This window comes from Marinomonas posidonica IVIA-Po-181, assembly GCF_000214215.1.
Taxonomy (GTDB): Bacteria; Pseudomonadota; Gammaproteobacteria; order Pseudomonadales; family Marinomonadaceae; genus Marinomonas; species Marinomonas posidonica.
The window spans coordinates 3,629,322-3,686,252 of the sequence record NC_015559.1; the positions used below are offsets into that span (position 1 = coordinate 3,629,322).

General features: G+C 46.1%; 66 protein-coding genes and 1 riboswitch (2 of these 67 running past the window's edge). Of the genes, 15 read left to right on the top strand and 51 right to left on the bottom strand.

The window, feature by feature from the left end; all coding sequences use genetic code 11:
- The 6 genes from ispH to murJ form a co-directional block, all read right to left on the bottom strand.
- On the bottom strand, positions 1-380 hold the start of the coding sequence (ispH, locus tag MAR181_RS16730; RefSeq protein WP_013797783.1) for a 4-hydroxy-3-methylbut-2-enyl diphosphate reductase. Its footprint begins 571 nt before the window's first position; 380 of the gene's 951 nt are visible here — the first part of the coding sequence; it begins with the start codon at positions 378-380; the stop codon falls past the left edge of the window.
- Positions 377-808 carry an FKBP-type peptidyl-prolyl cis-trans isomerase gene (gene fkpB / locus MAR181_RS16735; protein WP_013797784.1) on the bottom strand — a complete coding sequence of 144 codons (432 nt, stop codon included), beginning with the start codon at positions 806-808 and terminating at the stop codon, positions 377-379. Before fkpB ends, ispH begins: the two co-directional genes overlap by 4 nt.
- Complete coding sequence (gene lspA, locus MAR181_RS16740; protein WP_013797785.1) at positions 805-1,311, bottom strand: signal peptidase II; 507 nt, start codon at positions 1,309-1,311, stop codon at positions 805-807. The genes fkpB and lspA overlap by 4 nt, the downstream gene beginning before the upstream one ends.
- A gap of 4 nt (positions 1,312-1,315) precedes the next feature.
- Positions 1,316-4,138, bottom strand: a complete 2,823-nt coding sequence (ileS, locus tag MAR181_RS16745; protein WP_013797786.1) for an isoleucine--tRNA ligase — start codon at positions 4,136-4,138, stop codon at positions 1,316-1,318.
- 32 nt (positions 4,139-4,170) lie between these two features.
- Positions 4,171-5,100: a bifunctional riboflavin kinase/FAD synthetase gene (ribF, locus tag MAR181_RS16750; protein ID WP_013797787.1), complete on the bottom strand. Its 930-nt coding sequence runs from the start codon at positions 5,098-5,100 to the stop codon at positions 4,171-4,173.
- A 123-nt stretch (positions 5,101-5,223) separates the two neighbouring features.
- Positions 5,224-6,792 (bottom strand): murein biosynthesis integral membrane protein MurJ, encoded by a 1,569-nt coding sequence (murJ, locus tag MAR181_RS16755; RefSeq protein WP_013797788.1) that lies wholly within the window; start codon positions 6,790-6,792, stop codon positions 5,224-5,226.
- A 237-nt stretch (positions 6,793-7,029) separates the two neighbouring features.
- Here murJ and rpsT point away from each other — a divergent pair, with 237 nt between their 5' ends.
- Complete coding sequence (gene rpsT, locus MAR181_RS16760) at positions 7,030-7,293, top strand: 30S ribosomal protein S20 (protein WP_013797789.1); 264 nt, start codon at positions 7,030-7,032, stop codon at positions 7,291-7,293.
- A gap of 64 nt (positions 7,294-7,357) precedes the next feature.
- Here the strand turns inward: rpsT and MAR181_RS16765 are convergent, their stop codons facing one another.
- The 5 genes from MAR181_RS16765 to rplU form a co-directional block, all read right to left on the bottom strand.
- Positions 7,358-7,720, bottom strand: a complete 363-nt coding sequence (locus MAR181_RS16765) for a diacylglycerol kinase (protein WP_013797790.1) — start codon at positions 7,718-7,720, stop codon at positions 7,358-7,360.
- Between the two features lie 12 nt (positions 7,721-7,732).
- Positions 7,733-8,854 (bottom strand): glutamate 5-kinase, encoded by a 1,122-nt coding sequence (proB, locus tag MAR181_RS16770; protein WP_013797791.1) that lies wholly within the window; start codon positions 8,852-8,854, stop codon positions 7,733-7,735.
- A 26-nt stretch (positions 8,855-8,880) separates the two neighbouring features.
- On the bottom strand, positions 8,881-10,071 hold the full coding sequence (cgtA, locus tag MAR181_RS16775) for an Obg family GTPase CgtA (RefSeq protein WP_013797792.1): 1,191 nt from the start codon (positions 10,069-10,071) through the stop codon (positions 8,881-8,883).
- 106 nt (positions 10,072-10,177) lie between these two features.
- A complete protein-coding gene (gene rpmA, locus MAR181_RS16780) occupies positions 10,178-10,435 on the bottom strand; it encodes a 50S ribosomal protein L27 (RefSeq protein WP_013797793.1) in 258 nt (85 codons plus the stop codon).
- Positions 10,436-10,471: 36 nt separating this feature from the next.
- Entirely contained in the window at positions 10,472-10,780 is a 309-nt protein-coding gene (gene rplU / locus MAR181_RS16785) for a 50S ribosomal protein L21 (RefSeq protein ID WP_013797794.1), read from the bottom strand.
- Positions 10,781-11,062: 282 nt separating this feature from the next.
- On the opposite strand from rplU, the gene MAR181_RS16790 reads away from it, so the two are divergent.
- Positions 11,063-12,043: a polyprenyl synthetase family protein gene (locus tag MAR181_RS16790; protein WP_013797795.1), complete on the top strand. Its 981-nt coding sequence runs from the start codon at positions 11,063-11,065 to the stop codon at positions 12,041-12,043.
- Positions 12,044-12,073: 30 nt separating this feature from the next.
- On the opposite strand, the gene MAR181_RS16795 is transcribed toward MAR181_RS16790, so the two are convergent.
- Complete coding sequence (locus tag MAR181_RS16795; protein WP_013797796.1) at positions 12,074-12,994, bottom strand: alpha/beta fold hydrolase; 921 nt, start codon at positions 12,992-12,994, stop codon at positions 12,074-12,076.
- Positions 12,995-13,251: 257 nt separating this feature from the next.
- Here MAR181_RS16795 and fabA point away from each other — a divergent pair, with 257 nt between their 5' ends.
- Positions 13,252-13,767: a bifunctional 3-hydroxydecanoyl-ACP dehydratase/trans-2-decenoyl-ACP isomerase gene (gene fabA, locus MAR181_RS16800; protein ID WP_013797797.1), complete on the top strand. Its 516-nt coding sequence runs from the start codon at positions 13,252-13,254 to the stop codon at positions 13,765-13,767.
- A gap of 27 nt (positions 13,768-13,794) precedes the next feature.
- The gene (fabB, locus tag MAR181_RS16805; protein WP_013797798.1) at positions 13,795-15,009 is read left to right on the top strand and encodes a beta-ketoacyl-ACP synthase I; all 1,215 of its coding nucleotides are present in this window, start codon (positions 13,795-13,797) and stop codon (positions 15,007-15,009) included.
- A 72-nt stretch (positions 15,010-15,081) separates the two neighbouring features.
- Here the strand turns inward: fabB and MAR181_RS16810 are convergent, their stop codons facing one another.
- From MAR181_RS16810 to smrA, 4 genes are all read right to left on the bottom strand, one after another.
- Positions 15,082-15,840, bottom strand: a complete 759-nt coding sequence (locus tag MAR181_RS16810; protein WP_013797799.1) for a lysophospholipid acyltransferase family protein — start codon at positions 15,838-15,840, stop codon at positions 15,082-15,084.
- A 19-nt stretch (positions 15,841-15,859) separates the two neighbouring features.
- Positions 15,860-16,966 (bottom strand): 1-acyl-sn-glycerol-3-phosphate acyltransferase, encoded by a 1,107-nt coding sequence (locus tag MAR181_RS16815; protein WP_013797800.1) that lies wholly within the window; start codon positions 16,964-16,966, stop codon positions 15,860-15,862.
- A gap of 44 nt (positions 16,967-17,010) precedes the next feature.
- A complete protein-coding gene (locus MAR181_RS16820; protein WP_013797801.1) occupies positions 17,011-19,932 on the bottom strand; it encodes an insulinase family protein in 2,922 nt (973 codons plus the stop codon).
- Between the two features lie 154 nt (positions 19,933-20,086).
- Positions 20,087-20,662, bottom strand: coding sequence for a DNA endonuclease SmrA (gene smrA / locus MAR181_RS16825; protein WP_013797802.1), 576 nt, complete (start codon positions 20,660-20,662; stop codon positions 20,087-20,089).
- Positions 20,663-21,041: 379 nt separating this feature from the next.
- A riboswitch (guanidine-I (ykkC/yxkD leader) is annotated at positions 21,042-21,151 on the top strand.
- A 62-nt stretch (positions 21,152-21,213) separates the two neighbouring features.
- Between smrA and MAR181_RS16830 the strand changes: the two genes are divergently transcribed.
- From MAR181_RS16830 to atzF, 7 genes are all read left to right on the top strand, one after another.
- Entirely contained in the window at positions 21,214-22,266 is a 1,053-nt protein-coding gene (locus tag MAR181_RS16830) for a putative urea ABC transporter substrate-binding protein (RefSeq protein WP_013797803.1), read from the top strand.
- Between the two features lie 67 nt (positions 22,267-22,333).
- Positions 22,334-23,152: an ABC transporter permease gene (locus tag MAR181_RS16835; RefSeq protein ID WP_013797804.1), complete on the top strand. Its 819-nt coding sequence runs from the start codon at positions 22,334-22,336 to the stop codon at positions 23,150-23,152.
- The gene (locus MAR181_RS16840) at positions 23,149-23,943 is read left to right on the top strand and encodes an ABC transporter ATP-binding protein (protein ID WP_013797805.1); all 795 of its coding nucleotides are present in this window, start codon (positions 23,149-23,151) and stop codon (positions 23,941-23,943) included. The genes MAR181_RS16835 and MAR181_RS16840 overlap by 4 nt, the downstream gene beginning before the upstream one ends.
- A 42-nt stretch (positions 23,944-23,985) precedes the next feature.
- A complete protein-coding gene (locus MAR181_RS16845) occupies positions 23,986-24,702 on the top strand; it encodes an urea amidolyase associated protein UAAP1 (RefSeq protein ID WP_013797806.1) in 717 nt (238 codons plus the stop codon).
- 3 nt (positions 24,703-24,705) lie between these two features.
- Positions 24,706-25,353 carry an urea amidolyase associated protein UAAP2 gene (locus tag MAR181_RS16850; RefSeq protein WP_013797807.1) on the top strand — a complete coding sequence of 216 codons (648 nt, stop codon included), beginning with the start codon at positions 24,706-24,708 and terminating at the stop codon, positions 25,351-25,353.
- A 76-nt stretch (positions 25,354-25,429) separates the two neighbouring features.
- On the top strand, positions 25,430-29,056 hold the full coding sequence (gene uca, locus MAR181_RS16855) for an urea carboxylase (RefSeq protein WP_013797808.1): 3,627 nt from the start codon (positions 25,430-25,432) through the stop codon (positions 29,054-29,056).
- Positions 29,056-30,885, top strand: coding sequence for an allophanate hydrolase (gene atzF / locus MAR181_RS16860; RefSeq protein WP_013797809.1), 1,830 nt, complete (start codon positions 29,056-29,058; stop codon positions 30,883-30,885). The genes uca and atzF overlap by 1 nt, the downstream gene beginning before the upstream one ends.
- Before the next feature lie 102 nt (positions 30,886-30,987).
- On the opposite strand, the gene MAR181_RS16865 is transcribed toward atzF, so the two are convergent.
- Positions 30,988-32,106: an FAD-dependent oxidoreductase gene (locus MAR181_RS16865; protein WP_013797810.1), complete on the bottom strand. Its 1,119-nt coding sequence runs from the start codon at positions 32,104-32,106 to the stop codon at positions 30,988-30,990.
- Between the two features lie 111 nt (positions 32,107-32,217).
- Here MAR181_RS16865 and MAR181_RS16870 point away from each other — a divergent pair, with 111 nt between their 5' ends.
- Both MAR181_RS16870 and MAR181_RS18765 read left to right on the top strand, forming a co-directional pair.
- On the top strand, positions 32,218-33,105 hold the full coding sequence (locus tag MAR181_RS16870; RefSeq protein WP_013797811.1) for a LysR family transcriptional regulator: 888 nt from the start codon (positions 32,218-32,220) through the stop codon (positions 33,103-33,105).
- Between the two features lie 29 nt (positions 33,106-33,134).
- Positions 33,135-33,230 (top strand): allophanate hydrolase-related protein, encoded by a 96-nt coding sequence (locus tag MAR181_RS18765; protein ID WP_425357348.1) that lies wholly within the window; start codon positions 33,135-33,137, stop codon positions 33,228-33,230.
- A gap of 102 nt (positions 33,231-33,332) precedes the next feature.
- Here the strand turns inward: MAR181_RS18765 and MAR181_RS16875 are convergent, their stop codons facing one another.
- Entirely contained in the window at positions 33,333-33,638 is a 306-nt protein-coding gene (locus tag MAR181_RS16875; RefSeq protein WP_013797812.1) for a helix-turn-helix domain-containing protein, read from the bottom strand.
- Positions 33,631-34,005, bottom strand: a complete 375-nt coding sequence (locus MAR181_RS16880) for a type II toxin-antitoxin system RelE/ParE family toxin (protein ID WP_013797813.1) — start codon at positions 34,003-34,005, stop codon at positions 33,631-33,633. Before MAR181_RS16880 ends, MAR181_RS16875 begins: the two co-directional genes overlap by 8 nt.
- Before the next feature lie 171 nt (positions 34,006-34,176).
- Here MAR181_RS16880 and MAR181_RS16885 point away from each other — a divergent pair, with 171 nt between their 5' ends.
- The gene (locus tag MAR181_RS16885) at positions 34,177-35,115 is read left to right on the top strand and encodes a hypothetical protein (protein WP_013797814.1); all 939 of its coding nucleotides are present in this window, start codon (positions 34,177-34,179) and stop codon (positions 35,113-35,115) included.
- 201 nt (positions 35,116-35,316) lie between these two features.
- On the opposite strand, the gene ssb is transcribed toward MAR181_RS16885, so the two are convergent.
- Both ssb and MAR181_RS16895 read right to left on the bottom strand, forming a co-directional pair.
- Entirely contained in the window at positions 35,317-36,036 is a 720-nt protein-coding gene (ssb, locus tag MAR181_RS16890) for a single-stranded DNA-binding protein (RefSeq protein ID WP_013797815.1), read from the bottom strand.
- Positions 36,037-36,066: 30 nt separating this feature from the next.
- Positions 36,067-37,425, bottom strand: coding sequence for an MFS transporter (locus tag MAR181_RS16895; RefSeq protein ID WP_013797816.1), 1,359 nt, complete (start codon positions 37,423-37,425; stop codon positions 36,067-36,069).
- A 155-nt stretch (positions 37,426-37,580) separates the two neighbouring features.
- Here MAR181_RS16895 and uvrA point away from each other — a divergent pair, with 155 nt between their 5' ends.
- Entirely contained in the window at positions 37,581-40,400 is a 2,820-nt protein-coding gene (gene uvrA, locus MAR181_RS16900) for an excinuclease ABC subunit UvrA (RefSeq protein ID WP_013797817.1), read from the top strand.
- 206 nt (positions 40,401-40,606) lie between these two features.
- Here uvrA and rplQ read toward each other — a convergent pair whose 3' ends face one another.
- The 30 genes from rplQ to fusA form a co-directional block, all read right to left on the bottom strand.
- Positions 40,607-40,984 (bottom strand): 50S ribosomal protein L17, encoded by a 378-nt coding sequence (gene rplQ, locus MAR181_RS16905; RefSeq protein ID WP_013797818.1) that lies wholly within the window; start codon positions 40,982-40,984, stop codon positions 40,607-40,609.
- A gap of 42 nt (positions 40,985-41,026) precedes the next feature.
- Positions 41,027-42,031: a DNA-directed RNA polymerase subunit alpha gene (locus tag MAR181_RS16910; RefSeq protein ID WP_013797819.1), complete on the bottom strand. Its 1,005-nt coding sequence runs from the start codon at positions 42,029-42,031 to the stop codon at positions 41,027-41,029.
- A gap of 33 nt (positions 42,032-42,064) precedes the next feature.
- Complete coding sequence (gene rpsD, locus MAR181_RS16915; protein WP_013797820.1) at positions 42,065-42,685, bottom strand: 30S ribosomal protein S4; 621 nt, start codon at positions 42,683-42,685, stop codon at positions 42,065-42,067.
- Positions 42,686-42,701: 16 nt separating this feature from the next.
- Complete coding sequence (rpsK, locus tag MAR181_RS16920) at positions 42,702-43,094, bottom strand: 30S ribosomal protein S11 (RefSeq protein ID WP_009836290.1); 393 nt, start codon at positions 43,092-43,094, stop codon at positions 42,702-42,704.
- A 65-nt stretch (positions 43,095-43,159) separates the two neighbouring features.
- Positions 43,160-43,516: a 30S ribosomal protein S13 gene (rpsM, locus tag MAR181_RS16925; protein ID WP_013797821.1), complete on the bottom strand. Its 357-nt coding sequence runs from the start codon at positions 43,514-43,516 to the stop codon at positions 43,160-43,162.
- Between the two features lie 121 nt (positions 43,517-43,637).
- Entirely contained in the window at positions 43,638-43,751 is a 114-nt protein-coding gene (rpmJ, locus tag MAR181_RS16930; RefSeq protein WP_012071915.1) for a 50S ribosomal protein L36, read from the bottom strand.
- Positions 43,752-43,770: 19 nt separating this feature from the next.
- Complete coding sequence (secY, locus tag MAR181_RS16935) at positions 43,771-45,102, bottom strand: preprotein translocase subunit SecY (protein ID WP_013797822.1); 1,332 nt, start codon at positions 45,100-45,102, stop codon at positions 43,771-43,773.
- A complete protein-coding gene (gene rplO / locus MAR181_RS16940; RefSeq protein ID WP_013797823.1) occupies positions 45,103-45,537 on the bottom strand; it encodes a 50S ribosomal protein L15 in 435 nt (144 codons plus the stop codon).
- Position 45,538: 1 nt separating this feature from the next.
- Positions 45,539-45,724 (bottom strand): 50S ribosomal protein L30, encoded by a 186-nt coding sequence (gene rpmD, locus MAR181_RS16945; RefSeq protein ID WP_013797824.1) that lies wholly within the window; start codon positions 45,722-45,724, stop codon positions 45,539-45,541.
- Positions 45,725-45,730: 6 nt separating this feature from the next.
- Positions 45,731-46,231 carry a 30S ribosomal protein S5 gene (gene rpsE, locus MAR181_RS16950; RefSeq protein WP_013797825.1) on the bottom strand — a complete coding sequence of 167 codons (501 nt, stop codon included), beginning with the start codon at positions 46,229-46,231 and terminating at the stop codon, positions 45,731-45,733.
- A 10-nt stretch (positions 46,232-46,241) separates the two neighbouring features.
- Positions 46,242-46,592 (bottom strand): 50S ribosomal protein L18, encoded by a 351-nt coding sequence (gene rplR / locus MAR181_RS16955; RefSeq protein WP_013797826.1) that lies wholly within the window; start codon positions 46,590-46,592, stop codon positions 46,242-46,244.
- Positions 46,593-46,602: 10 nt separating this feature from the next.
- Positions 46,603-47,136 carry a 50S ribosomal protein L6 gene (gene rplF / locus MAR181_RS16960; protein WP_013797827.1) on the bottom strand — a complete coding sequence of 178 codons (534 nt, stop codon included), beginning with the start codon at positions 47,134-47,136 and terminating at the stop codon, positions 46,603-46,605.
- A gap of 8 nt (positions 47,137-47,144) precedes the next feature.
- A complete protein-coding gene (gene rpsH / locus MAR181_RS16965) occupies positions 47,145-47,537 on the bottom strand; it encodes a 30S ribosomal protein S8 (RefSeq protein ID WP_013797828.1) in 393 nt (130 codons plus the stop codon).
- Positions 47,538-47,667: 130 nt separating this feature from the next.
- Positions 47,668-47,973, bottom strand: a complete 306-nt coding sequence (gene rpsN, locus MAR181_RS16970; protein ID WP_013797829.1) for a 30S ribosomal protein S14 — start codon at positions 47,971-47,973, stop codon at positions 47,668-47,670.
- Positions 47,974-47,985: 12 nt separating this feature from the next.
- Complete coding sequence (gene rplE, locus MAR181_RS16975; protein ID WP_013797830.1) at positions 47,986-48,525, bottom strand: 50S ribosomal protein L5; 540 nt, start codon at positions 48,523-48,525, stop codon at positions 47,986-47,988.
- Between the two features lie 17 nt (positions 48,526-48,542).
- Positions 48,543-48,860, bottom strand: coding sequence for a 50S ribosomal protein L24 (gene rplX, locus MAR181_RS16980; RefSeq protein ID WP_013797831.1), 318 nt, complete (start codon positions 48,858-48,860; stop codon positions 48,543-48,545).
- 16 nt (positions 48,861-48,876) lie between these two features.
- Positions 48,877-49,245 (bottom strand): 50S ribosomal protein L14, encoded by a 369-nt coding sequence (gene rplN / locus MAR181_RS16985; RefSeq protein ID WP_013797832.1) that lies wholly within the window; start codon positions 49,243-49,245, stop codon positions 48,877-48,879.
- A 51-nt stretch (positions 49,246-49,296) separates the two neighbouring features.
- Positions 49,297-49,557, bottom strand: a complete 261-nt coding sequence (rpsQ, locus tag MAR181_RS16990) for a 30S ribosomal protein S17 (protein WP_013797833.1) — start codon at positions 49,555-49,557, stop codon at positions 49,297-49,299.
- Between the two features lies 1 nt (position 49,558).
- Entirely contained in the window at positions 49,559-49,750 is a 192-nt protein-coding gene (rpmC, locus tag MAR181_RS16995) for a 50S ribosomal protein L29 (RefSeq protein WP_013797834.1), read from the bottom strand.
- A complete protein-coding gene (gene rplP, locus MAR181_RS17000) occupies positions 49,751-50,164 on the bottom strand; it encodes a 50S ribosomal protein L16 (RefSeq protein ID WP_013797835.1) in 414 nt (137 codons plus the stop codon).
- Between the two features lie 10 nt (positions 50,165-50,174).
- Positions 50,175-50,855 (bottom strand): 30S ribosomal protein S3, encoded by a 681-nt coding sequence (gene rpsC, locus MAR181_RS17005; RefSeq protein WP_013797836.1) that lies wholly within the window; start codon positions 50,853-50,855, stop codon positions 50,175-50,177.
- Positions 50,856-50,869: 14 nt separating this feature from the next.
- Positions 50,870-51,202: a 50S ribosomal protein L22 gene (rplV, locus tag MAR181_RS17010; protein ID WP_013797837.1), complete on the bottom strand. Its 333-nt coding sequence runs from the start codon at positions 51,200-51,202 to the stop codon at positions 50,870-50,872.
- Between the two features lie 14 nt (positions 51,203-51,216).
- Positions 51,217-51,492: a 30S ribosomal protein S19 gene (rpsS, locus tag MAR181_RS17015; protein WP_013797838.1), complete on the bottom strand. Its 276-nt coding sequence runs from the start codon at positions 51,490-51,492 to the stop codon at positions 51,217-51,219.
- Positions 51,493-51,507: 15 nt separating this feature from the next.
- Positions 51,508-52,332: a 50S ribosomal protein L2 gene (gene rplB, locus MAR181_RS17020; protein ID WP_013797839.1), complete on the bottom strand. Its 825-nt coding sequence runs from the start codon at positions 52,330-52,332 to the stop codon at positions 51,508-51,510.
- 14 nt (positions 52,333-52,346) lie between these two features.
- The gene (gene rplW / locus MAR181_RS17025) at positions 52,347-52,643 is read right to left on the bottom strand and encodes a 50S ribosomal protein L23 (protein ID WP_013797840.1); all 297 of its coding nucleotides are present in this window, start codon (positions 52,641-52,643) and stop codon (positions 52,347-52,349) included.
- The gene (rplD, locus tag MAR181_RS17030; protein ID WP_013797841.1) at positions 52,640-53,245 is read right to left on the bottom strand and encodes a 50S ribosomal protein L4; all 606 of its coding nucleotides are present in this window, start codon (positions 53,243-53,245) and stop codon (positions 52,640-52,642) included. The genes rplW and rplD overlap by 4 nt, the downstream gene beginning before the upstream one ends.
- A gap of 12 nt (positions 53,246-53,257) precedes the next feature.
- Entirely contained in the window at positions 53,258-53,896 is a 639-nt protein-coding gene (rplC, locus tag MAR181_RS17035; RefSeq protein ID WP_013797842.1) for a 50S ribosomal protein L3, read from the bottom strand.
- Positions 53,897-54,023: 127 nt separating this feature from the next.
- Positions 54,024-54,335, bottom strand: coding sequence for a 30S ribosomal protein S10 (gene rpsJ / locus MAR181_RS17040; RefSeq protein WP_012071937.1), 312 nt, complete (start codon positions 54,333-54,335; stop codon positions 54,024-54,026).
- A gap of 197 nt (positions 54,336-54,532) precedes the next feature.
- Complete coding sequence (gene tuf, locus MAR181_RS17045; RefSeq protein WP_013797843.1) at positions 54,533-55,756, bottom strand: elongation factor Tu; 1,224 nt, start codon at positions 55,754-55,756, stop codon at positions 54,533-54,535.
- Positions 55,757-55,791: 35 nt separating this feature from the next.
- Positions 55,792-56,931: the 3' portion of an elongation factor G gene (gene fusA, locus MAR181_RS17050; RefSeq protein ID WP_013797844.1), read on the bottom strand. 954 nt of this gene lie beyond the right edge of the window; only the last 1,140 of its 2,094 coding nucleotides appear in the window; the start codon falls outside the window, past its right edge — the gene reads right to left on this strand; its stop codon occupies positions 55,792-55,794.

Below are 56,931 nucleotides of genomic sequence, written 5' to 3' on the forward strand. Positions count from 1 at the left end.
GGATGCCCATCATGACCGATTAAGATGCACTCCATTCCATCACGAGAATAACGCAAGACCTCTAGATGAACTTTGGTTACCAAAGGACACGTCGCATCGAAAACTTTTAAACCTCGATTGGCCGCCTCATCTCTTACAGCTTTAGATACACCATGAGCACTGAAGATCACAATATTATCGTCGGGCACCTGATCGAGCTCATCAACAAACACCGCCCCTCGCGCCTTTAATGATTCAACTACAAATTTATTATGAACCACTTCATGACGCACATAGATAGGCGCCTCGAACAGATCTAAGCAACGATTAACGATATCAATAGCACGATCCACACCAGCACAAAAGCCACGTGGATTCGCTAGCTGGATAGCAAAGCTCATGCAGACTCCTCGACCTCGATGATCTGAACCTTAAAGGTCAATGTTCGACCGGCCAATGGATGATTAAAATCTACCAACACATCCTTTTCACCAATTTCTGCGATAACACCCGGCAATTCGTTTTTGCTCATATCGGCAAACGATACTACCATCCCTTCTTCGAGATCCATTTCAAACTGAGAACGTGGAATACGCTGCAAATTGCTTTCATTATGAGCACCAAAGGCCTTTTCAGGTGCCATAGTAAAACTCGATTCATCACCCGCTTTCAAACCAAGCAAAGACGCTTCAAATGCTGGCAGCAAACTACCATCACCAAAGCGAAAGCTGGCAGGTGCTTGTTCAAAGTTGGAGTCCACAACCTGCCCATCTTCTAAGGCCAATTCAAAGTGAAGGGTAATTTGGCTCTGCGCCGTAATTGAAGTCATTTTTCACCACCTTTTTTTTCAGGGCTAATAACGCTTTCCAGCAACATCAAAATCACCCCGATCGTAATCGCACTGTCTGCCACATTAAAGGCCGGAAAATACCAAGATTGCTGCCAATGAAACTGGATAAAGTCGACAACATGCCCGTACGCTAAACGATCGTATAAGTTACCAATAGCACCACCCAAAATCAGGCTTAAAGATAAGGCTTCCAAACGATGAGTTTTCGCAATCTTAACCAAACGCCAACTTATACCTATTACCACGGCAATAGCGATGATTGAAAACAACCAGCGCTGCCAGCCACCCGCTTGCGCCAAGAAACTAAAGGCCGCCCCCGTGTTGTAACGCAAAGTGAGATCGAACACCGGCAACAGTGCGATTTCTTGCCCATAATGCAAGTTCGCTTCAATGGCCTGCTTCGTAATCCAATCCAATGCAAAAACAACCAACGCCAGCGCCCACCAGCGCTGAAGTTGTTGCCAGATATAAGTCAGTTTCATCTAATTAAGCATAAAGGCGTTCTTCGCCTTCTCCGTCAGGCAGGTTACTAATGCAACGATCGCACAACTCTGGATGTGTCTCACGCTTGCCAACTTCTTCTCTGTGGTGCCAACAACGAACACATTTCTCATTCGAACTCGTGACAACTGACACTTTTAAACCAGGCAATTCAGAGTCAACAGCATCAGCGGGCGCTTGCGCCAATGGCAAGACCTTGACATCAGATGCAATCAACACAAAACGCAACTCTTCACCCAATCGATCTAACACACCTTGCAATGCATCGTCACAGTACAAGGTAATATCGGCACTTAAGCTGGCTTTAATTTTGCCATCATTACGAGCCGCTTCCAGCACCTTGTTAGCCGCAACCTTCGCTTCCAACACTTGCTTCCAGAAATCACGGCCAAGCTCTTCGTCACCAGACAGTTCAGTTAATCCTTCATACCAAGTTTCAAGGAATACCGTTTCACCGTGCTCTCCCGGCAAAGACTGCCAAATTTCATCAGCAGTGAAGCTTAATACTGGCGCGATCCAACGGGTAAACGCTTCAACAATGTGATACAAAGCCGTTTGTGCAGAACGACGCGCCAAGCTGTCTGGCTGAGTCGTATACTGGCGATCTTTGATCACGTCTAAATAGAAGCCACCTAAATCCACTGAACAGAAATTTTGAATTTTTTGATTCACCGCGTGGAACTGGTATTCGTTGTAAGCTTCGTCGATCTCTTTTTGCAACTGTGCTGCACGATCTACGATCCAGCGGTCAAGTGCGATCATGTTTTCGCTCTCAACCATGTCTTTTGCCGGATCAAAACCATTCAAGTTCGCCAACATGAAACGAGCCGTATTACGAATACGACGGTATGAATCCGCGACACGCTTCAGGATTTCGTCAGATACGGTCATTTCACCCGTATAATCAGTCGCCGCAACCCACAAACGGATAATGTCAGCACCCAAAGTGCTCATGACTTTCTGCGGTGAAACAACGTTACCCAAAGACTTAGACATCTTGCGACCATCACCATCTACTGTGAAACCGTGAGTCAATACACCTTTATAAGGCGGCACACCACGAATGGCGATCGACGTTTTCAAAGAAGACTGGAACCAACCACGATGCTGATCAGACCCCTCAAGGTACAAGTCTGCAGGGAAACTAAGCTCTTCACGCTGGTCAATGACAGAGTAATGCGTTACACCAGAATCAAACCATACATCCAAAGTGTCTGTCACTTTACTGTATTTCTCGGCATCAGCACCAAGCAATTCAGCGGCATCTAGCTCAAACCAAGCATCAATACCTTCTTGCTCAATACGCTTCGCGACCTCTTCAATTAGGCGCGGTGTTTCAGGGTGTAGCTCTTGGGTCTCTTTATCGATAAACAAAGCAATCGGCACACCCCAAGTACGCTGACGAGAGACACACCAGTCCGGGCTGTTATTCAACATCCCTTCCATGCGGTTTTGTCCCCAGCTTGGCGTCCACTTCACACCCTTTACAGCATCTTTCGCTGAATCCAGCAAGCCTTTTTCATCCATGCTGACAAACCACTGTGGCGTTGCACGGAAAATCAAAGGTGTCTTAGTACGCCAGCAATGCGGGTAACTGTGGAAGATTTTAGACTCAAAGACCAACGCTTGGTTCGCGTTCAAAGCGTCTAATATCGCACCGTCAACCTTGTACACATGCATGCCAGCAAACTCGCCAGCCGCATCAGAATACACACCGTTGTCTTGCACTAGGTTAATAGTGCCTAGGCCGTTAGCACGACCAACATTAAAGTCATCGACACCGTGATCTGGCGCTGTGTGAACACAACCCGTACCAGCATCGGTGGTTACGTGCTCACCCAATATCATTGGGATGTCTCGCTTAAAGAATGGATGATTCAAAAGTGAACCATTCAAATCCTTGCCTACCGCACGACCAACAATACGGTAATTTTCTTGTCCGTAGCGCTGCATGATGCTTTGTACCATGTCTTCCGCTAGCACTAAACGTTCTGTACCTTGACCCATGTCGACTTCGACCAAGGCATAATTAAACTCTGGATGAATGGATACCGCCTGACTGGCAGGTAAAGTCCAAGGCGTGGTTGTCCAGATCACCACAGAAACGGCCCCTTCCCCTGTCACATCGGAGAATTTGTCCAAGAAAGCGGCCTCGTCTTGAGGCGCGTAACGCACATCTAAAGACAAGGAGGTTTTGTCTTGATATTCCACTTCCGCTTCGGCTAACGCTGAACCACCCACCACACTCCAGTAAACTGGCTTAAAACCTTTTACTAGGTGGCCGTTTTCGGCGATTTTACCGAGTGCACGGACAATATTCGCTTCGGTTTCAAAGTTCATGGTCAGATAAGGCTTTTCCCAATCTCCCATCACACCCAGACGAACAAAATCTTTTTTCTGCTCTTCAATTTGCGTGTAAGCATATTCACGGCATTTGGCGCGAAACTCTTTGAACGAGACTTTATCGCCAGCCTTACCGATCATTTGTTCAACTTTGTGCTCAATCGGCAGACCATGACAATCCCAACCAGGAATATAAGGTGCATCATATCCGCTCACGGTTTTCGATTTAACAATAATGTCTTTGAGGATTTTGTTAACCGCGTGACCAATATGAATGCTGCCATTCGCATATGGAGGGCCATCATGAAGAATAAATGGCTTACGACCTTTACTCACTTCACGTACTTTCTGGTAAAGATCCATATCCTGCCAACGCTTAAGCATCGCAGGTTCACGTTTTGCCAAATCGCCACGCATCGGGAAATCCGTGTTTGGCAAATTCAGTGTCGGTTTATAATCACTCATGGTTTATCGATTTATCCTCAAAGATCATCAGTTCACTGATTGCTGAAGAAGCGAATTGCCTCTTCTTTGTCACATTGAATTTGTTTTTCAAGCTCTTCCAAGCCAGACATTTTACGCTCTGCACGAATAAACTGGCAGAACGTCACCTTGACATATTGATCATAAAGATCACCGTCAAAGTCCAGCAAGTGCACCTCTAAAATAGGTGTTTTACCTTGTACCGTTGGACGCACACCAATATTGGCAACGCCATCATGCTCTTTATCATTTACCGTAAGACGAACCGCATAAACACCTGATAAGGCTGATTTCACCCCTTTCAAATGAACATTCGCAGTAGGGAAACCCAACTTACGACCAAGCTGCTGACCATGGATCACTCGACCACTTAACGTCACAGCGTGGCCCATATTACATTCAGCAGCATGAATATCGCCTTGCTCCAGTGCCAAGCGAACGATTGAACTACTAACTCGTTCACCCGCCGCATTTAACACAGAAGGTGTATTCTCCACCTCAAAGCCATGCTGTACACCAAAGCCACTAAGGTAATCAAAATCCCCTTGGCGATCACAACCAAAGCGAAAATCGTCTCCGACCACCAAATGCTTAACAGACAATCCCTCTAGCAAGATTTGCTGGCAAAACGCCTGCGCATCAAGCTGCTGCAATTTGGGATTAAATGGCATACACAACACATAATCGATGCCTTGCCCCTCTAACCACTTCACCTTGTCACGCAAACGACCAATTCGCCCTGGCGCCGACTCTGGCACAAAAAACTCTCTTGGCTGTGGTTCAAAAATCATAATGGCAGCCGGTGCATCATATTGTTTCGCAAGCGCTTTTACCCTTGTCAAAATCGCACTGTGACCTAAATGAACACCATCGAAATTGCCGATCGTCAGCACGCAGGCCTTATGCCTTGGACGGATATTATGAATACCGCGTATTAACTCCATAGAACCCCGTACAGAACAATTAAAGATTAGCGTCAAAAAAATACTCGCGATTATATAGCAGTTCATGGACTGAAGGTAGGCCAGAACTTGCACAAGCCATGCAAAAGCGCCGCTAAAAAAGCATCAATGTTTCATAATCGACGGTCGTAAACCCGCCACAACCGCCACAACGCCATACACAGCCACACCTGAACAGACCATCAACAGTGTCTTAGCAATGCGCTGAATGTCCGACATTTGCGTCCACTGCCACCCCAAGCTTTGAAACACATACAAACAGGCTGCCAACGCCAACGTCGCACAAATCAAAATCCGTAACAGTACTCGCCACTGCACCGTAAACACATGATGCTTGGCTTTATACAAGCCACACCAAAGCAAGAAAGCATTTAATGCGGCGGACAAACTGGTCGCTAAAGCCAAACCAACATGGCCAAGCGGCCAAACCAAAATCAGGTTAAACACCATGTTAGAGACCATGGCGACAATGCCTATTTTAACCGGTGTTTTGGTATCCTGACGCGCATAATAACCCGGTGCCAGCACCTTAATCAGCATCATAAAGACCAACCCCAACGAATAGGCTTGTAAACTCTGAGCTGCTTTAAACACATCATCTGAGGTCAACTCACCCCGATAGAAAATCGTCGCAATCAAAGGCTCGGCCAACATAAACAAGGCCAATGAAGACGGTATTGCGATTAACAACAATAAACGCAACGCCCAATCCATGGTTTCAGAAAAACGCGAGGCTTCACCACCTGAAAAGCTTCGCGACAAAGACGGCAGAATCACCGTACTAATAGCAATAGCAAAAATCCCAAGCGGCAATTCATACAAGCGATCAGACAAATACAACCAAGTAATGCTGCCCGTTTCTAAAAACGACGCCAGCACCGTATCCAATAACAAATTAATCTGCCCAACTGACACGCCAAATAGTGCCGGTCCAATCAAGATCAAGATACGCTTCACGCCGGGATGACCAAAACCCATTTTGGGCATAGGCAACAACTTTAATCGAGCGAGGAAAGGCACCTGAAACAACAACTGAATCAAACCAGCAAAAAACACACCCCACGCCACCGCCACTTCAGCTTGAGCAGCCGAGCGAGCAAACACCAAGGTAGCCACAATCAGAGAAATATTCAGGAAAATGGGCGTAATGGCCGGCACAGCATATTCACCATGCGCATTCAATATGCCGCCCGCCAAAGCGGTCAGCGAAATAAACAATAAATAGGGAAAGGTAATCACCAGCAACTCAGATGCTAACTGAGCCTGACTCGCATCATCAACAAAGCCAGGGGCAAAAACGTAAACCACCCAAGGCGCACACACCATAAACAGCGCCGTCACACACAGCAGCACCAGCGCCAGCGATCCTGTTACCGCCGCGACTAAGGCACGCACATCTTCATGCGCTTCTTTTACTCGATATTCGCTTAACACAGGAACAAAGGCCTGCGCAAACGCACCCTCAGCAAACAAACGACGAAAAAAGTTAGGAATTTTGAACGCAACATAAAAAGCATCGGCACTGCCGCTTGCCCCTAAAACAAAGGCCAAAGCTGCATCTCTCACCAATCCGAGAATACGAGAAAGAAAGGTACAAACCGAAACCAGCACCCCAGAACGCAATAAAGACAAAGAGTTACGATTTTTACTGACACGAGAATCAAGTTCTGACATTTTGGCTTACAACACATCCGAATGATAAATTCCCACAAGAATAACACCTGCAAGGCTGTTAACGCAGCCAAATATATCGGTTGTTTTCACGAATATTTGCAGAATAGGGTTGTGACAATGTGAAAAACTGGTAAAATCCGCCGCGAGATTTTAAAGTTTAAAACTTTGACATTAATTTCACGACACAGCACTTTTGCTGTGTCGTTTTTCATTTAGAAAACTTAAAGGAGCCAGACCGTGGCAAATTCCGCCGGTTCAAAAAAACGTGCGCGCCAGGCAATCAAACGTCGCGCTCACAATGGTAGCCTTCGTTCTATGGTTCGCACTTACTTGAAAAAAGTAGACGCAGCTATCGAGGCAGGCAATCAAGCTGAAGCACAAGCAGCTTACGTTCTAGCGACTTCAAAGCTAGACAAAGCGGCTAACAAAGGCCTATATCACAAAAACAAAGCAGCTCGTCATAAGAGTCGCTTGAGTGCTAAAATCAAAGCACTGGCCTAATCCCTATAAAAAAACCGGCTAATGCCGGTTTTTTTATATCTGCTCTTGCCTTTCTTTCAGTTTGCTAGCCAAACAAAATAACCAGCCAAACGACTGCCGCCAAAATAAGTGCCAGCATCACAGCCGCTGAACCTAAATCTTTTGCCCGCCCAGACAACTCATGATGCTCATGACTAATACGATCCACAACCGCCTCAACGCTCGAATTGAGTGTTTCAACGATCAACACCATAGCAACAGAAAAAATCAATACAGCGCGCTCTAAACCACTGTCACCCAACCACAAAGCAAAGGGTAAGGAAATTAAAAACAGACACGCTTCCTGACGAAAAGCCGCTTCATGCTGCCATTGAGCGCGCAACCCTTGATAAGAGTACTTGGAAGCACTCAGCACTCGATTCAACCCAACCTTTCCCGGCTTAGCCATACACCCACCTCGTTAAATAATCACCAGATCATCTCGATGAATTAACTCAGGCTCACCTTCATAGCCCAGTATTTCACCAATGTCTCCAGATGGTTTACCAAGCAACTTCAAGGTTTCTGCGACACTGTAATTAACCAAGCCACGCGCCACTAGACCGCCCGACTCATCAACACAGATCACCATGTCACCGCGAGAAAACGTTCCTTCTGCATCCTTCACACCAACCGACAGCAAACTCCCCGCTTTACGCAGTGCTTTTACTGCACCTTGGTCCAAAGTTAATGCGCCACGACTCTTTAAATGCCCAGCCAACCACTGCTTACGAGCAGCAATCGGCCCATGCTCAGGCAACAACCAAGTCCCTAAGTTTTCTCCAGCAGACAAACGCAGGATAACATCCTCTTCTCGACCCGAGGCAATCAAAGTATCCGCGCCAGAACGTGCCGCCAAACGTGCCGCTCGAACCTTGGTCAACATACCACCACTACCAAGGACACCGGCACCACCACTGGCCATTGCCTCCAAACCATCATCCGAAGCCGAAATATAAGAGATCAATGTTGCATCTTGATGATCACGCGGATTTTTATCAAATAAGCCCTGCTGGTCTGTCAAAATAATCAAGGCGTCCGCCTCAACCAAGTTGGCCACTAGAGCCCCCAAGGTATCATTATCACCAAAGCGGATTTCATCGGTTACAACTGTGTCATTTTCATTAACAATGGGTACAGCACCCAAACCAAGCAGAGTTCGCAACGAAGACCGTGCATTTAAGTAGCGTCGACGGTTCGACAGATCATCATGAGTCAGCAATATTTGCGCCGTGCACAGGCCATGTTTTTCAAAATGAGACTCATAAATGCCAACCAATTCCATCTGACCAACGGCTGCGGCAGCCTGCAACTCATTCACTTGAGTCGGCCTAGTCACGAAACCCAACCGTTTCATGCCTGCAGCAATGGAACCAGAAGACACTAGAACCACTTCCTTGCCCTGAGCCTTTAATTCGGCAATTTGCGCCACCCACAAACCAATGCGAGCCACATCCAAGCCCTGACCATCATTCGTTAGTAGGGCGCTGCCAATTTTGACAACGATGCGCTGCGCCTGTGCAATTTTCTCTCGTAATTCCATGATACTACTTATACTCACAATCCCGATTAACCAACGTATTCCACTTCCACATCGTAATCATCGTCGTCAAAGTCATCGTCATCCAATGCTTGACCCGCTTTACGACGCTTTTCACGCAACGACAGGATACGATTACGACCTTCTTCATCGATCAGACGGCGCATCGCCTCTTCTTGCTCTCGAGCTTCTTCACTTTCCGCCAGCAAGGTACGCTGCTCTTCAAGCACTGTCATCAAGTCCAGACACAAGACCTCCGTCCCTTCGCCAGAAATAGCTGAGACGCGATAAGTACGACCCTCCCAGCCCAAAGCATCAATCACACTTTGACAACGCTCTTCTAGCTCATCTTCCGGCACCATGTCCGTCTTGTTCAACACCAACCAGCGATCACGCTGCGCTAGCGCGGGACTAAACTGCTCCAGCTCGTTAACCGCAATTTGCGCTGCTTCCGCCGGCGTCACTTCATCCCAAGGCGCTAAATCAACAATGTGCAACAAGATACGGTTACGCACCAAATGCTTCAGGAATCGAATACCAAGACCCGCCCCTTCAGATGCCCCTTCGATGATTCCAGGAATGTCAGCAATCACAAAACTCTGGTGCTTCTTCACCTTTACCACACCAAGATTCGGCACCAAGGTCGTAAATGGATAATCCGCCACTTTCGGTTTAGCAGAGGACACAGAACGAATAAAGGTCGACTTACCCGCATTTGGCAGACCCAGCAAACCAACGTCCGCCAACACCTTCATTTCCAACTTCAGAGTACGCTCTTCACCCACCGTACCTTTGGTGGTTTGACGCGGCGCTCGGTTGGTACTGGATTTGAAACGCGTATTACCCAAACCTCGATGACCGCCTTGAGCCACCTTAAGGGTCTGACCGATTTTCACCAAGTCCCCCAGTGTCTCACCTGTATCTTCATCGATGACAGTGGTTCCTACTGGCACTTTGATCTCAAGGTCTGACCCTTTCGCTCCAGTCATATCGCGACCCTGGCCATTTTCACCACCTTCAGCGATGTACTTTTTGGTATAGCGAAAATCGATCAGCGTATTAAGTGACTCGTCCGCCACCAACACCACACTGCCACCATTACCGCCATCACCGCCGTCCGGGCCACCTTTTGCGACAAACTTCTCGCGCCAAAAGCTCAAACAACCATTACCGCCCTTACCTGCTCTTACATAGATACTGGCTTCATCAACAAATTTCACAGAAACACCTCTTCGGTGGGTTATCTAGGTCAACAAACCTGATTATAGAATTCTTACAAAAAAAAAGCCCCGCGCTGCGGAGCTTTTTTTAATTTTTAGCAAATGATTAAGCCGCTACGACAGAAACTGTACGACGCTTAAACTTACCTTTTACTTCAAATTTCACTTGGCCTTCTGCAACAGCAAACAAAGTGTGATCTTTACCAATCTTAACACCTTCACCAGCATGGAACTGAGTACCACGTTGACGAACTAGAATGTTACCTGGAATCACAACTTGACCACCAAAACGTTTGACACCTAATCGTTTCGACTCGGAATCGCGACCGTTACGAGTACTACCACCCGCCTTTTTGTGAGCCATGAATTACTCCTTAAATAAGTTAATTAACGCTAGCGCTTAGTTGATACCAGTTACTTTCACTTCCGTGAACCACTGACGATGACCCATACGCTTCATAGAGTGCTTACGACGACGGAATTTCAAAATTTTCACTTTGTCTCCGCGACCGTGAGTAACAACTTCAGCTGTTACCTTAACGCCTTCTACAACTGGAGCGCCAACTTTTACATCGTCGCCGTTACTTACAAGAAGAACGTCATTGAATTCAACAACACCGCCTTCTTCAACCGCAAGCTTTTCAACTTTAAGGGTTTGGCCTTCTTGTACACGGTATTGCTTACCGCCAGTTTTAATTACTGCAAACATGTTCTTCTCCAATAAGATCTACCCGGCTACTGAATTTGTATTTGACCTACTTCTAGTGGCAATCAATCTTCATCAAAAAGCACGAAAACCAACAACCATATGATAGGGAGCAAAATGTGGGTAAATCGGACGCAGGATTGTACAAAATCAGCTCAATTAATACAAGGAAAAAGCAGAGTCTTTATACATTTTTCATATTTTGGGTTGACCCTGACACGAGCCTTACCTAGCATGAGGCACACTTGCTGATCAGCTTGAGACTTTTATAGCTTCGGAAATTGCATGCAACCTATACAAATACACGATGTTGTGGCCAACGAATTTGGTCAAGTGAACGATTATATCGTCTCACAACTTAGTAGTGACATCCCTCTCATCGAGCAAATCGGCTACTACATTATTAGTAACGGCGGGAAACGCTTACGACCTTTACTGGTTTTATTAGCCGCAAAAAGCTGCTCAGAACTAGCAGACAAAAAACTGGATAACGCCATTAAAATGGCGACCATCATTGAATTCATTCACACCTCAACCTTGTTACACGATGATGTGGTCGATGAATCCGATATGCGCCGCGGCAAAAAAACCGCCAATGAAGAGTGGGGCAACGCACCCAGCGTATTAGTTGGTGACTTCCTTTACTCTCGCGCCTTTCAAATTATGGTCGATGTTGGCAACATGCCTTGCATGGAAATTTTAGCCAAAACCACCAACATTATTGCCGAAGGTGAAGTTCAGCAGTTAATCAACTGCGGCGACCCAGATACCACAGAAGCCAACTACCTAAAGGTGATTCAATACAAAACCGCCAAACTGTTTGAAGGCGCGGCGTTATGCGGTGCAGTGGTAGCCGAAGCCTCCCCGCAACAACAAGAAGCACTACGTTTATTTGGTATGTACGTAGGTACCGCCTTCCAATTAGTCGATGATGTCATGGATTACACCAGCACAGCAGAAGAAATGGGCAAAAGTGTTGGGGACGACCTTTCCGAAGGGAAACCCACGTTGCCGCTTATCTATACCATGAAATATGGTACAGACGATGCGAAAGAGCGTGTCAGACAAGCTATTTTGACAGGCGGTTTAGATCAACTGGCAGAAATCATCAACGACGTTCGTCATTGTGGTGCCATCGATTACACGCAACAACAGGCTCAACAACAAGCGGACTTGGCCATTGAAGCCATCCAACACTTACCTGAGTCTGACTACAAAGACGCTCTAACCGCTCTTGCACATGCATCGGTAAAACGTCGCAACTAGCGATTTCAATACATCAGACTCAAGCCGAGATTAAGCCACTGAGTCTGATGTATTCCGTTCACCCCTTTGCAATGTATCCATGACAACTTGCGCGGCCAATGCCGAGTCTTGCTGCATAAAACAATGCCCACCTTCCACTTCAATCAAATGAATGTTTGAATTCAGTTTTGCACACAAACGATAAGCTTCTTTGAAATAATCAAAGGTATCTTTGCCCAGCACTATGTAGGTCGGCACCGATATTTGTGCGATCTTTTTCCACAAGCCTTTTGGATAGCTCGAAAAAATCGCCGCCTCCATCCAAGTTGGACATCTTAATTGATAGTGACCTTTCTCATCCTGCAACAAAGAAGAATCAATATAACCCTCCAAACACTCTGCTTCCCAGCCTTTAAATGTACCGCGCTCATAAAAACTTTTATGAACTTGCGCATGGCTTTCCCATTGAGTACGACGTCGTTTGGCCTGCTTCGCAAGCGGAATATGGCGCGTCAAACCCGCCAATTTCACGCCGCGCATCATCCAAATAAGACGTGGTGGAAACAGCGCCGGATCTAATAAAATCATGCGACTGAATATGGGCTCATCTAACTGGTTCATCAAAGCCGTCATACAGCCACCAAAACTGTGTCCCATGCCAATCATTTCTGCACTCGGCTCCAGCTTTTGTCGCTGTAACAAAGATTGCGAAAAGCGAGATGCGGTCTCATTCCAGCCAACAAAGCCTTTGGTCACAGAAGAACCACCGTGCCCCGCGGCATCCTGCAAGATTAAGTTATACCCTTTCAATTGAGACAAAAAACGAGCATAGGTCTGCACCGCAAATCCATTGCCATGTAAAAAATGAATCGTCGGCTGACTCACGTCTTCATAATGAGAATAACCCTGCAGATGACCATCAGGCAGCTCATGTTTCCAGGTTGATAAAGTTAACGTGTCATCTTGGTCCATATAAAGCTCAAATATCCGTACAAAGAAAAAGCAAATACTAACAGAAATCCAGTGATGAAAAGATCCTCAAAGTCATTTCTGCCGAAAAAGCCTTTACTGTTGAGCGTTTTTCGATCTATTGACGGTTTTTTTTCCTCACAAACATTCATATTGCCGCGCCAAACCGATATAATCAGCGAGATTTTATACCGCAAACTGGACCACATAACCCACCGAGCTATTTCTAGTCTGCGGCTGGATGTGGATATAGGACTATAATGACTACAGCTTCATCTTTTGAAAAAGACGAACTATTAAAATGTGGCCATGGCGAGATGTTTGGGGCAGGTAATGCTCAGCTTCCTGTCGGCAACATGCTAATGATGGATCGCATTACTCATATCTCAACTGAGGGTGGTGAACATGGCAAAGGCGAAATCATTGCCGAACTAGATATCCACCCAGATCTTTGGTTTTTTGAATGTCACTTCCCAGGCGACCCTGTAATGCCTGGCTGCCTAGGCTTAGATGCCATGTGGCAACTTGTTGGCTTTTTCCTTGGCTGGAAAGGCAATAAAGGACGTGGACGTGCACTTGGCTCAGGTGAAGTAAAATTCACTGGTCAAATCCTACCAACTGCCAAAAAAGTAACGTTTCACATCAACCTGAAACGCGTTATTGAACGTAAGTTGGTGATGGGAATCGCAGACGGAAGCGTTAAAGTAGATGGCCGTGAAATATACACTGCAAAAGATTTGCGTGTTGGTTTATTTACTTCAACAGAAGATTTCTAAAAGATTAAGAATGAAAGAGGCACATTTATGCGTCGTGTAGTAGTAACAGGTCTTGGCATTGTCAGCTGCCTTGGTAATGACAAAGAGAGCGTTTTAAACTCTTTACGCGAGGGCCAGTCTGGTATTCGCTTCGCTGAAGATTACAAAGAAAATGGCTTCCGTAGCCATGTTTGTGGTCGCATTGATTTAGATGCAGACAGTATTGATCGTAAAGTTCGTCGTTTCATGGGGGACGCAGCAACGTATGCTTACGTTTCCATGCAACAAGCCATCACAGATTCTGGCTTAACAGAAGATCAAGTTTCCAACATCCGTACTGGTTTGGTCGCCGGTTCAGGTGGTGCGTCAGCACAAAACCTAGTAGATGCCGCTGACACATTGCGTGCCAAAGGCGTAAAACGTGTTGGTCCTTACCGTGTTACTCAAACTATGGGTAGTACTGTATCTGCTTGTTTGGCGACACCATTCAAAATCAAAGGTGTTAACTATTCTATCACTTCCGCTTGTTCTACCAGTGCGCACTGTATTGGTAACGCAATGGAGCTTATTCAACTTGGTAAACAAGATATCGTGTTTGCCGGTGGTGGTGAAGAAGAAAGCTGGACGCAAACTTGTATGTTTGATGCGATGGGTGCCTTGTCTTCTAAGTACAATGACACACCAGAAAAAGCATCTCGTGCCTACGATGCAAACCGTGACGGTTTCGTTATCGCTGGCGGCGGCGGCATGTTGGTCATCGAAGAACTGGAACATGCGAAAGCTCGTGGAGCAAAAATCTACGCTGAACTAGTCGGTTATGGTGCAACGTCTGATGGCTACGACATGGTAGCGCCTTCTGGTGAAGGTGCGGTACGTTGTATGCAAATGGCCATGAGTACAGTAGAAGACAAAATCGACTACATCAATACTCACGGTACCAGCACACCTGCAGGTGATATGAAAGAACTGCAAGCGGTTAACGAAACATTCGGTAACGACATTCCGTTAATCAGTTCGACTAAGTCGCTATCTGGTCACTCACTAGGTGCGGCCGGCGTACACGAGGCGATTTACTGCCTACTTATGATGGAAAACAAGTTCATCACAGCGTCTGCGAACGTAGACGAGTTGGATGAAGCAGCAGGTAACATTCCTGTTGTCACGACTCGCAAAGACAATGCGGATCTAAACACCATCATGTCTAATAGCTTCGGCTTCGGCGGCACTAACGCCAGCTTGGTATTCAAAAAATACCAAGGCTAATCAGCCAAACGCTCAATAAAAAAGCCGCTAATGCGGCTTTTTTATTGTCTTCACGTCATACCAACAATCACTTTAGTCGTTATAGACGTATTCGTTTCCTTTCGGCAATTTTGCCATTTCAGCACGCATCCAAACGTCCATTTCATCATGTAACTCTGAGGTTTTCTTACCTTCTGACTCAATCACTGGCCCCACGACCACACGAATGCTCCCCGAAAATTTACGCCAACGTTTACCAGGCCATGTATAGCCAGCATTGTGCACCACCGGCAGAATTGGCGCTTTAGCCGAGGTCGCCAACATCGCAGCGCCTTTATTAAACGCTTGCTCTTGGTTCGGCGCAATGCGCGTTCCTTCCGGAAAAATCAATACCGAACGGCCATCTTCAATACGCTCTTTACCCTGACTGATAATTTGCTTTAAAGCATTAGTACGTTGTGAACGATCAATGGCGATCGGCTGCACCATACGCAGCCCCCAACCAAAGAAAGGTACAGACAATAACTCTTTTTTGAGTACCGTTGACACAGGTGCCATCAACACCTGTAACAAGTAAGTTTCCCATTCACTTTGGTGGTTTGCCACCAGCACAAACGCGCGCTGTCGATCAATGTTTTCCAAACCAACAAACTCAATTTTTACACCACAAAACACTCGAAAGACGAACAATAGACCTTTGTTATGAAGGTTGAGTACCGGCTGACGAAACGCTTTTGGTAACAATAAGGTCGCCAAAGGCGCTAGAGCACCAAAAAGCACAGTCGACAATACGTAGTAAACAAAGAATATAGCGGATCCAATCCACGATCGAAGTGACTCCCAAAGACTCATTAAAACCTTACTCCTTGTTTTATTTTGCTAAATATTTTTGCTGCTGCTTCAACGGGTTGGCGTACATAGCCAAGACAGTATCACGCAAGTCTTGCGGGCATTCTTCAAGATAACGTGAGAACGCAGTATCCGTCGATGCTTGCCCAAGCTGCATGGCTAACGCCGCTTCGTTCGTCGATTGAATGGCGTAATTCGAAATAATTTGGCGATCCACTTCCTCAACAAACTCTTCTGGCGTTTCAAAGCCATCTTTAATCACATCACCAAAGGTTACAACCACCTTACCTTTTTGCCCGACAATGCCATTTTTAATGCTATCCATGTCTTCAAATTCGGCTTTTTCGTAACTGCCAGTGGAAGACTTTTGATGCAATTCATTAGCTTTATCAAACGCACAAGGGTCGTACTCGTAAGAGATGGAAACCGGTACGACTTTTAAATTAGCCATCGCCTCAGCAAAAGACTTTTTCTCTTTCTTCTGACTCATGAAGAACATTTTAATGATGGCCGGATCCGTTTGATCCAAGCCGTCTTTTGCACGGCCTTCTTTTTGCGCAATCCAAATATTGGACTGATCTTTAGTCAAAGATTCAGTGATGTAAGCCGACAACTGACCAAAAGCCGCCATCATTTCTCGAATACCATTAGCCGAACGCTTCACAATAAAGCTTTTGTTCAGACGCATCAGATCTGACACGAAAGGACGACGTAACAGGTTATCACCAATGGCAATTCGAACTGTGTCTAATCCCGCCAAATACAAACCGTAATTCACAAACGCAGGGTCCATGGCAATGTCTCTGTGATTTGACAGAAACAAATACCCAACCCCTTTTTCCAGTTTTTCAATGCCACGATATTCCACATTCGTGGTCGTGGTTTTAATCATGCGCGCCATGTAATCGGCTACGCGCATTTGGAACTCGTGTACATTTGAGATATTGGCAACCTGACGCTTCAACGCCAATTTGACCACCAACGCCAACGGACCATGCATCCATTTCGGCCATTTAGCAAAGCGAAAACCAATAATCGTATTAATAAAGTCTGGTGTCGTAACCAGATTTTGCAGCACCTCGGCGACTTCATCGTCGTTGTAAGGGCGTATGTCGTGAAACTGATCCATTTATTTTTCCGTTAGTAAAAACTAAGCTGTTTTTCGTATTATATTTACAAAGATTGAATGTCAAAACCGAGCGATTCCAACTCGTCACGCTTGGTGACAGAGGAAACCACAGCAATGTTTTCATTCTCTTTCGTGAGGTATGTCTTGGCGACCTGTTGCAGTTGCTCAATCGTCACAGACAAGACTTTTGCTCGAAACGCTTCTCGGTAAGCAAGACTACGGCCATGTAACTGAACATAGAAATCACTTTGCGCTTCACCAGCAGGTGAACTTGGTTTATCCATAGAACCAATCACACCTAAAATAGCTTCCTCTAATGCTTCATCGCTATGAGCGTCATTTAGCAACCACTCTATAGAAGCATCAAAGTCGGCCAATGTTTCTGTCAATCTTGGATCACGGTAAGAGTAGAAACGAAATGAGCCAGTGCCGCCGTCAAAGGTAGCGCCACCGCCATAAGCACCACCCTGCTCTCGTATCGCACGATGCAAAAAGCCATTTCTCAAGAAACCACCCAATACGGTCAACGCCGCGACATCAGGATGATCACCAAAGGCCGTTTGGTAGGCCTTACTACAGAAGCTGACTTGCGTTGAGGTCAACCAAGCCAATTTCAATTGACCTTGTTGGGCAGGCAAAGCAAAGTGCGTATCCGTGTCTCCAGCTGGCAAGTCCGCAAACACCTCATTCACTTGCGTCATGATGCTCGCCTCATGTTGCGCTTCGGCGACCAACAACATCTGTTTCTTGGCTTGCAACAACTTGCTGTGTATACGCTTAAAAACAGCCAAAACCTGTTGCACCGCCACGCTGTCTTCTTTCATCGCATCGTCTAAAGCGATGGCCGAACGAATACCCGACATACCACCCCATGCTTCTTGCTGAGCGGCTAAACCAGAGATAGCACTAGCCGCTGCCGCCATCGCCAAAGAGTGACCTTGCCCTGTCACCGACTGTTCGCGGCGTGCTCGGCGCTGTGCCACTAACTCTTTGACACGGTTTTCTTCATCGAAACGCACATTTAACATGGTGTCACGTAACAACTCGCTCATGGCGTTGACATTCGGAACCAAGGCTTTAGAGGAAAGAATGAAATAGCCTTTTACCTCTTGTCGATCATTGATCGTCGCTCTAATCGAGTTCGACGCACCAAGACCACCACAAACTTGTGCCTGCTTTTCTTGTATCGCAAGATAATCTTGATGACCAACTCCAAGCTCGGTCATCACCGAAGAGAACAACGGCAAATAACTGGTTTCTTCCTCGTCCAGCTCGGGCAGTTCAACAACCAATTGCTGATATACCAGACCATTTGTCCCTTGAGGATAAAAGGTAATAGGCAAACGTCCCGCTACCTGCTCTCGATCGTATTCAGGTAAACGTGCTGGCACATCTTCTAAGCCGACTTTCGGCAAGATACTCATATCATCCACTTGAGCTTGGCGCTCTTTAAGCGCTTCACTACGCGCGATAATTTGCTGCGCTTCGGCTTCAGACAAAGACGCTTTAATATGACATAAACGATCTTTCTCGGCCTGATTACGACGGGCTTCTAAGGCATCGTCTGGGCTTAACGTCAAGGTGACACGATGGGCATTCGACAACAATAAGCTTTTAATCAAATTCGGAATATAATCCTGCGCTTGCACTCGTTCACGCATGGCTTCAATAACCGGATCCAAATCCAGCTGAGCAATCACATCACCAGAATGCACAGCTGTCGACAACCCAGCCAAGATCAGTTGCAAGCCATAAGGGTAACTGCCACCACCAATTTCACGTTGGCTTAGCTCCAACTGATGCAACATGGCGTCAACCATATCCTGTTGAACGCCATGTTCTGCAATCTCTTCTAAACTGGAAAAGATTAACGCTTCGACCTTACTAGAGTCTTCTCGCTTAACCCCTTCCAGGCCACACATGAAGCTCATTTCTTTATTACTGTCTTCCAGTCCACACAGAGGCGAGGGCGCGCGTCCAAGATCAGAGTTTTCCAACACTCGACGCAATGGCGAAGCACTGTTATCCAACAACACACTGGACAATAATTGCGCTTCAAACTGCTGAGTTAAATCCGTACTTTCGCCCAATAACCAGCCGACAACCACATGACTACCGTCTTCTTTCACTTCGTCAGCGGCATAACCTTCTTCCACGCGAACGGGTGAGAAATAACGTTTTGCATTCGGCACACTGACTTGCGTATCAAGACGCTCAAAACGACTCAATACCTTATTCTCAAATTCTTCTTGCAATGTATCAGCAGGAATATCACCAAAGGTCATAAAAACCGCATTGGAAGGATGGTAATGGGTACGGTAGAAGGCCAACAAATCATCGTAAGACAGATCAGGAATATCCGTCGGTTCGCCACCAGAGTTAAAGTGGTAAGTATTACTCGGGAACAGATATTTTGTCAGAGTTTGCCACAAAACAGAGGTGGTTGAACTCATCGCCCCTTTCATTTCATTAAACACCACGCCTTTAAACGTCAGATCAGACTCGGCGTTATCAGGCTCAGCAAATTCTAAACGGTGACCTTCTTGAGAGAAGTCCAACTCATCCAGACGAGAAAAGAACACTGCGTCCAAATACACATCCAATAAGTTATGAAAATCTTTCTTGTTCTTACTGGCAAAGGGATACGCCGTCCAATCAGACGAGGTAAACGCATTCATGAAGGTATTTAATGAACGACGAATCATCATAAAGAAAGGATCGCGCACGGGGAAACGCTCAGAACCACACAATACTGTGTGTTCCAAAATATGCGCCACACCACAAGAATCGGTAGGGACGGTTTTTAGCCCGACCAAGAAAACGTTTTCATCATTATCCGATGCGATGTGAAAATGCTTTGCGCCGGTGACGATATGCTCGAACTCCTGAACACTGGCGTTCAGAGCGTCAATAAACTCACTGCGAATAAATTTAAACGCAGGATGGTGCGCGATGCGATCTGTCATTCTCTACCTCGATAGAATTAGAATACGATGACTCAATAAAATGGTTCTTATGGCTAACTTAACCAGCAGCCAATTAAAGTGACGGAATTATAGCAAAATCCCCACATTTACTGCACCAAATAACACTCAAGCATTCTGTAGAGAATGCCAAAATTTAACGTTTTTGATGCCGCTCCCAGTTTTCTAAACGGGCTTTCTCACTCTTTTTAAACAGCACATAAACCGCCCCTAAACCACCGTGATAACGTTGGGCACTGTGGAAAGCCATCACCTCATCGATATCACGCAACCACTTATTGATGTAACTCTTTAATGTAGCTTGGTTTTCTGGCGTACGATCACCTTTGCCGTGCACTATGATGCCCACTCGAATATCGTGATTCATACAATCTTGAGTAAACTGAAACACCTCTCGTCGAGCTTCTTCAACCGTCCGACGGTGTAAATCCAAACGAGATTCCACACCATATTTACCCTGACGTAAACGCTTGAATACCCCATCCTGCACACCAGAACGCTTAAATTCCAGCATATCATTTGGGTCTACCCGCTCAACATAATCCTTCGATAAGTAGTTTTTGTCTTCAAATTTGCCTTCTAATGCCGCTTTTTGACGGGCCTGAAAATCGGTCTCGCCTTGCTTCTTACCCAAATACACTTCGGTCTTTTTCAGCGGACGAATGCCTTTCACTTCCTCGGCAAATAAAGAAAACTCTTCATCCTCAGCCATAACGACTCACCTCAAAACTCACCATAATGTCTTATCAGACAGCCAAATAAACAAAAGGCTCCCATAGGAGCCAACACATTCCGTTTATCCCTGCTTTCACCTCAGTGAAAGTCACTGTTTCACTTGCCCCTCTCGGCAAGTTACAAGACACACTTTCATATGGGAATCATTATAACAGGATATACATTCGACAACTAATTTTGATACTCACCCGAAACACTCGTTGATTCGCACTAAAAAAAGACCAAGTGAACAAAATTGCACCAATAGAAAACCCAAATTGCTCGAAAAGACACTAAATGGCGTATTTTCACTTGGCATGATTAGTGCTTGATCAATAGGTGTTCGTACCCTTGGAAAGTCGAACATGACAATTTATTCAATAGAGAGCTAGGGTTCCGATATCAAAACTTACCTTGATATGACTGGTCCGAGAGCTTTCGACCTTGATGTTTCAAGGTTACACGGCGGGATAAAAGCCCGGGAGACCACATGGCGATTTTGCCAAGGGTACTCCATGTGTAACTAACAAACTGAAAAGGTAACTCCCTATGAACTTCCCAAAGAATAAAGTACCCGCTCTACTGTTTGCTCTACTCGCTTCTTCTCAGACTTTTGCCAAAGAAGACTTTAAAGTCTGCTGGTCAATCTACGCCGGTTGGATGCCTTGGGCTTACGCTGAACAATCCGGCATTGTCGATAAATGGGCTGAAAAGTACGACATCAACATCGATATCGTGCAGATCAATGACTATGTCGAATCCATGAACCAGTATACCGCTGGCCAATTCGATGCTTGTACCATGGCGCAAATGGATGCATTAACCATTCCAGCCGTCGGTGGCGTAGACAGTACGGTGTTAATTGCCGGTGACTACTCAAACGGCAATGACGCCATCATCCTGTTCGGAGAGGACGATCTAGCAGATATCAAAGGTCAAAGCGTCAATCTCGTCGAATATAGTGTTTCTCACTACTTACTCGCTCGCGGATTAGACACCATAGGATTAAGTGAACGCGACGTCCAAGTGGTTAATACGTCAGATGCGGATCTGGTCTCTGTGTTTGGTACCGGCGATGTCTCTGCAACCGTTACATGGAACCCTTTGGTGAGTGAAATTCTCTCCATGCCAAACACCTATGACGTGTTTAACTCATCACAAATTCCAGGTGAGATCATTGATGGCCTCATAGTCAATACTAAGACACTGAATGACAATCCAGCCTTAGGCAAAGCATTAACCGGTGCTTGGTTTGAAATCATGTCCAAAATGTCAGGGAACAGTGACAGTGCGAAAGACGTTCGCACGCTTATGGCAGAAGCCGCCGAAACAGACCTAGCCGGTTATGACGCACAATTGGCTAAAACGCACATGTATTACACGCCAGAAGCGGCTTTAGAACTGGTTAATAGCCCTCAGCTCGTTGAAACCATGAAACATGTGGCGGAATTTTCCTTCGAACACGGCCTATTAGGTGATGGCGCGCCAAGTGCGGATGTTGTGGGGATTGAGATGCCAGCAGGCACCTATGGAAACCCTGACAACATTAAGCTTCGTTTCGATAATACCTACATGAAAATGGCAGCGGACGGAAAACTGTAAGCGCTTTTTCAGCGTGCTTTGTCAATCGACAAAGCACGCTATCGAAACACTTCAGTAAGGCGTGATTATGAAGAAACTCGTGAATTACTCTCCCTCTCCAGTCAACCAGATTTTACTCGGTTTACTGCCTTTTGTTGTGCTTTTGATTGTCTATATGATGGGCTCCGATGCCCGTTTATCGATCAATCCAAGTGACAAACTATTACCCTCATTTGGGCAAATGGGCGACGCCATCTATCGTCTCGCCTTTGAACCCAGCCGCCGCACCGGTGAACTGGTGTTTTGGCAAGATACCCTAAGCAGCTTATTACGCTTATTAGCTGGCGTTGGCATCGCCGCTATTTTCGGCTTGTTAGTTGGCTTGCTGACCGGTGCCTTACCGGTAATTTACGCCACCTTCGCACCACTGTTAACCGTGATTTCACTTATCCCACCACTGGCGATTTTACCGATTTTGTTCATCATCATTGGCTTAGGAGAAGCCTCTAAAATTACCCTCATTGCCATTGGCGTGGCACCCTTTATCGCCCGTGACATTCAGCGCCGTACTCAGGAAATCCCCTCAGAACAACTGGTAAAGGCACAAACCCTCGGAGCCAGCACCTTGCAAATATTCATTCGAGTGCTGCTCCCTCAAGTGATGCCGAAATTGATCGATGCGGTTCGATTGTCTCTCGGCACGGGGTGGTTATTTCTGATCGCCGCGGAAGCCATTTCCTCCACTGACGGCTTGGGGTATCGCATCTTCTTAGTCAGACGCTATATGTCCATGGACATTATCTTGCCTTACGTGGCTTGGATCACCTTATTGGCGTTCCTCATCGATTACTTGTTAAGTGCGCTCAACGCTCGCCTCTACCCATGGAATCAGGAGGGTAAGTCATGAATCAGCCCCTAATTGAAGCACGTCAACTGGGTAAGCAATATGGTCAGGACATCATTCTCGAAGGCGTAAACACACAAGTACACGAAGGCGAATTTGTCACACTAGTGGGCGCTTCCGGCTGTGGCAAAAGTACCTTCCTCAAAATGATTCTGGGCATTGAGCAAGCCAGCTCAGGCGAACTGCTACTCAATGGCGACACCATACCAAACGAACCTGGACCAGACCGTGGCATTGTCTTTCAGCAATATTCCGTCTTCCCACACATGACCGTATTGGAAAATGTCATTGCCGCGAAAGGTTTTCAGAAAGCCTCATTAACAGGGTATTTGTTTGGTAAGGAAAGGCGTCTTGCCCAACAAGAAGCCACCGAGATGCTCACTCAAGTCGGATTGAGTCATGCATTAAAACGCTACCCTCATGAACTGTCTGGCGGTATGAAACAACGACTCGCCATTGCCCAAGCCATTATTTGCAAACCTCGTATCCTGTTATTAGACGAACCATTTGGTGCCCTCGACCCCGGTATTCGAGGCGATATGCACACATTGATTTTAGACCTTTGGAAAGCGCACAACCTGACCATTTTCATGGTGACCCATGATCTAAAAGAAGGCTTTCATCTCGGCACACGTCTGTGGGTCTTCGACAAAATTCGCCACGATCCACAGGCGCCAAATGCTTATGGTGCGTCCATAACCTATGACTTACCAGTCGGCGAATCGGACACTAGAACCTATGACGACTTACATCAACAGCTCACTCACCAACAACAGACCTCAGAAAAGGCTTAATGCGTCCCAACACCTGACGCATTAAATGAAAAGGAGACAAGCATGAAGCAATATCAAACCGTGATTCCACCCGCTAGCCATTGGTCTTTCCGCATGCGCCGTGGCACCCAGCTCACCCTGACCGATGTTGAAGGCGGAGCAAACGTGGGCATGGTCTTTTATAACCCAGAAAATCTACTGGAACGTTATAACGCCCCCGACACCTTAAAAGCACAACACACCTTCAAATTGACCAAAGGCCATTGTCTTTACTCAGACATGGGGCGCATTTTCGCGTCCATTATTGAAGACTCTCTTGGTTGGCATGAAAGCGTTTGTGGTAATAGTCACGCCTCTCATATTGAAAGCCAATGGGGCAAGCGGGATTACCAACAAGACCGCAATAACTGGCAACAAAATGGCCACGATGCCATGTTGGTGGAAATGGCCAAATACGGTTTAACTCAGGCAGACATCACCGCCAACCTAAACCTGTTCAGTAAAGTCGAAACCGACGACGAAGGCTCAATGACACTGATTGAACAGCACAGCAAAGCAGGTGACCACCTGACCCTTCGCTTTGAAATGGACACACTCGTTATCTTGTACACCTGTCCACATCCTCTTAGCCAAGCCGACCACTACCCTCGCAAACCTATTTCATTGCGATTGGAAAAGGCCTTACCAGTCGCCGATGACGACCTTTGTAAAAATTCACGACCAGAAAATCAACGAGGTTTTGCAAACAACAGCCTATATCACTTCGGACTGGAGGCCTAAATCATGATCAAAGAAAGTCAATTTGACGCTCACAACGCCAACCAAAAATACACCGTCGATTCTGGGGACTATTTCATTCGTTATATCCCAGCTGGGGCTACTTTTCGCTTCGTAGATTTAGAAGGAAATCAGGCCGCAGACACCCTATTCTATAACGCGCACCATCCCGCTGAACGCTACAGCGCCACCGATACCATTCGTGAACAAGGCAATGTTTACCTGACCGCTGGCTCGCAGCTGCGCTCCAATGAAAACCAAGTCATGCTAGAGATTGTTGCCGATACCTGCGGCCGTCACGACACCTTAGGTGGCGCTTGTGCCACGGAAAGTAATACCGTGCGCTACGATCTAGAAAAACGCTGCATGCATGCCTGTCGTGACAGCTGGATGCTGGCGATTGCCGAACACCCCGAATTTGACCTAGACAAACGCGACATCAGCCACAACATCAATTTCTTTATGAATGTCCCCGTCACCAGTGCCGGTGGCCTGACCTTTGAAGATGGTATTTCCGCGCCGGGCAAATACGTCGAAATGAAAGCCCACATGGATTTGATTGTGCTGATTTCGAATTGCCCTCAACTGAACAACCCATGTAACGGCTACAACCCAACGCCGATCGAAGTATTGGTTTGGGATACACATCACTAAGGCCATTTTTCTATCCACTCAGTGGACGACCACTGACGTATTGATTAAACCGGGACGACCCGGAAAAGGTTGAAACATGTTTCACACTGTCTTAATTGCAAATCGTGGAGCGATTGCCGTACGCATTATTCGTACTCTCAAGCGTATGCAGATTAAAACCATCGCGGTTTACGCTGAATCCGATGCCAAGAGTCGTCATGTAAAATTAGCGGATGAGGCGTACTCCTTAGGCGACGGCCCAGCCAACCAGACCTATCTGGACCTTGATAAAATCCTCACTATCGTTCATCAAAGTGGGGCGCAAGCCATCCACCCAGGTTATGGGTTTTTAAGTGAAAATGCCGACTTTGTGCGGCGCTGTGAAAACAACGGCGTGGCCTTTATTGGTCCAACAGACGAGCACATGCTGGCCTTTGGCTTAAAGCACCGCGCCAGAGAACTCGCCCAACAAGCTCACGTTCCCTTATTGCCAGGCTCAGATTTACTGATCGATCTAGCAAGTGCCTGTGCCACGGCCCAGAAAATCGGCTACCCAGTGATGCTCAAAAGCACTGCAGGTGGTGGCGGTATTGGCATGCAGCTATGTCATAACGAGACCGAACTGAGTACTCACTTTGATTCGGTGAAACGCCTTGGTGCGAGTAACTTTGCTGATGGCGGTGTGTTCTTAGAAAAATTCATCGCTCGCGCTCGACACATTGAAGTACAAGTGTTTGCCGATGGACAAGGACAAGCCTTGGCATTGGGCGAACGAGATTGTTCCAGCCAGCGTCGTAACCAAAAAGTGGTAGAAGAATGCCCAGCTCCCAACCTTAGTCACGCCGTACGCGAACAGCTTCATCAAACGGCTGAATCCTTACTGGCCTCGGTAAAATATCGCAATGCTGGCACAGTGGAATTCATTTATGACATGGATACCGAACAATTCTACTTCCTTGAAGTGAATACTCGCTTACAAGTAGAGCATGGTGTAACAGAGGAAGTGTATGGCATTGATCTCGTCGAGTGGATGGTTCGTTTAGCGTCACAAGAGCCGATGGATTTATCCACCTTGCGAACCTCACTGACACCAAAAGGTCACGCGATTCAAGTACGCCTTTATGCTGAAGACCCTTACAAAGACTTCCAACCCAGCCCTGGGTTATTAAGCTATGTCGACTTCCCTATTGCCGATCCAGAACAAGCAGAAATGGAGTCCAATACCAAGGTAAGGATTGATCACTGGATCGAAACCGGCATTCAAGTATCCCCCTACTTTGACCCTATGCTGGCCAAGGTTATTGTGCATCATCAAGACCGGGACAGCACCCTTGCTTTGTTACAAGACACCTTGTCACAATGTACCCTATATGGCACACAAACCAACTTAGATTATCTGCAACACTTACTGCGAGATGATGCCTTAATACAAGGCCAAGTCAGTACTCGTTATTTAAACGACTTTGTCTATCAACCCAAACGCATTGATGTATTAAGTGGTGGCACACTGACTACCTTGCAAGACTTTCCAGGCCGCCAACACCATTGGAATGTGGGCGTACCGCCGTCAGGCCCATTTGATAGTTTTCACAGTCGTTTGGCTAACCGCCTGTTAGGCAATGACATAGCATCCGCCACCATGGAAATCACCCTACAAGGCCCTAACCTGCAATTTAGCTTTGCCACGGAAATTGCCTTGGCTGGCGCGCAAATCGACGCCAAACTGGATGGTGACACAGTGGCATTACACCAACCGATCAAGGTACAAGCAGGTCAAACCCTAAGCTTAGGTCGTATTCGTGACGCGGGCGCTCGCTGCTATTTAGCGGTAGCTGGCGGCTTTGATTGCCCAGATTACCTAGGTTCAAAATCTACCTTCACACTGGGTCAATTTGGTGGCCATAACGGACGCGCACTGCAAACAGGCGATGTGCTCACCAGCCAATATCAACACCCAAGCCCATCCAACCCTCAACTTCCAGAGGCTTTAATACCCACTCTCACTCACCAACATGCGTTACGTGTGATTTATGGCCCACATGGGAGTCCAGACTTCTTTACCGAAGAAGACATAGAAATCTTCTTCAATACTGACTGGGAAATCCATTATAACTCCAGCCGCACAGGGGTTAGATTGATCGGCCCCAAACCCAAATGGGCTCGTGAAAATGGCGGCGAAGCAGGCCTACACCCATCCAACATACACGACAATGCCTATGCTTTTGGCAGCATTGATTTTACCGGTGATATGCCGGTTATTTTAGGGCCAGACGGGCCTTCTTTGGGCGGTTTTGTCTGCCCTGCCACTGTGATCACCGCAGATTTATGGAAATTAGGGCAACTCCGAGCGGGTGATAAAGTACGCTTTATCCCTGTGACACTCGAAGAGGCCGTGGCACTGGAAGCAGAACAGATCGCAAGCCTAGACAGCCTGACAGTACCGAAGCTAGACGTCACCAGCTGTGGCATTGGATCCCCCATTCTCAAAACCTTATCCGCCGAAGAGTTTGGCGACGACATTGTGTATCGGGCCGCCGGAGACCATTTTTTATTGGTGGAATACGGTGAACAGATGCTCGACATTCGTTTGCGCTTTCGAGCTCACGCATTGATGCAATGGTTAGAACAACACCCATTTGCTGGCATGAAAGAACTGACTCCGGGCATTCGCTCTCTGCAAATCCACTACGACAGCCAGCAAACCTCGTATACTGAACTGCTCGCCTTGTTAGAAACCGCAGAGCGAGCCTTGGCGGAAAAATTGACGGAGCTGACCGTCCCTTCCCGAACGGTTTACCTTCCTCTTTCATGGGATGATCGAGCCTGTCAGGAAGCCATCGACAAGTACGCTCAATCGGTCCGATCCAATGCGCCTTGGTGCCCAAGCAACCTTGAGTTCATTCGTCGCATCAATGGCTTAGACAGCATAAACCAAGTCAAAGAGATTGTGTTTAACGCCAGCTATTTGGTGATGGGATTAGGCGATGTCTACCTTGGGGCACCCGTGGCGACGCCCATAGACCCTCGTCATCGATTGGTAACCACCAAGTACAATCCAGCCAGAACCTGGACCGCAGAAAACTCCGTTGGCATTGGCGGCTCTTACCTTTGCGTATACGGCATGGAAGGCCCAGGGGGTTATCAATTTGTGGGACGAACCTTACAAATGTGGAATCGCTATCGTCAAACCAGCGCCTTTAGCCAACCTTGGTTATTACGCTTCTTCGATCAGATTCGTTTCTACGAAGTCAGCCATGATGAGTTACAACAGATTCGCGCTGACTTCCCCCATGACAACTACCCCATTCGCATCGAAGAAAGTCACTTCTCCTTATCCGAGTACCAAGCTTTTATTGCCAACCACCAAGAAGACATCGAGCAATTTAAGCATTCTCGTAATCAAGCCTTTGAAGCGGAACTGGCTCGCTGGCACGCCAACGGTCAATTCCACTTTGATCAGGAAGAAGTCACCAGCACCACCAGCGAAGTCACTTGGGGAGAAGACGCCATTGTGATCGACAGCCCAGTATCCGGTAGCGTCTGGCAAACCCAAGTTGAAAAAGGTCAAGCCGTCAAAGCGGGCCAGCTGTTAGTGATTTTAGAGTCCATGAAAATGGAAATTCCACTCCATGCCAGCTGTGATGGTGTGGTATCTGAAGTGTTATTAAACAATGGCAGCCGAGTCAACGCTGGCCAAGCCGTCGTCGTATTGGAGGAAGAATAATGAGCATGATCGCACCACTTAAAAAGGTTACCGACATGGGCTTTGACGCCCTAAGAGACGCCTACAAAACAGGCCAACTGACACCTGAATCCCTGATGAATGACATTCGCAGTCGTGCTGTGCAATACGATTCATACAATATCTGGATTCATTTACTCAGTGAAGCAGAACAAGCAACCTGGCTGAACGACCTAAAAAACAAAGACCTAGACACTCATCCATTGTGGGGCATTCCCTTTGCGATAAAAGACAACATCGACCTAGCTGGCATCCCCACCACCGCCGCCTGCCCTGAGTTTGCCTACACGCCAACCGATACCGCCCAAGTAGTACAGCAACTCATTGACGCGGGGGCAATACCTGTCGGGAAAACCAACTTGGACCAGTTCGCCACTGGCATCAACGGCACCCGCTCGCCCTATGGGCCGGGTCATAATGCGTTTGATTTTGACTACGTCAGCGGCGGTTCCAGTGCCGGATCATCCACCGCCGTTGCACTGGGCTTAGTGAGTTTTAGCCTAGGTACCGACACCGCAGGTTCAGGTCGAATTCCCGCTGGCTTTAACAACTTGATCGGTGTGAAACCCAGCATCGGCTTGTTGTCTGCAACCGGCATGCTACCGGCTTGTCGCAGTTTGGACTGTATGACCATTTTTGCTTTCAACTCAGACGACGCCAACACCGCCTTGGCGGCCGCTGAAGGTTACGACATGCGCGATGGCTACAGTCGCCCTAACCCGTTTGACAATCAGACTCGACATTACGGTTTGCGCCAAGGGGAACTCACGGTGGGCATTATCCCGCCTCCGCAGTTAAAATTTTATGGCGACAAAAACTACGAGCAAGCCTACTCTGACACCTTAGCCAAACTCAGTAACGCCGGTTTCCAGTTCAAAGAAATCGACTTTGCGCCCTTTAATGAAGTGGCGCAACTTCTCTACGAAGGCCCTTGGGTTTCTGAGCGTTATATTGCGACTCAGCCTTTAATTGATGATAACCCAGAGGCCATCTTTCCCGCCGTACGAGAAATCATCGCCCCGGGTGGCAAACCACCTGCCACTGCCTTGTTTAAAGCTCAGTACCGCATTAATGACCTGAAACAAATCTGCCTCGCGCAACTGGCCACAGTGGACTGTATTTTAACCCCGACCGCTGGTACCCATTTCACCATCGCAGACATGCTCGAAGAACCCATTAAGCGCAACAGCGAACTGGGTTACTACACTAACTTCATGAACTTACTGGATTTTGCTGCGATAGCCGTGCCGGGTGCTATGACTAAAACAGGCATGCCGTTTGGCATTACCCTATTTGGCCCAACCTTTAGTGACCGCATGTTGTTGTCGATTGCCAATCGAGTACAGCGTGCTATCCCACTCAAAAAAGGCGCTCTAGATTTACCCGCTACCCCAACGAACAATACACCAGTCGGTCAACCCAAGGTGATTGATGTGATGGTGTGCGGCGCGCACCTAACGGGCCAGCCACTTAACTGGCAACTCACCGAGCGAGGGGCGACACTGAAAACCCAAACCACCACAGCCGCCAGCTACCGCATGTACGCTTTGGCAGGCGGCCCACCTTATCGCCCTGGACTGATTTTAGATACTGAACAAGGACAAGCCATTGAAGTGGAAATCTGGTCCGTACCAAGTGAGCACTTCGGCAGCTTTGTCGCAGGCATTCCGGCACCGCTTGGCATCGGCAAGGTGCAACTCGCCGACGGCAGCTCAGTGTCAGGCTTCATCTGCGAACCTTACGCCATCGCAGACGCCACCGACATCAGCCACTTCGGCGGCTGGCGCAGCTACTTGGCAAGTTTGAGCTAACGCCTTAAACAAGGGTTAATAAAAACCAAAAAGCCTTCGTATCTATGATACGAAGGCTTTTCAATAATCACTCAAAGTTATTTTTCACTCCGTTTCTACCATTCACAGCAATCCCTTCATCCAAATTGCACTAAGTTGTTTTTTCGAAGGAAGAATTGCTGGAGAAACCTTATTCTCTTCAGTGAAGAAGATCTGATTTGCTACTGCTCGCCCAGCATTTTGTGCATAAGTTACTTTATCGAAGCGGGTCTGATAGAAACGCTTAAGTATAGGTTCAAGGTTTACAAGATCATCCGTTTGATCAAGAATATCGACCAAATGCCACGCATCTTCCAACGCCTGACAGGCTCCTTGCCCTGACGTTGGTAACGGTGCATGAGCGGCATCACCAATAATCAATACATTATCTTTGTGCCAATACGGTAAAGGGTCCATATCATGCACAAAAATACGATTTAGTGAATCCTGATCGACCTTATCAATCAGCTCTGGAATAACGGGACACCAAGCAGAAAAACGCTCCTTCATTTCGTCATACCAACTTTGCTTTGAACGTTCTCTATCTATTTCACAACACCAAGCAGCCGCCCAGTAACAACGACCCTCTTCTACAGAAACAATACCAAAGCGCTCTTTGTTTCCTCTAAAATCGACAATGGCATCTTGAAAAAATGCATCCTTTAACGGGCTAATACCAATGATGTTGATAAACCTTTGGTAACGTGGCAATGCATTTCCTAAAAAAAGCGTGTCACGCACCACAGAACTCATTCGGCCTTCGGCACCAATCACCAAATCATATTCACCTTGCAAGGTGCGCACTTCTTTTGATGAGATATTTTTCTCAAAGTGAACCTCCCCTCCAAGTTCATTCAATTTGACATAAAGTGATTTCATTAAGTCTCGTCGAAGAATCGTAATGGTAGGAAAGCCACTTAGATCATTTACCTCTCCGATATCCAAACGGCTTTTCAAGTCACCGCTATTATCAAATTGATAGAGATGCTTAGGCTGTCCACCTAACGCTGCCAAAGACTCAAGAACCTTCATCTTTTTAATGACAAAACAAGCATTTGGCCATAGGGTCACCCCTGCTCCAATAGTAGAAATTTGAGCTTCTCGCTCAAACACAGTGACATCAAACCCTCGCTGTTTAGCTAAAATAGCGATAGACAATCCCGCCACGCCAGCCCCAACCACTGCAATATTTAACCGCTTCATGTAATGACTCCAATCAATATATTTCGATGTAAGACCTCCTAGTATGAACAAGGTACAATTCAACAAAAATACAGTAATATTGTTTTAACAGTCCCATAATTTGAGATAATTATGATTGAGAAATTAGAACTTCAGTGGCTATTAAGTTTTCAAGCTGTCTATGAAAATCTCAGCTTTAAGCTGGCCGCTGAACAGCGCCAGATCCCTACATCCAATATCAGTCGCCATGTCGCGTTACTGGAGCAAAGTCTAAACACCAGACTATTAGAACGAACAACTCGCAAGATGGTAGCGACAGAAGCAGGACAAAAACTGTATCAGTCAATCTCACCTTTGATTACGGCAATGGATAACGTGCTTGATGAAGTTACTAAGGACAATACAAACGTCAGAGGCCATCTAAAAATAATCGCACCAGATCTGCCTTTTTTAGCAGACATATTTGCTAACTTCTGCCACCAGCATCCTAGAATTCAGCTAAGCTGCGATACTCAGTTAACCCCTCAAGAGAGTGTTTTAGATGGCTACGATCTGATTCTGTGTTTTAGTCGAGGCAATTTACCGGATTCAAACTGGGTTGCAAAAGAAATGCTGCGGTGGAAGAGTTCCATTGTCGCCGCCCCTAGCTTGTTAAAAAAATATGCTCTACCGAATTCAATTGAGGACTTAATAGATACCCCCTGCATCACCAGCTTATCCATAATGCAAGGGAAACCTTGGCGCTTTAAAAATGATCAAATCGCTTCAATACAATCCAATTACAAAGTAAACAGCGGACAAATGGCAAAAGCCGCAGCACTTAAAGGCCTTGGATTTGCCATCTTGCCGAGACAGTCATGTGAGGCAGAAATAGAATCGGGAAAATTAGTTGAAATCCAGTTGAATCAAGAACCAGCAGACCTTGTACTCTATGCCATGTATTCAAGCAGACCATTCCCAAAGCAAAAAGTGAAAAGCATGTTGGATATGCTTTCAGCAGTTTGTGAGGATATTGCATAGGCAAAGCCCAACTTGCGGATGTCAGCTCTGTGTCTGGCTTCATCTGCGAACCTTACGCCATCGTAAACGCCACCGACATCACCCACTTCGGCGGCTGGCGCAGCTACTTGGCGAGTTTGAACTAACGACTTAAACAAGGGTTAATAAAAACCAAAAAGCCTTCGTATCTATGATACGAAGGCTTTTCAATGATCTCTCTGTTCTGTCAGCTGAATGGTTCAAACAGACTATACAAGCACATCCAGACCTTTGTCGGCGACCAAATTCAACAGTTTTAATGACGGCCCATTCGGCTTCTTAACGCCTTGCTCCCACTTTTGCACTGTGGACTTGCTAGTATTCAAATAAGCAGCAAAGACGCCCTGACTCGCTCGATTTTTTGTACGGATACTTTTAATTTGCTCGGCTGTGAACACTTTTACTGGAGGCAAACACATGGCATCAAACTCACGCAGAGTCGTCTCTTTCATCACGCCAGCATCGTACAACTGCTGAGCGGTATCTTGCACCATGTCTAAGATTGATTTATCCATTATTTTTTACCTCGATAAATGCACCGTGTTCAATGGCGATAATGAGCTCAATATCACTGTACTCAAGCAATTCTTTCGCTAACCTTCTTAGCGCTCTCAATTCATCAGCATCAATATTTGCTCGACTGTTTTTAGCAAAGCCATACATGAAGAATGCTCTTTGGCCAAATCTGTAAGCTAACAGTGTTCTGGCACCAGCGCTTTTTCCTCGACCACCGAGTGCCACGCGTTTTTTGAACACATGACCACCTAAATCCGCGTCCACTAAGCCTTTTTCAATTTCATCAACGGCTGTTATCAAAGCACTATCAGCCAAACCTTCCTTAATCGCCCAGCGATGGAATGCCTTATTTTTAAATATCCGCATGATTCGTCCTTGATCTAATCGGATTAGAAATAAATCATAGCACTTAGTGATATAATTATCGAGTATTTAAATAGACCCAAAACAAGCTTATCGATAATAATAGTCTGGTAACGATTAAAGGCCACATTCCTATATACTTATTTAAAAATCGTTTAAAAGAAGGATGGTTAGATGATAAGTGCGAACATTTGGTTTTTAGCAATTTTAACTTGGCTATTTTCCTTCGGCTTTAGCAACAATGGAGCAATTGCAACAGCAACATCTGTCACTCTCGTTATTTTGCTATTAGCTTACTTCTCACTGAAAATGAAAATTCAGCGAAAACGTTACAGTAAGAGTGATTTTAACGATCAGTACTTAAAAGAAATTAAAGAAGTAATGAAAGAACCAAAAGGCATTGAGCTCTCTGCTTATGAGGAGCGAGTACGTCGAAACTTGCTAGTCGTTTCCTTTTTTGCTTTAGCTTTCATTTCTTTAGATCTACAAATCAATTCTGAATCAAAACTTCTAGGGGGTATAACATTCTCTAACTTGACACCCAATAAGGTCTATATTTTATTAATTCTAATAATCGGGTACGAACTTGTTCATTATGTATGGAATTTGATAACTAGCTTTATGCATTGGAGAGTTCGCTTAACAGGAGTAAGCACTATAGAGCTTAGGGGAAATGTTGATGCAGCATTTTCGTCTTCTAATATTACTCCCCTAGATCATACTGGCAAAGATGAAAACTCCAACTTATATGTCTGGATGTTTGAACAAGCACTACAACCTAAAGATGACGTAAATACAAGCTTACAAGCAACCCATTCAACTTTAGAAAAAGTGACAGAAGAATTGCAAAAAAATGAGCAAAACTCTAATACTACACATCTCGAAACTATACTAAAAACTCTAAATGGTAATGTTCAATCACTAAATATAAACGTAATTAAACTTATTGAGCTTGCCGAACATAAACGAATAGATGGATCGTTACTTTATTTCGACCAATGGTTCAAATTATTAAAAAACTCTAAAAACATACAATGGATCTTTCTCGATTTTTTACTTCCAATTTCATTAGGCACCATAGCAATAATTTTGCTAATCACAGAAATAACCTAAATAAAATTCCCCAGCATACGCATAGAATACTTTTATTTTGGTTTTACAAAAGCATAACCACTCGCAGCGGTTAAACGATAACATCGATGTAAGGATGATGTTTTTATCTAAACACTATACTCTCATGACCAATCTAAGATATAAAAAAAGCCCCGCAGGTGCGAGGCTTTCTGGTCTTTCTGACTAAACGACAAGTCCTCCTTAGAACGGAATATCGTCGTCGAAGTCGTCAAAGTTTGGCGCTTGTTGTGGCTTCTGTTGCTGCGGCGCTTTTTGTTGTGGCGCTTGCTGCTGAGGAGCCTGTTGCTGAGGCGCATTGCCCCAGCTACCAAAAGACTGTGGTTGAGCCTGTGGCGCTTGCTGTTGTGGTGCCGCTTGTTGCTGAGGCTGTTGGCCGTAACCACCTTGAGCAGGTTGCTGGTTAAAGCCACCTTGTGGCGCTTGTTGTTGTGGCGCAGCTTGCTGTGGTGCTTGATTGAAGCCACCTTGTGGTGCTTGCTGCTGAGGTTGTTGACCGTAGCCACCTTGACCTTGCATGCTGTCGTAACCGCCAGCAGAAGGCGCAGCGCCGTCGTTGCGGCCATCTAGCATTTGCATTTCGCTAGCGATGATTTCTGTGGTGTAACGCTTAATGCCGTCTTTTTCCCACTCACGAGTACGCAATGAACCTTCTACATAGACTTTAGAGCCTTTTTTGATGAAGTCACCTGCGATTTGACCTAGACGGTAGTTACCACGGTCCATGAAAGACACTCGGTGCCATTCGGTACGTTCTTGCATCTGACCTGTTTGCTTGTCACGCCAGCTTTCGGTTGTCGCCAAGCTCACGTTTGCCACAGCGCCACCAGACGGCATGAAACGCACTTCGGCATCGTTACCGGCGTTACCTACTAAAATTACTTTGTTTACTCCACGTGCCATGACGTTCTCCAACTGAAATTAGTTCTTTCTTTATACATTAGCTTGTGGTGCAAGTTGCACCAGGGCTGCTTTGTCTAATTGCTTTTTATCCACTTTAAGATAAGCGGTTTGTTCATCTTCAAATATTTGCATGCCTTCCACTCCTTGGACGTTTGCAAGTTGTTCGGCCAACTCAGTCACTTCTGCGCTGGTCATATTAGGTAAACTGAAAGCTAAGCTGGTCAATTGGCGTGGGGCCGGTTGCACCATACAAACCAAAGACCACGCCAGAAAAATCACGCCCACTACAAAAAACACACCTTCATTCGCGTGGTGTTGTAGCAGCCATCCACCACCCACACCGCCAATAAAGGAGCCGATAAATTGATGGGTGGAAAATACGCCCATGGCCGTCCCGCGATAACCAACTGGGGCAAGTTTGCTAACCAGTGAGGGTAATACCGCTTCCATGGCATTAAAACCAATAAAGTAGCCCCACAGTAACACAGCAAACAACCAAAACAAGGAAGCTCCTTGTAGGCCAATTGAACAGATTCCAAGCAAAATAAAGACGCCAATCAGCACTTCTTTCATCTTGCCTTTCGCTTCCGCAATGATCACCAATGGTAACATACCCACAAAGGCAAAACCCATGATTGCTAAGTAAAACCAACTATGTTGTGACAAGGCGAGACCAAACTCATTGATCAAACGCCCTGGCACCACCACAAAGATGGCGGTTAAGCTGGCATGAATAAATAACACGCTGATATTAAGAAAACGTAGACGAGCATTCTTCATCACGGCACCGAGTGCCGTTAGGCTCGGCGTGGTGTCTCGTCGGAAGGTATGTTGCACGCTATTCGGCACAGCAAACAAAATAAGCGCAATGCCGACAAAGGACAAAGCCAACGAGAGATAGAACAAGCCAGACAGCCCAACCAGTGCAAATAGCCAAGGTCCGAAGACCAGTGACAGCATAAACGACGCACCAATACTGATGCCCACACTGGCCATGGCCTTAGTTCGGTTTTGTTCCCGTGTAACGTCACTTAATAACGCCATTAAGGTGCTGGCAATGGCCCCTGCGCCTTGCACTGCTCGCCCAATAATGAGTGTGTTAATGTCATCGGCATTGGCACAGATGAGACTGCCCAGTGCAAACAGCAATAAGCCAATGACAATCACCCGTTTGCGACCAATTTTATCGGACCACATGCCCATTGGAATCTGCAGACAAGCTTGCGTTAGTCCATAAATCCCGATCGCGGTTCCAATTAACGCCGCATCGGCACCCGTCAGGCCATCTGCTGCCACGCTAATGACAGGCATGATGAGAAATAAACCTAACATGCGGAACAAATAAATCAGTGCTAAGGCGATTACTGAACGTCGTTCGAGTAGATCCATAAGGAGGTCACAACCACTTAACGTTGGGGTTAAGAAAAAAAGATGCTAATTTTACCGAATTTACCGTTGAAGCTCCATTTCAACTACTGTAAAAATAGACAGTTATTTTATTAAATGCAGATTTACTTCTGTCGATCAGTTTTTATTGGAGACCCATGGATACCATTACCATACGCGGGGCCCGCACCCACAACCTGAAAAATGTGGATTTAGATATTCCAAGAGACAAGCTTGTGGTCATTACGGGGCTCTCGGGCTCAGGTAAATCCTCTCTCGCTTTTGACACCTTGTATGCCGAAGGACAGCGTCGTTACGTTGAATCTTTATCAACATACGCGAGACAGTTCTTGTCCATGATGGAAAAACCAGACATTGATCACATTGAAGGTTTGTCTCCGGCCATTTCCATTGAGCAAAAGTCCACATCTCATAACCCAAGGTCAACGGTCGGCACCATCACCGAAATCTACGATTATTTGCGTTTGCTATTCGCCCGCGCAGGTCAACCTCGCTGTCCAGACCATGGTGAGCCTTTGGAAGCCCAAACCATTTCGCAAATGGTGGATAAAGTCATTTCCTTGCCTGAAGACACTAAGATGATGTTGCTAGCGCCCATCGTCAAAGACCGAAAAGGTGAGCACTTACACACTATCAGTGACCTATTATCAAAAGGCTTTATTCGCGCTCGTATCGACGGCATAGTGGTCGACCTAGACGATGCACCCGCGCTGGAAAAAAACAAGAAACACACCATTGAAGTGGTCATCGACCGCTTTAAAGTGCGGGCAGATTTGCAGCTGCGTCTGGCGGAGTCTTTCGAAACCTGTTTGGAATTGTCCGATGGCATTGCCAAAGCCATTAATATGGACGAACCGGATGAGGAATACATTTTCTCCAGTAAATTTGCTTGTCCTGTTTGTGGTTACAGCTTAACGGAACTGGAACCTCGCCTTTTCTCATTCAACAACCCAAACGGGGCTTGTCAGACTTGTGATGGCTTAGGTACGCATCAGATGTTTGATCCTGAGCGTATTATTCAGGATGACACCCTGACTTTGGCAGAAGGTGCCATTCGCGGTTGGGGACGTCGCAGTATTTTCTACTATCAACAGCTGACAGCACTAGCTAATCACTACGGCTTTGATATCGAAGCGCCTTACAAAGACATTCCTGACAATTTTAAAAAGCGCATTTTAAATGGCTCTGGTAGCGATAAGATCAGCTTCGTTTACATTAATGAGCGCGGCGATAAGATGACGCGTTCACACGCGTTTGAAGGTGTGATTCCGAATCTGCAACGCCGCTACCATGAAACCGAATCCGACAGTGTACGCGATGACTTGGCTCAGTACATTAGCGTGCAACCTTGTCCAGACTGCCACGGTTCTCGCTTGAACCGTTCAGCACGTAATGTCTTCATTGAGGAACAAACTCTACCCGAGATCGTCACCTACTCTATCTCTGACTGTTTAAGCTACTTCGAGAACTTGCAGTTAACCGGTGCCAAAGGTGAAATCGCCGCCAAGATTCTAAAAGAGATCCGCGACCGTCTGACCTTCTTAGTGAATGTGGGTTTGGAATACCTGACCCTAGATCGTAAAGCGGATTCCTTATCCGGTGGGGAAGCACAACGAATCCGGCTTGCCAGCCAGATTGGCGCGGGCTTGGTTGGCGTCATGTACATTCTGGATGAACCTTCCATTGGTTTGCACCAGCGCGACAATGAGCGCCTGATCGCAACCCTGACTCGCCTTCGAGACTTGGGCAATACCGTGATTGTGGTGGAACACGATGAAGACGCCATTCGCATTGCCGATCATGTTGTGGATATCGGCCCTGGTGCGGGAGTGCACGGTGGACAAGTGATTGCCAGCGGCACACCACAAGACATTATGGATTGTGAGTCGTCCATTACTGGTAAATTCCTAACCGGTGAGCGTAAGATTGAAGTACCCGCGTTACGTCATCCAGCGAAAGACGGCAAACATCTGAAGCTAATCGGCGCCACGGGCAATAATCTGAATAATGTGGATTTAAGCATTCCTCTTGGCGTCATGACGTGTGTCACTGGGGTGTCTGGCTCAGGTAAATCGACTTTAATCAATGGCACTCTTTATCCATTGGCGGCTACGGCATTAAACGGTGCAACGACCTTAAAGCCAGCGCCACACAGTAAAGTGGAGGGCATGGACGAATTCGATAAATGTGTCGACATTGATCAGAGTCCAATTGGTCGTACTCCGCGCTCTAACCCAGCGACCTACACCGGCATTTTCACACCAATGAGAGAGCTGTTCTCAGCCACTCAAGAAGCACGTTCACGCGGTTATAAGCCAGGTCGTTTCAGCTTCAACGTCAAAGGTGGCCGCTGTGAAGCCTGTCAGGGTGACGGTGTGATCAAGGTGGAAATGCATTTCTTACCCGATGTGTATGTGCCTTGTGATGTCTGTAAAGGCAAACGCTATAACCGTGAAACCTTAGAAATTCATTACAAAGGCAAGAACATTCACGAATGCTTAGAAATGACCATTGAAGACGCTCGTGAGTTCTTTGACCCCGTTCCATCCATCGCTCGAAAACTGCAGACCTTGATTGACGTTGGACTGGGTTACATTCGTTTAGGACAGGCAGCCACCACCTTGTCTGGTGGTGAAGCACAACGTGTCAAACTGGCAAAAGAATTGTCTAAGCGTGATACCGGTAAGACCTTATACATTCTGGATGAGCCGACCACTGGACTGCACTTTGCCGATATTGAGCAGTTGCTGAAAGTACTGCATCGTTTGCGTGACCACGGCAATACCATAGTAGTGATTGAGCATAATTTGGATGTGATCAAAACGGCAGATTGGATTGTTGATCTGGGCCCAGAAGGCGGTAGTGGCGGCGGCTACATCATTGCCGAAGGGACGCCGGAAGAAGTTGCTAAGAAAGACAACTCTCATACCGCACGATTCCTAAAAACCATGCTCTAACCTTTTCCTCTCATGCACCAATAAAAAAGCACTTAGGAATTCTCTAAGTGCTTTTTTTATAACGTTTTCTTTGTGGATAGATTGAGACTTTATCCACAAAAAAATCTTTTGCCGCTATTGGTATTACTATCTTTACTAGAAACGCTTAATAATCAGGCACAAAAAAACCGGACTCAAGAGTCCGGTTTTTTAATTACATACTGATGTTACTCAGCGGCTTCTGCTTCTGGTCGATCAACCAATTCAACATAAGCCATAGGTGCGTTGTCACCTGTACGGAAGCCACATTTCAAAATGCGAACATAACCGCCAGGACGAGCTTGGTAACGAGGACCAAGTTCAGAGAACAATTTACCTACTGCATCTTTGCTACGAGTACGAGCAAAGGCAAGGCGACGATTCGCTACGGAATCAACTTTCGCCAATGTGATCAAAGGCTCTGCAACACGGCGCAATTCTTTTGCTTTAGGCAACGTCGTTTTAATAACTTCGTGCTCAAACAAAGAAGCAGCCATATTTTTGAACATCGCTTTACGATGCGAGCTAGTACGGTTTAAGTGACGTCCACTCTTACGATGACGCATTATACATTCCTTACCAAACTACGGTGGTCAGGGAACAATGACCTAGCGAGCTAGAACTTTGCTATCGTCTTTCAAACTAGCTGGTGGCCAGTTTTCTAGACGCATTCCCAAAGACAAACCACGCTGTGCTAAAACATCTTTGATTTCAGTTAACGACTTCTTACCTAGGTTAGGCGTCTTAAGAAGCTCAACCTCAGTACGTTGAATCAAATCACCGATGTAATAAATGTTCTCTGCTTTTAAACAGTTAGCACTGCGAACGGTCAATTCAAGATCATCAACCGGGCGTAGCAAAATTGGATCAATCTCATCCTCTTCTTCTTCAACTGGTGCTTCGCTTTCACTTTCAAGCGCAACGAAGACCGCAATTTGTTGTTGAAGAATCGTCGCTGCACGACGAATCGCTTCTTCAGGATCGATCGTACCGTTGGATTCGATGTCTAGCACCAATTTATCCAAGTCTGTACGTTGCTCTACACGAGCATTATCGACACTGTAAGCCACACGACGAACAGGGCTGAATGAGGCATCCAGTTGCAAGCGACCAATTGGACGAGTCTCATCGTCGCCAGCAACACGAGCATCAGCAGGCTCATAACCACGGCCACGAGCGACTTTGATCTGCATAGTTAACTCTGCAGTATCGTCTAAGTGCGCAATAACATGATCCGGATTAGCGATCTCTGCATCAGCAACTAACTGGATGTCCCCAGCCGTTACGACACCAGGACCTTTTTTACTTAGAGTAAGAGTTGCTTCATCTTGCCCGTGTAGAGCGATCGCAACTCCTTTCAGGTTAAGAAGAATTTCAATTACATCTTCTTTAACCCCTTCGATTGCGCTGTATTCGTGTAATACACCGTCGATTTCGACTTCAACAATCGCACAACCTGGCATAGAAGATAAAAGAATACGACGCAACGCATTACCCAAAGTATGACCAAAACCACGTTCTAGCGGTTGTAGCGTAACTTTAGCGCGCGTTTTGCCTAATTCCTGAACTTCAATGTTGCGTGGGGTTAACAACTCGCTCACTGAACGCTGCATAGATCCACCTATTTCTTAATCCCAATCACCGACTTACTTAGAGTAAAGTTCGACGATTAGGTTCTCATTAATTTCAGCTGATAAATCGGCACGTTCTGGAGCAGCTTTAAAAGTTGCTTCCAATTTAGTTGCATCAACTTCGATCCAATGGATCGGCGCGCGATTTTTAGATAGCTCTAGTGCGCTTTGTACACGCAATTGCTTCTTAGCTTTTTCACGGATAGACACAACATCACCAGCTTTCACTTGGTAAGATGGAATGTTAACCGTTGCACCGTTTACTAGAATGCCTTTATGGCCTACTAGTTGACGAGCTTCCGCACGTGTAGAACCAAAACCTGCGCGGTATACAACGTTATCTAAACGTGATTCCAAAAGTTGCAAAAGGTTTTCGCCAGTTGCGCCTTTTAGACGAGCTGCAGATTTGTAGTAGTTACGGAATTGTTTTTCAAGAACACCGTACATACGACGTACTTTTTGTTTCTCACGTAATTGCAAGCCGTAATCAGAAAGACGTCCGCGACGTGCACCGTGCACACCAGGAACTGTTTCTGCTTTACATTTAGACTCAAGAGCGCGTGAACCGCTCTTCAATTGCAAGTCGGTACCTTCACGACGAGACAACTTACAAGTTGGACCTATATAACGAGCCATATGTCTGTCTCCTCAATTAAACGCGACGTTTCTTAGGTGGACGGCAACCGTTGTGCGGGATTGGCGTCACATCTGTGATGTTATTGATACGCAAGCCCAATGCATTCAATGCACGAACTGCGGACTCACGACCAGGACCAGGGCCCTTGATCATTACGTCTACGTTTTTAAGGCCGAATTCTTGTGCGACAGCACCGGCACGTTCCGCTGCTACTTGAGCTGCGAATGGTGTACTTTTTCGAGAACCGCGAAAACCAGAACCACCGGCAGTCGCCCAAGACAATGCATTGCCTTGACGGTCGGTGATAGTCACGATCGTGTTGTTAAATGACGCGTGTACATGAGCAACACCGTCGACAACCGTCTTTTTGACTTTTTTCTTGGTATTGCGCGTAGCTGGCTTAGCCATATTGCACTTTCCTATTTAATGCTCAGCTCTAGCGATTTTTTCAGCTAGAGCGAAACGCGTTTATATTACTTACGAATAGGCTTACGAGGGCCTTTTCGTGTACGAGCGTTCGTTTTGGTACGTTGACCACGAACTGGTAGGCTGCGGCGATGACGAATCCCGCGATTACAACCTAGGTCCATCAAACGTTTGATAGACATACTGACTTCACGTCGTAAGTCACCCTCTACAGTATACTTAGCAACTTCGCCACGAAGCTCATCAAGGATATCATCACTTAAAGAGCCTATTTTCGCAGTTTCTGCAACACCCGTAGCGGCGCAAATAGCGCGCGAACGTGTGCGACCAATTCCGAAGATGTAAGTCAGAGAAATGACCGCATGTTTATTGTCAGGAATATTGACACCGGCTATACGAGCCATTCACTTTACTCCGTTGTTATTGATGATTAATTCATCACTTTACTTTCATGAGGGCGGCTGATTATGCCTACATTTGTAGGATAAATCAACCACCCATTCCCATCGTCGAGAAATCTCGTTATTAGCCTTGACGCTGCTTGTGACGAGGCTCAACACAAATCACTCGAACTGAACCGTTACGACGAACGATTTTGCAGTTACGACAGATTTTCTTTACAGATGCACGTACTTTCATGTTCAACTCCAACCTACGCTTAACGCATTAGGCCATTTGGACCATAACCAGTCAGATTAGACTTCTTCATTAATGATTCGTATTGCTGACTCATCAAATGACTTTGAACTTGCGACATAAAGTCCATAACAACCACCACTACGATCAACATAGAGGTGCCGCCAAAGTAGAACGGTACGTTCCACGCAACAACAAAGAATTGAGGCATCAGAGACACTAGTGTGATGTACAAAGCACCAAACAGTGTCAAACGAGTCATTACTCCATCAATATATCGAGCAGTATGATCGCCTGGACGAATACCCGGTAAAAAAGCACCGGATTTTTTCAAGTTATCTGCCACATCTTTAGGGTTGAACACTAGGGCTGTATAGAAAAAGCAAAAGAAAACAATTGCGATCGCAAACAACAGCACATAGAGCGGTTGCCCAGGAGCCAGTGCCAAAGAAATATTTTGCAACCATTCCATGCCTTCACCTTGACCGAACCATTGGCCGATCGACGCTGGGAACAACAGAATACTGGAAGCAAAAATTGGCGGGATAACACCAGCCATATTTACTTTAAGAGGCAAATGACTCTTTTGTGCAGCAAACACTTTTTTGCCTTGCTGACGCTTAGCATAGTTAACCGTAATACGACGCTGACCACGTTCGATGAAAACAACGAATGCGATGGTCGCAATGGCTAAAATACCAATTAGCAACAAAGCCAATATATTAATATCGCCTTGACGAGCCGACTCAAATGAGCGACCTAGAGCAGATGGTAGACCCGCCACGATACCAGCAAAGATTAGAATGGAAATACCATTACCAATGCCTTTCTCAGTGACCTGCTCACCTAACCACATTAAGAAGACAGTACCTGCCACCAAGGTCACAACAGCAACAGCATAGAATTCCATGCCAGTACTGAATGAGATGCCCTGACTCGCTAGGCCAACCGCCATAGAGGCAGACTGGACCAAGGCAAGCAGCACGGTACCGTAACGGGTGTATTGGGTAATCTTACGACGACCCGCTTCACCTTCTTTCTTTAATTGCTCTAGCTGCGGACTCACGACCGTCAATAACTGCATAATAATTGAGGCAGAAATATAAGGCAGGATCCCAAGCGCGAAAATACTCATACGCTCAAGAGCGCCACCTGAGAATACGTTAAATAAACTCAGTATTGTGCCTTCATTTTGATCAAACAGTGCTGACAATCTATCAGGGTTAATACCCGGAACCGGAATGTGTGCACCAATTCGATATACAATAATTGCCAAGAATACAAAGCGGATACGAGCCCAAAGCTCGCTCAATCCATTTTGCATGCCGGCAGGTAGTGAGCCACGCTTTGCCATTTATTCCTCGACTTTTCCGCCAGCTGCTTCGATAGCGGCACGAGCACCTTTAGTCACTTTAAGACCACGAACGGTAATCGCTTTGTCGATAGAGCCAGACAAGATTACACGAGCAGTTTTAATCTGATGACCTAGAATGTCGGCGTTTTTCAGAGCAGCCAAATCTACAACTTCAGCATTTACAGCAGCAAGCTCGTTTAAACGAACCTCAGCAACATACTTTGCCTGACGCGAAGTGAAACCAAATTTTGGCAGACGCTTCTGCAAAGGCATTTGACCGCCTTCAAAACCAGGTTTTACTGAGCCACCGGAACGAGACTTAAGACCTTTATGGCCACGTCCACCCGTTTTGCCCAAGCCGCTACCAATGCCGCGACCTACACGTTTAGGAGCATGCTTGCTACCTTCGCCAGGACGAAGTGTATTTAAGAACATGTTATTCTCCTACCACTTTAACCATGTAATAAACTTTATTAACCATGCCACGTACAGATGGAGTATCTTCCAACTCACGTGTTTGGCCAACTTTACGCAAACCCAAGCCTTTAACTGTTTCACGGTGCTTTGGAAGACGACCGATCGGGCTACGGGTTAGTTGAACTGTGATGGTTTTATTCGCCATGACACATTACCCCAAAATTTGATCGACAGACTTGCCGCGTTTAGCCGCAATTTGCTCAGGCGCTTTCATGTCCTGCAGACCTTTAATCGTAGCGCGAACCACGTTTACTGGGTTTGTAGAACCGTAACATTTCGCCAATACGTTGTGTACGCCAGCGATTTCAAGAACCGCACGCATAGCACCACCGGCGATGATACCTGTACCTTGTGAAGCAGGTTGCATGTATACATTTGAAGAACCATGCGTTGCTTTCACAGGATACTGAAGAGTATCGCCATTTAATTTAACAGAAATCATGTTGCGGCGAGCCTGCTCCATTGCTTTCTGTATAGCTTGAGGCACTTCGCGCGCTTTACCGCGACCGAAGCCAACCTTGCCATTTCCATCACCAACGACTGTCAAAGCTGTGAAAGAGAAGATACGACCACCCTTTACAACTTTAGCAACGCGGTTTACTTGAACTAGCTTCTCTTGGAGGTCGCTAGTTTGTTGATCATTAACTGCCATTTGCTACCCCTTAGAACTCTAGACCGGCTTCACGTGCAGCATCAGCAAGAGCTTGAACGCGGCCATGGTATTTGAAGCCAGAACGATCAAATGCGACCGTAGTGACGCCTGCTTCTTTAGCGCGAGTAGCAATCAAAGTACCAACTTGTGTAGCTGCATCTTTGTTACCAGTCGCTGTAGCACGTAGAGTTTCTTCCACTGTAGAAGCGCTAGCTAGCACTTTACTACCACATGGAGAAATTACTTGAGCATACATATGGCGTGGTGTGCGATGTACAGTAAGACGATTCGCACCTAATTCACGAATATGCAAACGCGCACGACGTGCACGACGAATTCGAGATTGTTTTTTAGTGTTCATGAATGCCTACCTACTTCTTCTTAGCTTCTTTACGACGAATAATTTCGTCAGCATAGCGAACACCTTTACCTTTATAAGGCTCAGGCGGACGGAAACCGCGAACTTCTGCAGCAACCTGACCAACGGCTTGTTTATCAATGCCTTTGATCACGATTTCTGTTTGCGAAGCACATTCAGCTGTTACGCCTTCAGGTAGTTCATAATCTACTGGGTGAGAAAAACCCAATGACAGGTTAAGTACTTTACCCTTTAGGGCAGCACGGTAACCAACACCTTGAAGAATCAATCGTTTCTCGAAACCTTGGCTTACACCAACAACCATGTTGTTAACCAAAGCACGAGTCGTACCAGCTAGGGCACGGCTTTGTTTAGCACCATCGCGTGCTGCGAAAGTGATAACATTTTCTTCTTTAGACACTTGAACGCTTGTGTGAACGTTAAACTCTAGAGAACCTTTACCGCCTTTTACAACAACGTTTTGGCCATTTAGAGTCAAATCTACACCACTAGGAAGCGTCACCGGACTATTAGCAACTCGAGACATACTAACTCCTAGAATACTGTGCAGATTACTTCGCCGCCGATACCAGCAGCACGAGCTGCACGATCTGTCATCACACCTTTAGAAGTAGAGATGATCGCAACACCAAGACCAGCTTCTACTTTAGGTAGGTTGCTAGTTGCTTTGTATTGACGCAAGCTTGGACGAGAAGCGCGTTTAATTTGTTCGATAACTGGCTTACCTTCGTAGTATTTCAACTCGATAGTAAGCGTTGGCTTAACTGCCTCATCTACTGAGAAGTTACCAACGTAACCTTCTTCACGTAGAACTGCAGCAATTGATGCCTTCATTTTTGACGAAGGCATGCTCACAGATGTTTTTGAAGCCATCTGTGCATTACGAATACGTGTGAACATATCCGCAAGGGTATCTTGCATACTCATTTAAGAGCTCCTAATTAAAAAAACCATTGTGCAGCAAATAGAGCTCGCGCATAGTACACAGCAGCGAGCAGAATGTCCAGCTTTTAGACACCCCACTCACTGCCATGTATTATGATCGTGCTCTACTTGCTTACCAACTAGCTTTCTTCAAGCCTGGTACGTCGCCACGCATCGCTGCTTCACGCAACTTGATACGAGACAAACCGAAACGACGGTAAACACCGTGCGGACGGCCTGTTACTTGGCAACGATTACGCTGGCGAGAAGAAGATGAATCGCGTGGAAGCGCTTGCAATTTAAGCGTTGCTTCCCACTTTTCATCGTCCGATGCATTAACGTCGCTAATGATCGCCTTTAGAGCAGCACGCTTTTCAGCGTACTTAGCTACTAATTTGGTGCGTTTTGCTTCGCGCTGAACCATTGAAACTTTTGCCATGATTCCTACCTCTTATTTCTTGAAAGGGAAATTAAAGGCGGCTAACAAAGCACGACCTTCTTCGTCGGTACGAGCCGTTGTTGTGATTGTGATATCTAGACCACGTACACGATCAACTTTATCGTAATCGATCTCAGGGAAGATGATCTGCTCTTTAACACCCATGCTGTAGTTACCACGACCGTCGAAAGACTTAGGATTAAGTCCACGGAAGTCACGGATACGTGGGATAGCAACATCAACCAAACGGTCGAAGAAATCCCACATACGCTCACCACGTAGCGTTACTTTACAACCGATCGGGTAACCGTCACGGATTTTAAAGCCTGCTACTGATTTACGCGCCTTAGTCACTACAACTTTTTGGCCGCTAAGTGCTTGAAGATCATTTACCGCATGCTCAAGAAGTTTCTTGTCTGCGATAGCTTCACCAACACCCATATTTAAAGTGATTTTAGTGATTTTAGGCACTTCCATCACGTTCCCGTAACTAAACTCTTCTGTAAGTTTTGCTACGACCTGATCTTTATAAACTTGCTTAAGTCTCGCCATGGCTATAATTCTCGCTCTTAGGCGTCGATCGCTTCACTGTTTGATTTAAAGATACGTACCTTAGTACCGTCTTCATTCAATTTAAAGCCGACGCGATCCGCTTTACCTGTAGCATTGTTAAAAATGGCTACGTTAGAAACCTGGATAGGTGCTTCTTTTTCAACGATGCCGCCAGTTGAACCCTTCATAGGGTTTGGCTTCTCGTGCTTCTTGACCATATTAATGCCAGAAACAAGAACTCGGCTCTCGTCTAATACCTTAACAACTGTACCGCGCTTACCTTTATCTTTACCGGCAATTACGATTACTTCGTCGTCACGTTTGATCTTACGCATAAATGTCCCCTCCCTCTTACAGCACTTCAGGTGCAAGAGAAACAATTTTCATGAACTGCTCATTACGCAATTCACGTGTTACAGGGCCAAAGATACGAGTACCAATAGGCTGCCCAGACGCATTCAGTAGAACCGCAGAGTTTACATCAAAACGGATTACAGAACCATCAGGACGACGAACACCTTTCTTAGTTCTAACGACAACAGCGTTTAGAACCTGCCCTTTTTTAACACGACCGCGAGGGATCGCTTCTTTCACTGTGACCTTAATAATGTCACCGATAGCAGCATAACGACGATGTGAGCCACCCAGTACTTTAATACACTGAACACGCTTAGCGCCGCTGTTATCTGCTACATCAAGCATCGATTCCGTTTGAATCATTACTGCTCTCCAATCAAATTAGATAACAAGTCTCACGAAGGAAGGAGCAGCTTAAACAGCTGCTGCTTTCTCAACAACCTGAACCAGATTCCAAGTCTTAGACTTAGAGTAAGGACGTGTTTCAACGACCTTAACAGTATCACCGATCTGGCACTCATTGTTTTCATCGTGAGCGTGTAATTTTGTTGAACGACGTACAAACTTACCGTATAGAGGGTGTTTTTCTGTACGCTCAACAAGTACTGTAATGGTTTTATCCATCTTATCGCTTACTACTTTACCAGTAGCTGTACGCGCTTTTGTTTCTGCCATCTTAGTTACCTGCCTTATCATTTAGCACGGTTTTAACACGTGCGATATTGCGGCGAACTTGCGAGAGCAAATGAGTTTGCGCTAACTGACCAGTGGCTTTCTGCATGCGCAGATTAAATTGCTCACGTAGTAGTTCGATCAAGGTCGCTTGTAGCTCAGCTACAGACTTTTCTTGCAGTTCTTTTGCTTTCATCTACATCACCGTACGCGTTACGAAAGTTGTGGACAGAGGAAGCTTAGCCGCGGCCAATGCAAATGCTTCGCGAGCTAACTGCTCAGAAACACCCTCAACTTCATAAAGCATCTTGCCAGGTTGAATTTGAGCAACCCAGTATTCTACGCTACCCTTACCTTTACCCTGACGAACCTCAAGAGGTTTCTGAGTAATAGGCTTATCAGGGAATACACGAATCCAAATCTTACCACCACGTTTGATGTGACGAGTCATTGCACGACGCGCCGCCTCAATTTGACGAGCAGTAATACGACCGCGTTCGGTCGACTTCAATCCGAATTCACCAAAGCTAACCTGGTTGCCGCGAAGAGCAAGACCGCGGTTACGACCTTTTTGCATCTTACGGAACTTAGTACGTTTCGGCTGTAACATGACTTACCCCCTACTTAGACTTCTTCTTTTGTGCGCCTTTATCAGCACGCACTTGCTCAATACCGCCCAAGATTTCGCCTTTGAAGATCCACACTTTGACACCAATGATGCCGTAAGTTGTGCTTGCTTCATAAGTAGCGTAGTCAATGTCTGCGCGTAGAGTGTGAAGAGGTACACGACCTTCACGGTACCACTCAGCACGTGCGATTTCAGCACCGCCTAGACGACCACTTACCTGAACCTTGATACCTTTCGCGCCGGCACGCATAGCGTTTTGTACTGCACGCTTCATTGCACGACGGAACATAACACGACGCTCTAATTGGCTAGCAATGTTAGCTGCAACCAATTTCGCATCCATTTCAGGCTTACGAATTTCTTCGATGTTGATGTGAACAGGAACGCCCATCATCTCAGAAACTGCATTACGTAGTTTCTCAACATCTTCACCTTTCTTACCAATCACGATGCCTGGACGAGCGGTGTGAATAGTAATACGAGCTGTTTGAGCAGGACGCTGAATCTCAATACGAGAAACAGAAGCCTGAACTAATTTTTTCTCCAAGTACTCACGTACCTGAAGATCATTTAATAGCAGCTTAGAGTAGTTTTGATTATTCGCATACCAAGTAGAAGTATGATCTTTAACTATCCCTAGGCGTATACCAGTTGGATGAACCTTCTGACCCATTGGGTTTCTCCTAATTAGTCAGCGACTTTAACTGTAATATGGCAACCGCGTTTCAAAATACGGTCAGCACGGCCTTTGGCACGTGGCATGATACGTTTTAGAGTCATAGCCTCATCAACGTATGCCGTAGATACACGCAAGTCATCGATATCAGCACCTTCGTTATGCTCTGCATTCGCAATAGCAGACTCAAGTACTTTTTTGACAATTACTGCCGCCTTTTTAGGACTGAACGCTAAGATGTTCAGTGCTTCGCTAACAGATTTGCCGCGGATTTGATCTATAACCAAACGGGCCTTCTGCGCAGAGAGGCGAGCACCCTTTAATGAAGCGCTTACTTCACTCATGTTAATACCCCTTATTACCGTTTGGCTTTCTTGTCCGCAGCATGACCACGATATGTACGGGTCGGAGCGAACTCACCCAATTTATGACCGACCATGTCTTCAGTTACTAGAACTGGAACATGTTGGCGACCATTATGGACAGCGATAGTCAACCCTACAAAATCAGGGAAGATAGTAGAACGGCGTGACCAAGTCTTAATTGGACGGCGCTCTTTTTTCTCTACCGCAGCCTCTACCTTTTTCAACAAATGAAGGTCGATAAAAGGACCTTTTTTTAGTGAACGTGGCACAGTCTATTCCTCTTATTACTTAGTACGACGACGTACAATAAGTTTATCAGTACGCTTGTTACTGCGTGTTTTGTAGCCTTTAGTTGGCACACCCCAAGGCGTAACTGGGTGACGACCACCTTTACTACGACCTTCACCACCACCATGTGGGTGATCAACCGGGTTCATCGCCGCACCGCGAACGGTAGGACGAATACCACGCCAACGCGTAGCACCAGCTTTACCAAGAACTCGCAAGCTATGCTCAGAGTTTGATACTTCACCCAAAGTAGCACGACACTCAGTCAAAATCTTACGCATCTCACCTGAACGTAGGCGAAGAGTAACGTAACGACCTTCACGAGCAACTAGCTGAGCAGACGCACCTGCAGAACGTGCAATTTGTGCACCTTTGCCTGGCTTAAGCTCAACACAGTGAACTGTGCTACCTACAGGAATATTTTGCAGTGGCAAAGTATTACCTGCTTTGATTGGCGCGTCAGCACCACTAAAGACAACATTGCCTGCCGCCATACCTTTGGAAGCGATAATGTAACGACGCTCACCATCAGCATATTTAATCAATGCAATATTTGCAGAACGGTTTGGATCATATTCCAAACGCTCAACTACCGCTTGAATTCCATCTTTGTTACGACGGAAGTCAACCATACGGTAATGCTGCTTATGACCACCACCTACGTGACGCGTAGTGATGCGTCCGTTATTGTTACGTCCACCTGATTTGCTTTTCTTATCTAGCAAAGGTGCATATGGTGCGCCTTTGTGCAAATCGTTGTTAGTAACTTTAACAACGTGACGACGGCCTGCAGACGTTGGCTTACTTTTTACAACAGCCATTGACCTATCTCCCCTTATTCAGCGACCATGAAATCAATGTCTTGGCCTTCAGCCAAACGAACGTACGCTTTTTTCACGTCGCTACGCTTGCCAAGACCACGAACTGTACGCTTAGTTTTACCTTTATGGTTCAACGTGCGAACAGACTCAACTTTGACTTCAAATAGTGCTTCGATAGCTTGTTTGATTTCAGGTTTTGTTGCATCACCAGCTACACGAAAAACGTACTGACCATTACCTTCGGCAACGATAGTCGCTTTTTCAGAGATGTGTGGACCCAACAGAACTTTATAAATACGTTCGCCGATCATGCTAGTGTCTCCTCAACTTGTTTCAGAGCACCAACTGTCACCAACACTTTGTCGTAAGCAATCAAGCTAACAGGATCGATAGACGCTGCATCACGTACATCCACGTTAGGGATATTACGAGCTGCTAAAAACAGATTGTCGTCCAATTCGTGAGAAACGACCAAAACGTTTTCAACATTCAATTCTGCCATTTTTGCTGTGAAGAGCTTAGTTTTTGGAGCTTCCAATTTAAGTTCTTCAACTACAACAAGACGGTCTTGACGTACTAGTTCAGACCAGATGGTGCGCATTGCTGCACGGTACATCTTCTTGTTCACTTTCTGAGAGTGATCTTGTGGCTTAGCAGCAAATGTTACACCACCGGAGCGCCATAGAGGGCTACGGATAGTACCTGCACGTGCGCGACCAGAACCTTTTTGTTTCCAAGGTTTGCGTCCGCCACCGGCTACTTCAGAGCGTGTTTTCTGAGCGCGTGAACCCTGACGAGCACCAGCCAAGTAAGATGTAACTACTTGGTGAACTAGCGCTTCGTTGTATTCACGAGCAAAGGCTACATCAGAAACTTCTACCGTTCCCTTTGCACCTGTAAGATTCAAGTTCATTGTCTACCCCTCTTAGCGAGCTTTAACAGCTGATTGAAGAATAACATCACCGTTAACTGCACCAGGAACCGCACCCTTCACAAGGATAAGGTTACGTTCAGCATCAACACGAACCACTTCTAGTGATTGAGTTGTTACTTGAGCAGCGCCCATGTGGCCAGCCATTTTTTTGCCTTTCCAAACACGACCAGGTGTTTGACATTGGCCAATGGAACCAGGAGCACGGTGAGACAATGAGTTACCATGTGTTGCGTCTTGCGTACGGAAATTATGACGCTTAACGGCACCTTGAAACCCTTTACCCTTTGATTGACCAGTTACATCAACCATTTGGATAGATTCGAAATCAGCAACTGTTAGTTCATCACCAACATTGATTTCTTTTTCATCACCAGACAGGCGGAACTCCCACAAACCACGACCCGCTTCAACGTTCGCTTTTGCATAGTGTCCAGCAGCAGCTTTGTTTACACGGTTTGAACGGCGAGAACCAACAGTGACTTGAACAGCTTGATAGCCATCAGTTTCTGCAGTTTTCACCTGAGTTACGCGGTTCGGTTCAACCTCGATGACGGTTACTGGCACGGATACACCATCTTCGTTGAAGATACGTGTCATTCCGGCTTTACGTCCGACTAATTGAATAGTCATTTTCTACCTCATTTGCCAGTTGTGTATGGGGCTATCACCCGCTACGGCTGACCATTCCAGATCATTCCACTAATGTGCATAAGCCGACTGATAACCAGCCGGTTCTCGCACCCCAAACTTTGAGTTATTAACCCAAAGAAATTTGTACTTCCACGCCTGCCGCAAGGTCTAGCTTCATTAGAGCATCAACAGTTTTTTCTGTTGGCTCAACGATGTCTAGAACGCGTTTGTGTGTACGGATTTCATACTGATCACGCGCATCTTTGTTTACGTGTGGAGAAATCAATACAGTGTAACGCTCTTTGCGAGTAGGAAGTGGAATCGGTCCACGTACTTGCGCACCTGTACGTTTCGCTGTGTCCACAATTTCTTGTGTTGAAGCATCAATCAGACGATGATCGAAAGCTTTCAGACGAATACGGATTTTTTGGCTTTGCATTTCCAACTCCAAATACAATGTTGTCATGACTTAACTGTACATTTATTAAGCCACAATCCTTTTTTAAGGACGGCGAATATTAGCCACTCAAAAACTGGTTGTCAAGTAACCAATTTCAAAGTACCCAAATTAACCGCAAAATAAAAAGGCTGCCTGAAACAGACAGCCTTTTTCAAAAAGTAAGATTTAAAAATCGATTACTTGATGATTTTAGCTACAACGCCCGCACCAACTGTACGACCACCTTCACGGATCGCGAAACGTAGACCTTCGTCCATCGCGATTGGGTGAATTAGTTCAACAGTCATTTGGATGTTGTCACCAGGCATAACCATTTCAACACCTTCAGGTAGTGCACAAGCACCAGTTACGTCAGTTGTACGGAAGTAGAACTGTGGACGGTAACCTTTAAAGAAAGGAGTGTGACGACCACCTTCATCTTTGCCTAGTACGTATACTTCAGCTTCGAATTCAGTGTGAGGTGTGATAGAACCAGGCTTAGCCAATACTTGACCACGCTGCACATCTTCACGCTTAGTACCACGTAGCAAGATACCACAGTTCTCACCAGCACGGCCTTCGTCAAGAAGTTTACGGAACATCTCAACACCAGTACAAGTTGTTTTAGTTGTATCAACGATACCAACAATCTCAACTTCTTCTTGTACTTTGATGATACCGCGCTCAACACGACCAGTTACAACAGTACCACGACCTTGGATAGAGAATACGTCCTCGATAGGCATGATGAATGCACCGTCGATTGCACGCTCTGGCTCAGGAATGTACTCGTCTAGAGTTTCAACAAGCTTCTTAACAGCTGTTGTACCCATTTCGTTGTCGTCTTGACCATTCAATGCCATCAAAGCAGAACCTGGGATGATTGGAGTATCATCACCTGGGAAGTCGTACTCAGATAGAAGGTCACGCAATTCCATTTCAACCAACTCTAGCATTTCAGCGTATTCTTCAGAATCCGCACCGCCACAGTCTTCAGCAAGTAGGTCAGCTTTGTTTAGGAAAACAACGATGTATGGTACACCAACCTGACGAGAAAGAAGGATGTGTTCACGAGTCTGAGGCATAGGACCGTCAGTCGCACCACATACTAGGATCGCACCGTCCATTTGAGCAGCACCAGTGATCATGTTTTTAACATAATCGGCGTGTCCTGGGCAGTCTACGTGTGCGTAGTGACGAACTGTAGAATCATACTCAACGTGAGAAGTTGAGATAGTGATACCACGCTCACGCTCTTCAGGAGCGTTATCGATACCGTCGAAAGCAACGGCTTCACCGCCGAATACTTCTGCACATACGCGAGTTAGTGCTGCTGTTAGAGTCGTTTTACCGTGGTCAACGTGACCGATAGTACCAACGTTAACGTGTGGTTTATTACGTTCGAACTTTTCTTTTGCCATGATACATACACCTTAAATATTAGTAAGTATGATGATTAATCTTCATTTTTGATGATCGCGTCTGCCACACTAGCTGGTGCTTCAGCGTATTTCTCAAACTCCATTGCATAACTTGCACGCCCTTGCGACAAGCTACGCACGTCAGTTGCATATCCGAACATCTCCCCGAGAGGAACTTCAGCACGAATAATCTTCCCTGACGGGGAATCGTCCATCCCCTGAACAATGCCACGACGACGATTCAGGTCACCCATCACATCACCCATGTATTCTTCAGGAGTTACAACTTCCACTTTCATCACAGGCTCAAGAACACAAGGATCAGCATCCACTGCGCCTTTTCTCAAACCTTGAGAAGCTGCAATTTTAAAGGCCATTTCATTAGAGTCAACATCATGGTATGAACCATCGAACAATACCACCTTCATACCCAATAATGGGTAACCAGCGACGACACCGTTCTTCATTTGCTCTGAAACACCCTTTTCTACTGCAGGGATGTATTCTTTAGGAATAACACCACCAACAATCTCGTTGACGAACTCAAGTCCATCTTTGTCAGATGGAATCAACTTCATCACGACGTGACCGTATTGACCACGACCACCAGATTGACGCACAAATTTGTGGTTAATCACCACTTCTTTGCGAATTTTTTCACGGTAAGACACTTGTGGTTTACCGATATTTGCATCCACCTTAAACTCTCGTTTCATACGATCCACGAGAATATCAAGGTGCAGCTCGCCCATTCCGGAAATAATGGTTTGCCCTGTCTCTTCATGCGTTTCCACACGGAAAGATGGGTCTTCTTGAGCTAATTTTCCTAACGCCACAGCCATTTTTTCCTGATCGGCTTGAGACTTAGGCTCAACCGCAACAGAAATAACCGGCTCTGGAAACTCCATTCGCTCTAGAACAACAACATCATTCATATCGCAAAGTGTATCTCCGGTAGTCACGTATTTCATACCGACCGCAGCCGCTATATCACCCGCCAATACCTCTTTGATCTCTTCGCGATTATTCGCATGCATCTGTACCATTCGACCAATACGCTCGCGCTTCTGCTTAACAGAATTGTAAACCGCATCACCCGACTTTAATGTACCTGAATACACACGAATAAACGTTAATGTCCCAACAAATGGGTCTGTCGCTATTTTAAAAGCCAA

Excerpts from the sequence above, each read along its gene's own strand:
- MAR181_RS16765 (WP_013797790.1), bottom strand. The coding sequence starts at position 7,720 with ATGGCTAAGCCGGGAAAGGTTGGGTTGAATCGAGTGCTGAGTGCTTCC.
- MAR181_RS16885 (WP_013797814.1), top strand. The coding sequence starts at position 34,177 with ATGATAAGTGCGAACATTTGGTTTTTAGCAATTTTAACTTGGCTATTT.
- MAR181_RS16865 (WP_013797810.1), bottom strand. The coding sequence starts at position 32,106 with ATGAAGCGGTTAAATATTGCAGTGGTTGGGGCTGGCGTGGCGGGATTG.
- rpmD (WP_013797824.1), bottom strand. The coding sequence starts at position 45,724 with ATGGCGAATAAAACCATCACAGTTCAACTAACCCGTAGCCCGATCGGT.
- rpsH (WP_013797828.1), bottom strand. The coding sequence starts at position 47,537 with ATGAGTATGCAAGATACCCTTGCGGATATGTTCACACGTATTCGTAAT.
- ssb (WP_013797815.1), bottom strand. The coding sequence starts at position 36,036 with ATGGCACGTGGAGTAAACAAAGTAATTTTAGTAGGTAACGCCGGTAAC.
- rplE (WP_013797830.1), bottom strand. The coding sequence starts at position 48,525 with ATGGCGAGACTTAAGCAAGTTTATAAAGATCAGGTCGTAGCAAAACTT.
- rplQ (WP_013797818.1), bottom strand. The coding sequence starts at position 40,984 with ATGCGTCATCGTAAGAGTGGACGTCACTTAAACCGTACTAGCTCGCAT.
- MAR181_RS16835 (WP_013797804.1), top strand. The coding sequence starts at position 22,334 with ATGAAGAAACTCGTGAATTACTCTCCCTCTCCAGTCAACCAGATTTTA.
- MAR181_RS16895 (WP_013797816.1), bottom strand. The coding sequence starts at position 37,425 with ATGGATCTACTCGAACGACGTTCAGTAATCGCCTTAGCACTGATTTAT.
- rplD (WP_013797841.1), bottom strand. The coding sequence starts at position 53,245 with ATGAACTTGAATCTTACAGGTGCAAAGGGAACGGTAGAAGTTTCTGAT.
- lspA (WP_013797785.1), bottom strand. The coding sequence starts at position 1,311 with ATGAAACTGACTTATATCTGGCAACAACTTCAGCGCTGGTGGGCGCTG.
- MAR181_RS16845 (WP_013797806.1), top strand. The coding sequence starts at position 23,986 with ATGAAGCAATATCAAACCGTGATTCCACCCGCTAGCCATTGGTCTTTC.
- MAR181_RS16870 (WP_013797811.1), top strand. The coding sequence starts at position 32,218 with ATGATTGAGAAATTAGAACTTCAGTGGCTATTAAGTTTTCAAGCTGTC.
- MAR181_RS16850 (WP_013797807.1), top strand. The coding sequence starts at position 24,706 with ATGATCAAAGAAAGTCAATTTGACGCTCACAACGCCAACCAAAAATAC.
- rpsC (WP_013797836.1), bottom strand. The coding sequence starts at position 50,855 with ATGGGTCAGAAGGTTCATCCAACTGGTATACGCCTAGGGATAGTTAAA.
- murJ (WP_013797788.1), bottom strand. The coding sequence starts at position 6,792 with ATGTCAGAACTTGATTCTCGTGTCAGTAAAAATCGTAACTCTTTGTCT.
- smrA (WP_013797802.1), bottom strand. The coding sequence starts at position 20,662 with ATGGCTGAGGATGAAGAGTTTTCTTTATTTGCCGAGGAAGTGAAAGGC.
- MAR181_RS16795 (WP_013797796.1), bottom strand. The coding sequence starts at position 12,994 with ATGGACCAAGATGACACGTTAACTTTATCAACCTGGAAACATGAGCTG.
- rplW (WP_013797840.1), bottom strand. The coding sequence starts at position 52,643 with ATGATCGGCGAACGTATTTATAAAGTTCTGTTGGGTCCACACATCTCT.
- rplU (WP_013797794.1), bottom strand. The coding sequence starts at position 10,780 with ATGTTTGCAGTAATTAAAACTGGCGGTAAGCAATACCGTGTACAAGAA.
- rpsK (WP_009836290.1), bottom strand. The coding sequence starts at position 43,094 with ATGGCTAAGCCAGCTACGCGCAATACCAAGAAAAAAGTCAAAAAGACG.
- rpsD (WP_013797820.1), bottom strand. The coding sequence starts at position 42,685 with ATGGCTCGTTATATAGGTCCAACTTGTAAGTTGTCTCGTCGTGAAGGT.
- rpmA (WP_013797793.1), bottom strand. The coding sequence starts at position 10,435 with ATGGCTCACAAAAAGGCGGGTGGTAGTACTCGTAACGGTCGCGATTCC.
- MAR181_RS16840 (WP_013797805.1), top strand. The coding sequence starts at position 23,149 with ATGAATCAGCCCCTAATTGAAGCACGTCAACTGGGTAAGCAATATGGT.
- uca (WP_013797808.1), top strand. The coding sequence starts at position 25,430 with ATGTTTCACACTGTCTTAATTGCAAATCGTGGAGCGATTGCCGTACGC.
- fabA (WP_013797797.1), top strand. The coding sequence starts at position 13,252 with ATGACTACAGCTTCATCTTTTGAAAAAGACGAACTATTAAAATGTGGC.
- rpsQ (WP_013797833.1), bottom strand. The coding sequence starts at position 49,557 with ATGGCAGAAACAAAAGCGCGTACAGCTACTGGTAAAGTAGTAAGCGAT.
- rplR (WP_013797826.1), bottom strand. The coding sequence starts at position 46,592 with ATGAACACTAAAAAACAATCTCGAATTCGTCGTGCACGTCGTGCGCGT.
- atzF (WP_013797809.1), top strand. The coding sequence starts at position 29,056 with ATGAGCATGATCGCACCACTTAAAAAGGTTACCGACATGGGCTTTGAC.
- rplO (WP_013797823.1), bottom strand. The coding sequence starts at position 45,537 with ATGTTCTTAAATACACTTCGTCCTGGCGAAGGTAGCAAGCATGCTCCT.
- rplX (WP_013797831.1), bottom strand. The coding sequence starts at position 48,860 with ATGCGTAAGATCAAACGTGACGACGAAGTAATCGTAATTGCCGGTAAA.
- rplN (WP_013797832.1), bottom strand. The coding sequence starts at position 49,245 with ATGATTCAAACGGAATCGATGCTTGATGTAGCAGATAACAGCGGCGCT.
- MAR181_RS16875 (WP_013797812.1), bottom strand. The coding sequence starts at position 33,638 with ATGGATAAATCAATCTTAGACATGGTGCAAGATACCGCTCAGCAGTTG.
- ribF (WP_013797787.1), bottom strand. The coding sequence starts at position 5,100 with ATGGAGTTAATACGCGGTATTCATAATATCCGTCCAAGGCATAAGGCC.
- rplC (WP_013797842.1), bottom strand. The coding sequence starts at position 53,896 with ATGACTATTCAATTAGTCGGACGTAAAGCCGGAATGACACGTATCTTC.
- rplB (WP_013797839.1), bottom strand. The coding sequence starts at position 52,332 with ATGGCTGTTGTAAAAAGTAAGCCAACGTCTGCAGGCCGTCGTCACGTT.
- rpsE (WP_013797825.1), bottom strand. The coding sequence starts at position 46,231 with ATGGCAGTTAATGATCAACAAACTAGCGACCTCCAAGAGAAGCTAGTT.
- fkpB (WP_013797784.1), bottom strand. The coding sequence starts at position 808 with ATGACTTCAATTACGGCGCAGAGCCAAATTACCCTTCACTTTGAATTG.
- rpsM (WP_013797821.1), bottom strand. The coding sequence starts at position 43,516 with ATGGCTCGTATAGCCGGTGTCAATATTCCTGACAATAAACATGCGGTC.
- MAR181_RS16810 (WP_013797799.1), bottom strand. The coding sequence starts at position 15,840 with ATGAGTCTTTGGGAGTCACTTCGATCGTGGATTGGATCCGCTATATTC.
- MAR181_RS16815 (WP_013797800.1), bottom strand. The coding sequence starts at position 16,966 with ATGGATCAGTTTCACGACATACGCCCTTACAACGACGATGAAGTCGCC.
- rpsJ (WP_012071937.1), bottom strand. The coding sequence starts at position 54,335 with ATGCAAAGCCAAAAAATCCGTATTCGTCTGAAAGCTTTCGATCATCGT.
- rplP (WP_013797835.1), bottom strand. The coding sequence starts at position 50,164 with ATGTTACAGCCGAAACGTACTAAGTTCCGTAAGATGCAAAAAGGTCGT.
- secY (WP_013797822.1), bottom strand. The coding sequence starts at position 45,102 with ATGGCAAAGCGTGGCTCACTACCTGCCGGCATGCAAAATGGATTGAGC.
- MAR181_RS16830 (WP_013797803.1), top strand. The coding sequence starts at position 21,214 with ATGAACTTCCCAAAGAATAAAGTACCCGCTCTACTGTTTGCTCTACTC.
- tuf (WP_013797843.1), bottom strand. The coding sequence starts at position 55,756 with ATGGCAAAAGAAAAGTTCGAACGTAATAAACCACACGTTAACGTTGGT.
- MAR181_RS16820 (WP_013797801.1), bottom strand. The coding sequence starts at position 19,932 with ATGACAGATCGCATCGCGCACCATCCTGCGTTTAAATTTATTCGCAGT.
- MAR181_RS16880 (WP_013797813.1), bottom strand. The coding sequence starts at position 34,005 with ATGCGGATATTTAAAAATAAGGCATTCCATCGCTGGGCGATTAAGGAA.
- MAR181_RS16910 (WP_013797819.1), bottom strand. The coding sequence starts at position 42,031 with ATGCAGCGTTCAGTGAGCGAGTTGTTAACCCCACGCAACATTGAAGTT.
- ileS (WP_013797786.1), bottom strand. The coding sequence starts at position 4,138 with ATGAGTGATTATAAACCGACACTGAATTTGCCAAACACGGATTTCCCG.
- uvrA (WP_013797817.1), top strand. The coding sequence starts at position 37,581 with ATGGATACCATTACCATACGCGGGGCCCGCACCCACAACCTGAAAAAT.
- rpsN (WP_013797829.1), bottom strand. The coding sequence starts at position 47,973 with ATGGCAAAAGTTTCAATGGTTCAGCGCGAAGCAAAACGCACCAAATTA.
- rpmJ (WP_012071915.1), bottom strand. The coding sequence starts at position 43,751 with ATGAAAGTACGTGCATCTGTAAAGAAAATCTGTCGTAACTGCAAAATC.
- proB (WP_013797791.1), bottom strand. The coding sequence starts at position 8,854 with ATGGAATTACGAGAGAAAATTGCACAGGCGCAGCGCATCGTTGTCAAA.
- fabB (WP_013797798.1), top strand. The coding sequence starts at position 13,795 with ATGCGTCGTGTAGTAGTAACAGGTCTTGGCATTGTCAGCTGCCTTGGT.
- rplF (WP_013797827.1), bottom strand. The coding sequence starts at position 47,136 with ATGTCTCGAGTTGCTAATAGTCCGGTGACGCTTCCTAGTGGTGTAGAT.
- MAR181_RS16790 (WP_013797795.1), top strand. The coding sequence starts at position 11,063 with ATGCAACCTATACAAATACACGATGTTGTGGCCAACGAATTTGGTCAA.
- rplV (WP_013797837.1), bottom strand. The coding sequence starts at position 51,202 with ATGAGTGAAGTAAGCGCTTCATTAAAGGGTGCTCGCCTCTCTGCGCAG.
- rpmC (WP_013797834.1), bottom strand. The coding sequence starts at position 49,750 with ATGAAAGCAAAAGAACTGCAAGAAAAGTCTGTAGCTGAGCTACAAGCG.